Source organism: Cytobacillus pseudoceanisediminis (assembly GCF_023516215.1).
Classification (GTDB): domain Bacteria; phylum Bacillota; class Bacilli; order Bacillales; family Cytobacillaceae; genus Cytobacillus; species Cytobacillus pseudoceanisediminis.
In genome coordinates, this window is the sequence record NZ_CP097349.1 from 2824556 (window position 1) to 2882226 (window position 57671).

Below are 57671 nucleotides of genomic sequence, written 5' to 3' on the forward strand. Positions count from 1 at the left end.
CCCCTGATAAAGACGAATTGGCTTCCTGCCTGCAGGATGCGGGCCTGATCTATTTTCTGCTCACCCTGATCAAGGTTTTTCTCTTTTTTATAAAAATGACCAGCGTATTCTACGGCACCTTCTCCGCCCTCTGTCTGATACCAGACTGATTCTATGCCAAGAATATGGTCATCGATCATTTTCTTGGCTATGAAAGGCCCCGCCAGGTCTGCCGCTACAGCTATCGTAAGCATCAGCAGTGCCGCAATAATCGTTTTTTTATAATGAAGTGCATACCGGATTAAACGCTTCCCAGTGGTCATGAAATCACCTCCTCTTCCTCAGAGACTTGTGTTTGCTGCCTCAAAAATTGTTCCTTGTACCATCCATCTGCAGCCATTAAGTCCTCATGAGTGCCTTCTTCTGAAATTCCTCCTTCATCAAGGACGATAATATGATCAGCGTGCTGGACGGCTGACATCCTGTGGGTTGTAATTATTGTCGTTTTACCCTTGCGGTCAGTCCGGATATTATCAATGATCTTTTTTTCCGTTTTGGCATCAACGGCTGAAAGTGAGTCATCAAGGATCAGAATTTCCGGATCCTTCACTAGTGCACGAGCAATGGAAATCCGCTGTTTTTGTCCTCCTGATAAGGCCACTCCCTTTTCACCGACCAGTGTTTCAAGCCCTTCAGGCAGCAGTTCAAGGTCTTTGCGGAAAGCTGCCAAATCAATTGCCTTTTGCATATCTTCTACAGTCGCGTCCTCTTTTCCAAAAAGGATGTTTTCCCGGACAGTTCTGGAGAAAAGAACATGATCCTGTGGAACGTAACCGATCCATCCCCTCGTTCTTTCAAGCTCCTGTTCTTCAATTGGAACATCAGCAATTGCAAGCATCCCGGTGCCTGATGGGTATTCTCTTAATAGCTGCTTTATGAAAGTGGTCTTCCCGCTTCCTGTTTTCCCTACAATCCCCAGCGTTTCCCCGCGCTCGATATGCAGCTTAATCCCTTTGAGGTTAGCCGTTTTTGAAGAAGGATATTGGAAATGAACATCCTTAAAGGTTACACTGGCAGGCGTTTCAACGATATACGGGGATTCAGGATTCTTAATATCCTGCTTAGCGGACAATGTTTCCTGTACCCGATCAAGCGATGCATTTCCTCTTTGCATAACATTAATTAATTCTCCGATAGCGAACATTGGCCAAATCAGCATGCCTAAATACACATTAAATGACACGAGCTGGCCAAGGGTGATGGCTTGATGGAAAACAAGATAAGCACCATACCCCAGTCCTATAAGATAGCTTAAGCCCACAATCACCTTTATGGTTGGCTCAAAAAGAGAATCAATTTTAGCCACTTCAATATTTTTGTTGTAAACATCTTCAGTGAGTTCATGGAAACGCTGCTGATCTGCTCTTTCCTGCACATAAGCGCGCACCACCCTGACTCCCGAAACAGATTCAAGAACCCGGTCATTGAGTTCTCCGAAGGCATCCTGAGCACTCATAAACCGTGTATGAATCTTCTTCCCGTAAATCTTTATCAGATAAGCCATGATAGGCAGAGGCAATATTGCAGCAAAGGTTAGTTTCCAGCTAACCAGAAATCCCATTGTAAATAATATCGTCAGCATAAATACGCTGGAATCCACCAGTGTCAATATTCCAAATCCGGCTGTAACTGATATAGCTTTTAAATCATTTGTAGCCCTGGCCATTAAATCACCGGTCCGGTTTTTCTCAAAAAATGTTGGGGTCATTTTCAATAGGTGTCCCATAAACTGTGAACGCAGTTTTCTTTCTACCAAAAATGCCCCTCCGAAGAGCTGATACATCCAAATATACGTAATTCCATAGGAAACAATTGTGATAATCGCCAATAAACCAAGGTACTCCATGATTTTAGCACTGCTCATTTCACCCAGATGAATGTCATCAATTGCCATTCCTACAAGCCTTGGAGGCATTACATCAAGGATTCCGACAATGATTAGCAGAGTAATAGCAATTGTGTACCTCTTCCAGTTTTCTTTAAAAAACCAGCTTAATTTTCCTAAAATCGAAAACAACGATCTCTCCCCTTTCCCGCATGAAGCTCAAGTTTTAATCAAGAGCTTTCATACATAAACAGCAGCAAATTTCATAACTAGCCTCCATCCAGATCCTCCGGCAAAATTGTCTTTCTCATTCTTAAAGCATTCATAAAATTATCCTCCTATCCTTGTATTGCTGCCGAAACAGCCGCTTATAAAAGCGTACATATATGGATACAGGCTAAGCCTGCAACTCCTACTTTCAACTTTATATAATTGGACAAAAAAAGACATACCGCGGCATGCGATATGTCTTAATAGACAAAAGAGCACACGTTACAAAATGTAACCTGTGCTCCTTCAAAATGTGCAGGCAGATCCTGTTTACATTTTTATATGCTTTAAAGGATAGGTTACAGATTTTCTTTTTTGAATTGTTTTTTGATGATGATGAATTAAGATCATTTTGTAACCCTCCTTTTCATTTTTTTCCATATTGGTAAGATTATCACCGCTCTCACCAAAAGTCAATCAGCCTTTTTCCTATTCTTGAAAATTTTCTGTCATTAACTCATTTAAAAAATTTAAAACCCCGAGAACTGTCTGGCTCCACAAGGAATGCTTCGACAGCTTAATCATCGCACGACTAAAAGCGCTAGCTTTTAGGAGGAGCGCATCCCCCTCGAGGTCACAAGCTTGTCTTGTTGCGGCTCCTATGGACTCGGGGTCATAAACCGTTTCCTTTCAGAAGGAAGTACGCCTTCTTACAGGAACCGTCTTATGCCTGTCGTCCATGGGCCTTGCCGGGGGGCTCGTCTTGTGCTTGAGGCCCATAGGATGTGGGTCATGCAGACGTTGCCGCAGGACGTAGCGTTCTTAGTCTGCATTCCTTTTGTGGACAAGGCGCTTCCGCTTTCTTATGATGCCAATCTTCTTTTCTGCCTCCTGATGAAATCGATGGTTATCTGGTTAAAGGCATCAGGTTTATCAATATTGCATACATGTCCTGCACCTGTAATGACTTTGACTGTAGCTGTTTTTGCTTTCTGGGCAATGCTTCTTACAGACTTAATAAACAAATGGTCTTCCTGCCCCATGATGAAAAGGGTAGGGATGTGGGATATGCTTGACTGGATTTTTCCAAGGTAAGGATTGACTGACTTTGTTAAGGACAGCCAGTTGATAAATTCCTTTTGGCACATTTTTGCTGCCTGTCTTACGAAGGCATGTCTTGATTCAAGATGATTTCTTTTTGGCATGATAATCCAGGCAAACAGCTGATAAAGAAGCATATACGGCAGCATATACTTAGTTAAATTGGCAATGGCTATCAAAAATCTTGTACGCCAGTTCAATTCTGTTATCGCTCCGCCCAAAATCATGGAAGCCACTCTTTCCGGATGATCCTGCGCAATTGTCTGAATCACTATTGTTCCCAGCGAGATCCCTACGAAGTGAGACTCGGGGATATGGAGATGATCAAGCACCTCAACTATTTCCAGAGATACTTCCGAAAAATGATCTCCTTCTTCCCATGTGCCTCTTCCAGATTGACCATGTCCCCGCAAATCTACCAGCAGAACATTGAAATGCTTTTTATACTCTCTCATTTGTTTATACCAAATTGCAGAGCTGCCCCCTGCACCATGAACAAAGGTAACCCATGGCAATGATTCATCTTTTACATACGTACGGTAATATAGCATATAAACTCCAATCTACATTCAAATGTCATTTTCATAGTGTTGTTTTTAAAGGCTATTTTCTTAGAGATTGTCTTTTTGCCTATGAACTCAGCCCATTGATTTCGACTGCGGGCAGTTGCTTTCCGCGGAGGAAAAGAGCTCCTCCCTCTTCTCCCGCAGGACATTGAATAAGCTTCCTCGAGTGAACACCGCACGAAGAAAATGCGATAGCATTTTCGAGGAGTCAAGTGCCCTCCATTCCAATCAACTCAGAAAATTAAACTAACTTATATAAACAAAAATAGCCTTATTAAAAGAAGTTTCACTCTATTGTAAAGGATTTCAATGTAAATTGCTTTTAAAATCATATAAAATTCACTAGTTTCTTTTTAAGTATTTTCTGCCAAATATTCACCTGCAAATCTTTCCCTATTTTTCACAAAAGAAAACCAGTCCTATCTATCAAAATAAAAAAAACCAGCTAAAGTGTCAGCTGGTGTTCCTCCTGTTATTCTTCAATTATAGCTGCGGTTCCGTATGCAATGATCTCTGCAGCATTTTGCATAACAGCTGATGTCTGCAGCCGCATTCCAATGATTGCATTGGCCCCTTTAGCTTTTGCATCCTCAACCATTCTGCCTATTGCCTTCTGTCTTGCTTCATCCATCATTTCAGTATATTCGCCAATTTCTCCGCCTACAATTGTTTTCAATCCTGCTAGAATATCTTTTCCAATATGTTTTGTCTGTACTGTACTCCCTCTTACAAAGCCTTTAATTTCTTTAATCTCTTTCCCAGGTACCGCATCAGTAGTCACGATAATCATTTTGCTCTTCCTCCTCTTTTTCTTTTTTCTTTCTGCAATCAATACAATAAATATCGCAAAAATCATTAAAGTATATAAGATATAAAACATAATCGCTGCCTTAATATTGATAAACAGCATGGCGATTCCAAGCAGCTGGCCTCCTGTGGCTGTAAGCAGCAGCATCTGTTTTAACTTTTTCATCCTTCATCCCTCAATTAGTCTTTTTTCTGCCAAATCTTTCTGACGAAAATCAAGTAAAACAGCGTAGGCATTGGCGCCTGAATTAAACCGATAATACCCCATAGCCAATAATTGTGGCCATGCTTTCTTGCATCCAGGAATAGGAAGGTACTCTGTGCAATTAAGATGATCCCCACAACAATCAGCAAAGGGAGGGAAATTTCTTCGCTGCTCATGTGCCATTCACCTGCTTAACAAAGCTGACTGTACTATAAGCCATAATAAAAACAGTGACAATTCCCTGCAGAATAAAAAATACAGCTGGAATCTGATACAGCATGAATAATAAAGAAGTTACAATGAGGAGTGCTGCAACAGTGAAGATAGCTAAGTCCCTGATCAATTTCCTTTTCATCGACTGTTTTTGCTCTGCAACTAAGTTTTCAAAAAATTGCAGATCAGGTGTATATACCGGGACATTTTCTTCCAGCGATTCCAATCCGTCTTCTATCTTCTTTACAGCAGCCAGAAAATTCTCATCTTGATGATCGTGATCGAGCTGCAGTAATTTCCTGTTCGTCATGAAGCTTCAACTCCTCTCTTACAGACATGATCCCATTGTGCACTCTTGACTTGACGGTGCCTGAAGATATCTTCATCATTTCTCCTATTTCCTCATATGAGTAGCCATAATAATGTTTAAGTACGATAGGTATCCTTATCTCGTCTTTTAATTTTCCCAATGCCGATAAGGCATCATTCCATTCTTCATTTCGGCTTTCAAGGTGCCATTTCATGCGTCTGGATACTTCTTCCTCTGCTTTCCAGTTCCTCTCTCTTTTCGACTTTCGCTTCTGATCAATATACAAATTCGTCGCAATGGAAATCAGCCAGGAAGAAAATTTCGCCTTGCCATTGAACAGGCCGATTTTCTCAACACATTTGGCCATTGTTTCCTGGGCAAGCTCTTCAGCTGCATCGGGATTCATAGTGATTTTGATTAAGTATTTAACCAGAAAGGGATAGTTATTTTTAAAAAGCATGGCAAAAGCGAGCTGATCTCCTCGTTTGGCGCTTATTATAAGGTCTTTCTCCTCCATCAGCTTCTTTCCTCTCTTCCCTATCATCCCATTGTTACCTATTTATTTCACTCATAAGACGTTCAAGAGATGAAATCGTTCATATTTTATTTTAAAATTTTTTTCATACATAAAAAGCCCCTATAATAGGGACTTTTAGTCTTTTATTACATTATACTGCACCAGTCTGTTTCAAAGAATGTGCTTCACTGCTTTTTTCTGACTTTTTCGTCAATCCCGGAAGGATAAGGCTGTAAAAAACACCAACAAGTGCTAAACAGCCCCCTACCATCCAATAAAGCATTTCTACTTTGAGGAGTCCAGGAAAGCTGACAGCAATAAATCCGAGTGTTAAGGATTGGGAAAGCATCATCAGCGGGCTTATCCATCCCTGTACTCTACCCATCATCTTCGGATCAACAATGCTTGGCATCCAGCCGCCAATGGCAATGTTCACTAAAGACAGGCCAAATGCTGCAGCAAATAATAAAGAAAGGAAAATGATCGTATTTTCAGCAAAAGAGGCAGCAATGATGAAACTTCCTGAAAACAATAATCCGGCAATGATCAGCTGATAAAGTTTGAATTTTTGAGCAAGCAAAGAGGCAGCAAAGCTGCCAATCAGAATGCCAATCCCAAAGGTTATTCCAAGCAGGACTGAGTATTCCTCATAGGCGTGCGGCTCCAGCTTATATTTCAGCATAAAAATTGGCATTATGGAAAACCCGCCGTTTACCACTCCGAAAACGAAGAAACCAACAAGCAAAGCAGATAATAACCTGTGATTTAGAATATATTTCATTCCAAGATTAAAGTCCTTGAAGACAAGCGCTATATTTAAGTCTTTAAGCTTATGGCCGCCATTCGGCAGGCGGACTTCTTCGGGGATATGGCATGATCTTATTAATATTGCACTGATGATAAAGGTAAGAGCATCAGTCATAATTGCGCCGTATACTCCCACTGTCCAGTATACAAAAATGCCTAGACCATTTCCGAACAGCATGAAAAGACTCATCACAACCTGATTTAGGCCCGCAGCAGTGGTATAATCTTCACTTTTCAATATTCCTTGAATCATTGCATGCTCAGCGGGAAAAAGAATTTCTGGATTGCACTCCTCAGGAACAATACTGCAAATACCAGCGGCATCCAGCCAATGAGAACAGTCAGCAAAAGTACAATTGATAATAATGAGCTGATCCAGTCACAATAATAAGCAATTTTCTGGCGATCCATCCTATCCGCAAACACTCCAACTAAAAAAACACCGCCAGAGTCGGAACGGAGAACATCAATTCAGTTAATGTAGCATAAAAAGGCTGTTCCGAGAAACGGTCAAGCAAATAAAACATGAATGCTGTTAAACCAATTGTACTGCCCATCTGAGAAGTAAAGTTAGCGAAAAACAATTTCACATAATTGGCATTTTGAAAGATTTCTTTGAATTTTTTCATCCCTTTTACCTCAGTTTCCCGGTTTATATCTCCAGTTTAATTAGTGACAAACAATTGATTAAGCGGCTTTTGATGGTTTTTATCTCCTGCTGGAGACTGATAGTGCCTCACCCCTGATATCATTAGCGACTTAAAAAGGTAATTATTCACACTTTGAATCAGGGTGGTTTACGGTTCAGATTACATGGGTAAATCCCTAGTACATCCACATCATTAATATCATTAATCGATTAATATATAAAATACTTTTTGAAAAGGAGATTTTTAAAATGAAAGAAATAATTTCTACCAATGTTTTAGTCCAAAATAGGTTCACAATGAAGAAAATGCTTGAAATTTATCAAGTAGCAAAACAATTTGAAGGCACTACATACCTCTACAGCAAACACAAAGCTGTGGATGCCTCAAACCTGTCTAAATTAGTGTCTTTCCTATTAACAGTGAAGCCGCAAACGACCCTAAAAATCATTGTTGAAGGAAATGAAGTTCAGAAGCATCTGGAAGAAATCAAAGAAATGTGCAGCAACCATGTTTCAGTTCTTCGCATGTCAGAAAAACGCTTAATCAATTCAGCTGAAACATTTCAGCTATAAGTGACCATTTTATTGCATAGTGATTGGAGTGAAGATAGATGATACGTACAATTTTTATGGTAGTTGGAGCAATTGTGGTAATTGGCGCGATAATCAGCTGGTTATTCTAAATAATTTCTATTAAAAAAAGGCCATTCGGCCTTTTTTTAATTATAAGCTATGATAATTGGCTGAGAAAAACCAGATTCTTCATGGTGAAGCCATTTAAACTGACGGAATCCAGCTTCCAGCAGCAGCTTTTTTAGGCCTTCCTTTTATAGACTCTATACTGGGAATATTATATCTATTTTAGCTGAAGCTAAAGTCTGGGTCCCAATAATGGAAAACAAACCAATATAGAAGAGGATTTTTTTATGCCTTCTTCCGATAATATAATAGATTATCCAGCACCTCTCCCTGTCTGGCAATGGAACGATCCCAGTCCTCAAAAATCAAGTGACAGGCTTCTGCTAAATCAGCATAAAATTTTTCTGCCATGATAAAAAGAGTACAGTTTTTCACTGTACTCTTTAAATGTATATTGTTAATCATTCTTCTTTATCTTTATCTTTATTTTTATCTTTTTCTTTATCTTTTTCTTTCTCTTTACTCCATTTCTCTTTCCATTTTTCCTTTTCTTTTTCAATTTTTTCTTTTATCTTTTCTGTTTCTTTTCTTATGTTTTTCTCCCATGCTTTTCTTTGCTGCTCCCTTTGCCTCTGTTCCATCAGGCCAGCAATTTGAGGGACATTAAATGATTCTGCTTCCTGGTTCTTCAGGGCTTCTGTCATGATTTCCCGGAATATCGGAGCCGTGCCTTCACTGCTGGAGGTTGTAAGATAGTTTTTTGCATCTGTCATATCATGGCCAACCCATACAGCACCTACCAGCTGTGGTGTATAGCCGACAAACCATTGGTCTTTAACGCCATCTATGCCTTCAATGGTCATTTGTGTACTTCCTGTTTTCCCCGCAACTTCTCTGCCGGGTATTTGGGCAGCCTTACCTGTTCCATGCTGAACTACCCCAAGAAGCATGGTTGTCACTTTATCTGCAACATCCTTTGAAATGACTCTTGTGTTTTCACCTTTCCATTCTGCAACTGTCTCTCCATCTTTATCAACTATTTTTGTAATGGAATGGGCTTCCGGCCTTTCACCGCCATTTGCAAACACAGCATATGCCTGTGCCATGGTTAGGGGTGAAACACCTTCATTTGTACCCCCAAGGGCAAGTGCCAAATTTTGATTGATGGCATCTTCAGGTATGCCAAACCTCTTTGCGGCATCCACCCCTTTTTCCACACCAATCTCATCCAAAAGCCATACAGCAGGAACATTCAAAGAATCCTTGACCGCTTCATACATTGGCACATTTCCCCTGAACTGGCCATTATAATTATTTGGCTCATAATCTTCACCAAATGTCATTCGCTCATCTTTAAGTTCATCAGTAATTTCCCAACCCGCTTCCAGTGCAGCTGCGTATGGTACAATCGGCTTCATTGTCGATCCAGGCTGGCCTACTTTATGGACAGCGCGGTTATGTCCCAGAAGGGTGTGTTCACCTCTTCCCCTGCAAGGGCACGGATTCCGCCATTGTGGGGATCCAGGAGTATGGCTCCGCTTTGCACTGGCTGCTCTCCCGTACCTTTAGGGAATAATTGATCATTTTTGTAGGTTTCTTCTACACTGCCTTGCATATCCTGATCAAGCTCTGTGTATATTTGATAACCGTTGCTAAGAAGATCGTCAAGTGAAATATTATACTTATTAATAGCTTCTTCAAGAACAACATCTACATAGTAAGGGTACTTCCCTTTAAGGGGATCTCCCCGCCGTCTTCAAAAACAAGCTTTTCATTCTTAGCTTTTTCCCATTCTTTTTCTGAAATAAAGCTGTGTTCCTTCATGCGATCAAGCACGAGATTTCTTCTTTCAATTGCTTTATCTTCATTTTGGTAAGGATTTATTGCAGAAGGGGCTTTAACCAGCCCTGCAAGCAGTGCTGCTTCGCTAATTGAGAGATCCTCAACATCCTTTGCATAGTATTTCATTGCTGCACGCTTTATCCCCCAGGCACCTTCTCCAAAATAAACCTGGTTTAAATACATCTGAAGAATTTCGTCTTTGCTGTATTCCTTTTCTATCTCAATCGCAAGGAAGAATTCTTCCAGCTTCCTTTTATATGTTTTCTCTGCAGATAATAAGGCGTTTTTAGTCAGCTGCTGAGTAAGCGTACTGCCACCCTCAACAATTCCGCCAGCCTTCAGGTTTGTAAAAAGGCTCTGCCTATTCCTTTTAAATCGATTCCTCCATGTTCATAAAAACGGTGGTCTTCAATGGCAATAACCGCATTCTTCATATGATCAGGAATTTTATCGATTGAAATGCCTTCATTTTTGTTTGCAGAGATCTTGCTGGCTACTTCCTCATCAGCGTCATAAATGACTGTAGATTGTGCAAGTCCTGCTTCAAGTGCACTTATATCCGCATCCTTGTATGAAAAATATACGAAGCTTAAGAAAGCCAGGACTAATGTGGATGCAAGCAATATGGACACCTGTGTCAGGTGCAGCTTTATCCAAGTTGACTGAAACTTTTTAAAAAAGAAGTTCTCTTTCTCATATTTCCTCCAATATCTCTTGCTGAATATCATTTTGCCCGTATAACGTCAGCCTTAAGGGTATACCGATATCAGCATACCTGCAAAAAATATGTTTTCATATAGTATTTTGTTCCCAGCTAAAAACTATAATTCTCCCAGACATATACATATACCCAAATTATCAAATTTTTTATCATCTTTTGTACATTTTATTTTTAGTCCGTCTGACCCGGAATTTATAATCCAGTTTAAATAGCGACAATCTCCCAAATCCGGCATCAATGAAAAAAAGCAATCGCAGGCCGAATGCTTTTTTGATAAAATGGAATATTTGCAGACGCATAGCATTCCATATGAGTTTGCCTCATTTTTATTAATAGTCTACGAAGCAATATCGTTTTTTATGGGGGTATGCACAAATTTTTCAGGAGCCATTTGATTTACAATGATTGACTTCTAGCAATAAAGGGTATATGACCAATAAGTTTTCTTACCTTAAGAAGGGGTGAACTATTATGTTCTTTGAAAAAATTGTAGTTGGCTATGATGATACAGATGGAAGCAGACAGGCTTTAAATATGGCGATCGAATTGGTTAAGCAGCATCCTGAAGCCCAGCTTCTGATTACACAAGTCTTTGAGGAGACAATTGAAAATGTTCCCATAAGCAATGAGAAAGCAATAGAGCCTGTAAGGACAAATGGCTATCTGCTGGAAGGAATTCAAATACCGCCCCTGCCGGTATATCATGATGAATCCTCTGCCACGACTCACGCAAGAGTGAAACATAGTGTTGACAATACTTTTTTTAATGCAAGGGAAATTCTTGAGCCGTATAACATCAATGTAAAGTTCGATGTTATAGAAGGAAGTCCCGCTGACAGCATATCTGAATATGCCGCTGCCGAAAATGCCGATTTAATTATAGTGGGCAGCTCAGGCAAAGGCGGAATTAAAAAGATGTTCCTTGGGAGCACCAGCTCAAAAATTGCCAAAAATGCACCTTGCCCTGTGCTTATAGCTAAAGATAAGGAAAATCCGCAAATCCCTTAGAACAGGAAAGCAGCCCGGCGGCTGCTTTTTTATATTTAATAGAATACACCTATTATTGAAGGCCTTTATTTTCTGCAGCCAGCTCCTCAAACCGTTCTTTAGAAGATGCTTCATCGAAACTGCTGTAAATTCGAAAATGGTCCTGATCAATAATCCTGTAATGCTGGCTGATGATATTCTGCTGAAGGATCAAACCATTGCTTCTCTTCAATTCCCGCCACCAGAGCTTTCCGCCAAGAGTCTTTTCTTTCCTATAATCGATTCCCTCTCTTGCAATAGTTTCCAGAACTTCAAGGGGTTCGTTTCCAAACAGAAACCGGACTGTTTCCGTTTCCCTGAATAAGGCACAAACAGCCACCACAGTCGACCATCCTGCTTCGGCCCGCCCTTTCTCAATTTGAACCAGGGTCTTCTTTGAAACACCAATAATTTCCGCCATCTTATCTTGTGTATATCCTGCCTCTGTACGGATAAGACGGATCTTATCTGAAACTTTCAGTATAATTTCATCTCTAGTCAATGCAGCTTCATTCCCTTTTCGTTGTTGGTGTAAATTTACACCTGTTTCTATATTATAAAAGAAATAGTGACAATTTTACAAATAAAAAATTGCCTTATTCTTTAAATATATCAATTATCACAAAAAAATGACTGTGCATTTTGTCACAAGTATAGCCATATTCCATAGGGTAAAATTACTGATATTTTCCATTAAATTAACAGAGGATTTTGCTGTAATCTATCGAAATCTATGGGATAACTGTTTTAATGTGAAAAAGTGGAGGGTAAAATGACGATTGAAACAAATAAAGCTATATTGGAACTTCTGCTAACGGAAAAAGAAAACCTTTTAAGTGAATGGAATAAAAAAATACTCATTAATAAAGATGATCCTTTTAAAGATAAAATCAAAGATAATGGCACCGCCATGTTCCAATTGATTATTCAATTTCTGATAAAGGAAGGCGATGAACTTGAAGAATATATTCAAAAGCTTGCCTACTCTGTCGCTGAGCAGCGAGTGAAAGCAGAAATTAATATCGGAGACTTTGTTTATAATGTCAACTTGGGAAGAACAATTTTTCTCGAAATATTGAATCGTTCTGAAATACATTTTCATGAACTGCAGAGCCTGTACGAAAAAATCAGTTATTGCTTCGATAAATTCTTATATCACGCTGTATCCAGATATACGGATGCCAAAGATCAGATTATTAAGGAAAAGACACAATTTATCGATTCCACCCATAAAGATAGATTGACTCTGCTGGGCCAGATGACTTCCAGCTTTATTCATGAGTTCAGAAATCCGCTTACATCTGTACAGGGGTTTATCCAGCTGTTAAAATCCGAAAATCCTACCATGAAATACTTGGATATCATTTCAAATGAACTGGAGCAGCTGAATTTTAGAATTTCACAATTTTTGCTCCTCTCTAAAAAGGAACTGATCGGAAAAGAGAAAATCACTTTCTCTCTAAATGAATTAATAGATGAAGTCCTGATATTTCTCTATCCCAGTATCCTGGATGGAAAGGTTAAGATTCTTCAGGATATGAACGAAGATATATATTTGAATGGCTATGCTGATGAAATCCGTCAAGTATTTATCAATATTATCTTCAATGCCATTGATGTGCTTACTCAGTACCGCAGCGACCCTGTCATTCATATTAAAAGCAAATGGACTCCAGAAGGACACATAAAGCTTGATATTGCCAACAATGGGCCGAGAATTCCAGAGCATCTCGTCAGTTCCATTTTCGAACCATTTGTTACAACCAAAACACTCGGAACAGGGCTCGGTTTATTTGTATGCAGAGAGATAATTGAAAAACATCAAGGGACTCTCACCTGTGATACAGAGTCGGATTGGACCGTTTTCAGCATAACCCTGCCAACTGAAAAACAGACAATAGTCAAAGGCTGACTCCCTATTGAGGAGCAGCTTTTTCATATTCCTGGCTTAAAAGCGTACATGATTTGAACCAAATATATATATTTTTATTTAATTTCAGATTATTATTAATATATTTACAGATTATTGGAGGAGATTATCCTATGTTTTCCTTAAAAGCAGATGAAGATATAGAATTGCAATTGTTCCAGCTTCATCATTCAGAAGAGCTTTTCAACCTGGTGGACAGAAACCGCAATCATTTAAGAGAATGGCTTCCATGGGTAGATAATATGGCTTCACCTGTACAGTATCACTCTATTATTCCAATATGGCTGAAACAGTTTGCCGATAACAACGGCTTTAATGCAGGAATCCGTTATCAGGGAAAACTTGCAGGCTCTATTGGTTTTCACCAGATCGACTGGAATAACAGACAAACCAGCATTGGGTATTACCTTGCAAAGGATTTTGAGGGAAGCGGAATTATGACACGAAGTGTGCAAGCCATGATTAATCATGCTTTCTTTGATTTAAGACTGAACAGAATCGAAATACGGTGCGGGATCAGAAATGGAAAAAGCCGCGCGATACCGGAGAGACTCGGCTTTCGTCACGAAGGAATCATCCGGGATGGAGAGTACCTTTATAATCGATATCACGACCTTGCCGTATATGGACTTCTGGCAAGAGAATGGAATTATTGAAAAGAAAAGCCGATGGCTCCTGGAGCTAGACAGTTATCTACCTTCAGAATTTATACGTTTCACTTTCGAAAAAGCCTGCCTTCAGGCTTTTTTATTATTTACTGGTTACCTTCCTCCTAATTAAGGGTACTTTCTTATTAAAGAAATCCTTTATTCCAGGTTTATTTGTAAAATTCATGAATAAGGGAAAAGTACTTATAATAAAGGAGGTGCCGGCTCCTTACATATCGTGTAAGGATTTTATATGATCACCCTTAACCTATTTTTATTATTTCTCTTAATTGCATTAACTGCTTTTTTTGTTGCATCTGAATTTGCCATTGTTAAAGTCCGGACTTCACGTATTGACCAGCTTATTATGGAGGGAAATGCTAAAGCCCGTTCAGCAAAACAAGTTATAAGCAGTCTGGATGAATACTTATCTGCCTGTCAGCTTGGGATTACGATTACAGCACTGGGCCTCGGCTGGCTTGGTGAACCGACTATTGAGAGGCTGCTCCATCCCCTATTTGAAAGCATTAACTTACAGGCTTCCATAACTCATATCCTCTCTTTTGTTATTGCTTTTTCTGTTGTGACATTTCTTCATGTGGTTATTGGAGAACTGGCGCCAAAAACCTTTGCCATACAAAAAGCAGAGGCAATAACGTTATCTTTTTCAAAACCATTAATAGTATTTTACAGGATTATGTATCCATTTATTTGGATTTTAAATGGTTCAGCAAGAATTATCACAGGGTTATTTGGACTGAAGCCTGTTTCAGAAAGTGAAATGGCCCATTCAGAGGAAGAGCTGCGGATTATCCTATCTGAAAGCTTAAAGAGCGGAGAAATCAATCCATCAGAATATCAGTATGTAGATCGAATTTTTGAGTTTGACAATAGAATTGCTAAAGAGATAATGGTTCCTCGAACCGAGATCGTTACCCTTCCGGAAGATTCATCATTGGCAGAAACCCTGGATCTCATATTGAATGAGCGATACACCAGATATCCTGTTACGGCGGGTGATAAAGATAATATTCTTGGGATTATTAATGTAAAGGAAATCTTAACTGACTGCGTTAGAAAAAATGCGAAGGCAAACACCCTTTACGGCAATATATTAAACCTGTCATCAGAGTGATTGAGACCATTCCCATTCACGATTTGCTCCTGAGAATGCAGAAAGAGCGTTTCCATATGGCCATTCTCCTTGATGAATACGGCGGAACAGCTGGTGTGGTCACAGTTGAAGATATCCTCGAAGAAATTGTGGGTGAAATTCGGGACGAATTCGATGCAGACGAACTTCCGTTTGTTCAAAAGCCAGGAGAAAATCATTATATCCTGGATGCAAAGCTGCTGATTTCAGAAGCAAATGATCTTCTGGGAACATCATTATCTGATGATGATGTAGACACTATCGGAGGCTGGATAATGACGCAGAAGTATGATGCCGCTCAGGGAGACTTTATCGAAGAAGAAGGATTCAGATTTATTATTAAGGAAATGGAGGGGCATCATATTTCCTATATTGAAGTTGTGAAAATATGACCTTCATAGGGAATGACCGGGAGCGCTTTTTGGCTCCTGGTTTTTAAATTGCCTTCCGGCTGCTTATGCTGAAATAGTATGCCTGTCAGAAGCTGCCTTACCTCCAGATTGCATAAGTCAAAATGGTGATCTTTTAGCACTCACAAAAAAATTAATTTTTCCGAATCTTTTTACTTCATATTTAATGCATAATTTCATAAAATAAATGTAACCCTTTTTTCCAAACTACTACGTTTGACTGTATGGTTTGTGCTAACGTATAATTGATTCTAACTATATCTCTTGATGGAAAGCACTTTCATGAGATATAAGTATTCAAAACAGAGGTGATATGATGGGGCTTACTATCGTATCGGCGAATTAGCCAATATTGCTAATGTTTCTAAAAGAACTATAGATTACTACACTAGCATTGGCCTAATAAAAGCGAAACGCTCAAAATCAAATTATCGCATATATTCAGAAGAAGTTTTGTCTGATCTAAGATTTATTGAGGAATGCAAACTGCTGCATCTTCCGCTTGAAGAGATTAAGAGAAAACTAGAAATGAAAACGAAAAGGGAGATTCAGACAGGGGAAGTTGAAAAGCATATTAACGCAGTCACATTGCAGATTAAACAGCTTCATCAGGAAATAGCTGTTCTCATGCCGCTTATTAATACACTGGATGATGAACAAAAACATGGCTTTTCCAAGAAGCTGACTACTGAAAGCACTGCATTGCTCCGTTCCCTTTCCGACTTAACCAGCTGATCCCATTTTTCACAAAATCAGGAGGTGACACCCTGCCCGTTTAGGCGGGATAAGGGGAACTTATTTGGACATATTAAACTTGGTTTTTATAGCCATTTTAATTGCTTTAACGGCTTTTTTCGTTACATCGGAATTTGCCATTGTTAAAATACGAAGTTCCAGGATTGATCAGCTAATTGAAGAAGGTAATAAAAATGCAATTGCTGCGAAGAAAGTCATTTCGAATTTGGATGAATACCTTTCGGCCTGCCAGCTGGGAATTACCATTACAGCCCTCGGCCTTGGCTGGCTGGGTGAACCGACAATTGAACACCTGCTGCGGCCAGTGATCAACAGTTTCGGATTGCCGTCTTCCATTTCGCATGTTATCTCATTCAGCATTGCTTTTGCTTTTATCACCTTCCTGCACGTAGTTGTGGGGGAATTGGCTCCAAAGACTCTGGCAATACAAAAGGCAGAAGCGGTTACATTGTTAACAACACGTCCTTTAATCTGGTTTTACCGGGTTATGTATCCAATTATTTGGGCGCTGAATGGTTCTGCCCGCCTATTGACCAGCATGTTTGGATTAAAGCCTGCTTCTGAACACGAATTGGCACATTCTGAAGAAGAACTTCGCATTATTTTATCAGAAAGCTATGAAAGCGGCGAAATCAACCAATCTGAGTTTAAGTATGTAAATAAAATCTTTGAGTTTGATAACCGTATCGCGAAAGAAATCATGGTTCCGCGTACAGAAATTGTTTCTTTATCAAAAGATGATACACTAGAAGACTTCCTGCAAATCGTTCAGGAAGAGAAATTTACACGCTATCCCATTATAGATGGGGATAAGGATCATATCATTGGCATGGTCAACATAAAAGAAGTCATGACAGATCTCATTATGAACAGGGAATTATCATCAAGCACCCTAGAATCATACATTCGTCCCATTATCAGGGTCATTGACAGCATACCTATCCATGAGCTGCTGCTAAAAATGCAGAAAGAACGGATTCACATGGCCATCTTAATGGATGAGTACGGCGGTACCTCAGGGTTAGTTACTGTTGAGGATATCATTGAAGAAATTGTGGGTGAAATCCGCGATGAATTCGACATGGATGAAGTTCCCATGGTCAGAAAGACGGAAGAAGGCCAATATATCATTGATTCAAAAGTTCTTGTCAGCGAAGTTAATGACTTGCTGGGAACCGGCATTAATGATGAAGATATCGATACCATCGGCGGCTGGATTTTGACAGAAAATTACGAAGCCAAACAAGGCGATATGATCGAATATGAAAATTACCGGTTTAAAATACTTGATATGGAAGAGCATCATATTAAGTATATTGAAGTAACAGCAGTACCAGAAACAGAAGAGCCGGCACCTGCAAAAGAAGTGCCTTTTACTGAAACCGAGGTATTGTCATAAATGGATTAAAGGAACAGCCTGTCAGAGGGCTGTTCCTTTTTTTGCCTTATTGAGAAGATGCTGTTTTCCGTGGAAACTTAATCGTAAATTTAGTCCCTTTCTCTTTTTCACTGCTGACAGCAATCTCCCCGCTGTGCAGCTGAACAAGCTGTTTAACAATGGAAAGCCCAATGCCAAATTCACCAAAGGAATGGTTGGTCCTGGATAAATCCGCTTTATAAAAACGCAGCCAGATAGACTCGATTTCTTGAGGATCGATGCCTATACCCGTGTCCTCTATTTCGATCACTGTTTGATCAGGACCTTCATGTCCTCTTAAAATTATGGAGCCTTGATCGGTGAATTGAATGCTATTCTTTACAATATTAACCAAAATTTGAATTAGCCGGTCATAATCTGCATGAACTGAAACCCCTTCTTCTGCCTCAAGATATATCCTGTTTCCTTTTTCTCCTGCCTGAAATTCCAGCTGTTCCTTAACTATTTCAAATGCTTCCAGAAGATCAATATCCATTTTATTCAGCTGCAGCTGATTGGACCGGATCTTTTCATAATCCAGATTTTCGTTTACCAGACGAATAAGTCTCTTGGCCTCCCTGTCAATCAGGATCATCCCTTTTTCTTTTTCCGCTTCCGGAATAAGTCCTCCTTTAATGCCTTCAGCCAAACCGCTGATGGTGGTCAAAGGAGTCCGCAGCTCATGCGAGACATCAGCAATGAATTTCCTCCTTCTATTCTCCAGTCTTTTAATTTCTTCATTAGATTCCTTCAATCTGGCTGCCATATCGTTAAAGTCTTTAGCCAATTCACCGATTTCATCCATATAGGTGTATGGTACATTCACATCATAGTTCCCGGAAGAGATCATAGAGGCAGCATTCCTAAGATCCGTTATCCTCTTGATAAGATTTTTAGAGAGAACCAGGCTCAACAGGATGGTCGCAGAGAGTGAAATAAAAATGGTATATAATAAAAATCGATTTAATTGGCTGATAATCTCCATCGCTCCAGTTATAGGCGACAGAAGCAAAACTCCGCCAACCATATTGCCCCCCTGCATATAAGGCATGGCAACCAGTGTTACCTCCTGGCCGAAGCGTTCTATATCATGCTTTACAGTTACTTTATTTCCTTTCGAAATTTCAGCCCACTCAGATTTGGTGAGCTGAATCATCGGATCTGATTTAAGCTCCGGATACAAGACCCTCCCTTTATGATCAAAGAGTATGTATTTTATATTCCTTGCATCGAGCAGCTGGCTGTATTCTGTTAAAAATTGTTCATCACCCTCTATCCTGACTGTTAAATCAGTCAGGATCTGTTCGCCATAGGAATCAAGCTCTTCCACTTTATTCTCAAAAATATAACTCTCAACAAACTGGGAGAAAAGAAGGCTTAATAACAGGAATGCCAGAATGAGGATGCTGACATGACTTATCAACAGCTGATAAAAATATTTAACCTTCATTATCTGCTGCCGTTTCATCAAATTTATAGCCAACACCCCATACAGTATGGATAAAAGGCTGCTCTTCCGTGCCTATTTTTTTCCTGAGCCTTTTTATATGTACATCTACCGTTCTTTCATCTCCATAAAACTGATAACCCCATACACTATCAAGCAGCTGCTCTCTTGTAAAAACCTGTTTCGGATGTTTTACAAGATAATACAGCAAGTCAAATTCCTTCGGGGTTAAATTCTTGAGAAGCTGCCCATTATAATAGGCCTCTCTGGATTCTTTGCTGATTTTGAAGTATTCACTGGCAACATAGTGGGGTTCATCCGCTGATCCTGTTTCTGCCTGAAACCTGCGTGTCACCGCTTTGATCCTGGCCATTAGCGTCAGCGGACTGAATGGCTTGGTCACATAATCATCAGCACCCATTTCAAGGCCCAGAACCTGATCGGACTCGCTATCTTTAGCCGTCAGCATAATGATCGGGACCTTGCTCAATTCCCTTATTTTACGGCAGAGAGTCACTCCATCCATAATAGGAAGCATCCAATCGACAATAAGTAAGTCCCATCTTTCTTTATTAAAATGCTCAAACCCCTGCTGCCCATCGTGGACAAAGACACCATGGTACCCTTCTTTCATAAAGAACATTTCCAGCATTGAACAGACACTTTCATTATCTTCCACAACAAGAATTTTCATTTTCTCATCACCGTCCCCGAACAGTCTTCTTTTCTTAATGTAATCGAAATGAGTGTTTTTTTCAATGAATATCTCTGTCCTTAACGTTTTCTTGAAAAAGATAGCCAAATTTATTAATGCTTTCGCTATATCTTGGGAAATGCTATATACGAATTATAATTTTGAAAGGAGTGCAGTGCAGCATGAATAAAAAATTACAATTAGTATTGTCTTTTTGCATTTTACTAACGGGGGCCGCTTTATCCGTTAACGCCGAAACAGCACCAAAGGGACAATCACCGGGACAAGAGCAGAAACATGAACACCATCACCGAATGGTTGATGAATCCTTAATGAAGTCCCTTCTGAAACAAGGATTCACCAAAAAGGAAATCTTCATAGCTGCCCACATTGCAAAATTTTCAAATAAACAGGTTGGGGACGTTCTGGCATTTTATAAAAAAAGTAACTCTTCCTGGGAAAAAACAGCACAACAGTATGGAGTGGATTTAGAGAAAATAAAAAAGCATCAGCATCACATGGATAAGTTCCTTGAAACCAATAAACAAGTTGTTCTGCAAAAGGTCTCCGAGTATTCCGGAAAGTCTCCTCAAGTACTGCAGGGGTATCTTGACAAAGGAATCCCTCTTCGTTATCTTATTTCAGGTGCAGCCATGGCAAAGGCGGCAAATAAGGATCTTGGCGAAATAATTCAAATGAAGGAACAAGGAAAATCAATGCCTGAAATAAAAAAGGAACTGAACCTGGAAAAAGAACAAATCCATACAGAAATGAAAAAACTGGTTGATGAAATTCACCAGGAAGTGAGAAAGAAAAAATAAAATGTTAAAACCGCAAAGGGCACACCTCTGCGGTTTCGTTTTTTTAGAACAGAATTATAATGGAAGGCAGAGGTGAACAAAATGACAGAAGAAAACGCGCCGTACCCAGCCGATCTGGATGAAGAAACCTTATTCATGGTTTCCCAGACATTCAAAGCATTATCAGATCCAACCAGGCTTAGAATTCTTCATTTATTATTTCACGGAGAGTATTCGGTAAATGAGATTGCCGAAAATTTATCACTGCTTCAGTCTACGGTTTCTCACCAGCTGCGCTTTTTGAAAAACCTGCGGCTGGTAAAATTCCGCCGTGAAGGAACCACTCTTTTCTACAGCCATGATGATGAACACGTCATTAGTTTATTGAACCAGGCAATCGAACATAGCCAGCATTCATGAACTTTGGACCCTATTAATTACAGCTCTCATTATGGCCGGGGCAGCCTTTTCTTTCTCCTTCCACTTGAATTGTACTATGCTCAATGCCATATTCATCATGAAGTACCGATTGCGCCGCATGAAGTACTGCATCGTGACCGCCGTCATGTTCAATCACAAGATGGCAGCTAAGAGAAGGGAAACCAGAAGTAATCGTCCAGATATGAAGATCATGAACATCTTTTACATGTGCAAGACCAAGGAGTTTCCTTCTAATATCCTCAGGGTTCAGGTGAGAAGGTGTCCCTTCCATTAAAATATGAAAAGACTCTTTTACCACCCTCCATCCGCTTATAAGGATGAGAAGTGCTACCATTACACTGGCAATCGGGTCCGCAATACCCCAGCCGAAGAAATAAATTAGAAGCGCAGCTGTTATAGCTCCAACAGAACCAAGCAAGTCACCAAGAACATGCAGAAAAGCGCTCCGAACATTTAAGTTGTGGTCCTTATCCCCACTCATTAAAATAAATGCCGCTGCGATATTTACGAGCAGTCCGATTGATGAAATCACCAGCATCCCCATGCTTTGAACAGCCGGCGGCTCTAGAATGCGGTGGTAGGCTTCATAGAAAATATAGAGAGAAATCAGCAGCAGTGTAATTCCATTAATTGAAGCAGCAATAATTTCAAATCGTTTATAGCCAAATGTTTTTGAATTTGTCGCCTTTTTTCCCCTATTTTGATTGCCAGAAAACTTAAGCCAAGCGCAGCTGCGTCACTCAGCATGTGTCCGGCATCCGATAGCAGCGCAAGGCTGTTAGTCCATATTCCTCCAATTACTTCTACAATCATAAATGAAGCAATCAAAATAAATGCCCACATTAAAGCCTTTTTATTGCCTGTGTGATGGTGATCATGTGAATGCCCATGTCCATGACCATGACTGTGTCCCATTCGTTCCACCCCTTTATATGAATATATGCTCATATATATTATGTATGACATTGGCTTATTGTTCAATGATTTTTTGTTGTTTCCTTTTTATTTAGACTAAAAGAGTGGCGCAAACATTTTATAATATAGAAAAGCCATTTCTTCAAAGCAATTATAGGATTCACAAAAAGGCTGCCTGAGTATACAGGCAGCCCTCTTCCTTATGCAAGATAAACAAAATACCCCATAAATGCAATACATAGTCCATACATTATTGGATGAATTTCTTTTGGCCTTTTCAATGCCAGCATTGTGATTGGGTATAAGATGAAGCCGAGTGCAATCCCAGTTGCTACACTGAAAGTCAGCGGCATCATTAAGATGGTTACAAATGCCGGAATAGCTATTTCCAGTTTTCCCCAATCGATATGTTTCACTTCCATAGCCATCAGTGCTCCGACAATGATAAGTGCCGGAGACGTAACTTCGGCCGTAATGACACCGAGTAATGGAGAAAAGAATAATGCAATAGCGAAGCACGCAGAGATGATAACAGAAGTAAAGCCTGTCCTTCCTCCGGCCGCAATCCCTGAACTGGACTCAATCATGGAGGCAGTTGTAGAAGTTCCAAGCACAGAACCGACTACAGTAGCACTCGAATCTGCCAGAAGCGCTTTTCCCGCATTAGGGATTTCATTATTCTTCATCAATCCCGCCTGACTTGCAATGGCGATTAAGGCTCCAGCCGTATCAAAAAAGGCAACAAATAAGAAAGTGAATATGACTGCCAGCATTTCCGGGGTAAAGATTTGATCAATATTCTGAAAAACTTCACCAAATGTCGGTTCAAGGCTCGGAATGGCCCCCACAATTTTTTCCGGTTTATCAATAAGGCCAATTAACATTCCAGCAACAGCTGAAATGACCATACCATAAAAAATGGCACCTTTAACTCCCCTTACCATTAACACGATTGTTAGGATAAAACAGAAAACTGCCAGCAGCGTGACTGGGGATTTAAAATCGCCAATTGCAACAAATGTCGCCTCATTTCCTACAATCAAACCGGCATTTTTCAATCCGATAAAAGCAATAAAAAAGCCAATCCCGCCTGCTATTGCATGCTTTAAATCCTTGGGTATAACGTTAATAATTTTTTCCCGTATTTTTAATAAGCTTAAAATCACAAATAAAATCCCTGAAACAAATACACCAGTTAAAGCCGTTTGCCATGGAATGCCCATCCCGATGCAGACAGAAAAAGTGAAGAAAGAATTGAGTCCCATGCTTGGTGCAATCCCAATTGGATAATTGGACAGCAAGCCAATTAATAAAGAGCCAATAATTGCCGACAGCGCCGTAGCCGTAAAGACAGCTCCTTTATCCATTCCAGCCTGGCTAAGTATAATTGGATTTACAATTAATATATATGCCATTGATAAAAATGTCGTTAAACCTGCGATTGTTTCCTGTTTGTATGATGTTTCTCTTTCACGAAACCGGAAAAAAGATGACATGTCATTCCCTCCTTATTTAGTAACCAATAAAAAAAGCTCCGCAATATGCGAAGCTGCCATAAGAAACAGAAGAAAATAGCATGCCGATTCGAACAAGCTATATCCCCTGTAGTCAAGCTATTTACGGCAGCCCGGTAGAAACGCTCAGACCCTATCTCTGAACATATACAGGTAAAATCTATTGCCGCAGCACCTCAATGATCAATGTCCTGCCCAATAAAATTATATATTAATATAATGAAAACAATTCTAGCAAACTCAAATATGATGGTCAATTCTTTAATTTATTCTGAGTATTCCCCTTTATCTTAAAGTTGGTTACAGGGTTTATGTTAATTTTTTTGTAATGGGTAAACAATAAGGAAAACATAGGCGCCTTGGTTACCCCGACACCTCGAGGGGAGAGGCGGCGGGACTAGCAGTAATTGCAGTTCGAAAATTTTCTAAAAAACCAGCATGAGGAGGCAGGTCACAATGTTCATTGTATATGCAAGCTTGATTCTTATTGCAGCGTCCCTGATCTTTCTGGGCATCTATGCTTTTAAAGCATACAAGGATGCCAAACCGGCAATTAAGAAACTGACAGCTATAAGCACTGTTATGCAGCTAAAAGCAGATCAATTAAAAAATGGGATTGACGAACTGACAGCAACCCAGAAAGAAATTCAAAGAGATATCAATTATAAGAAACAGACCTTTAATAATACGATATCCGCTGTAAAAGAAACACCGAAGAAAATAAAGAAATGGTGGAACATCAAAATACCTTTTATCCACCAAATTAAATAAAACGAGGGCTGAGCCCTCGTTTTATTTTGTCCTATTTTATTGAAAGTGTACGATAGGCTTCTGCATCTGTTTGCACCTTGGAATTTTCTTTGTCATCTTTCTTTCCTCGGCCCGGCTTGAGTGTATTATTTCTGTGATAGAGGGCACTGATTTCCCCGCCAATAACAAGGGCAAGTCCGGTTAAAAAGAACCATAGCATCAATACAATGACTCCGCCAAGGCTTCCGTATGTGGCGGAATAATTCCCAAAATTGCTTACATAAAATGACAAGCCAAATGATATAAGCTGCCACATAACCGTTGCGGCTATGGCGCCTGGCAAGACCTGTTTGAAAGGAAAATGTTTATTTGGTGCCACCTTATAAAGAATAGCCAGAACTGTAACCATGATTACAAAAGCAATGGCCCATCTCAATACATTGATCAGTATCTGCATCCCATCAGGTATATTAATAAAATTCTCAACAAAGTTCATGATGACTTTCCCGAACACGGGAAGAACCATAGCAATGATGAATGCTGCGAGCAAACCAAGAGTCAAACCTATGGATATTAGTCTTGATTTTATAAATGACCTCGTTTCCTCCACATCAAAGGCGTCATTCATGGCTCTTATGAATGCCTGCATTCCATTAGAAGCGGACCATAAAGTACCTATGATACCGAACGTCAGCAGGCCGCCGTTCGGCTTCGTAATGATATCCACTACATTATCTTCAATAACATTAAATGAATCTGACGGCATTACACTCTGCAAGTATGATAATGCTTTTTGAGGATCCAGTGAAAGATATGGAACAATAGAGATAAGCAGAATTAACAAAGGAAAAATGGAGAGCATATAATAATATGCTTGTTCGGCTGCAAGCCCGGTTGCCCGATCTTTCTTAAATTCCTTTCCGAGCTTCTTGCCAAATTGAATAACCTTATGCATTTTACTACTCCTCCCTTAATCAGCTTATAGCTTGTATGTGTTTATTTCCCCTAAGACCTTTGAGCTAATCGTATTTTAATAAAATATTCATTCCATTTTGATAGATAAATAAAAAAGATACCTTTCCACGGAACGGAAATTATCCTAATAAGGGCTCACAACTTATCATTATGAACTCGATACCCCTCATTATAATATAAGAAATGTTATAATTAGATATAGTTTTTATCAAACTTATCGAATAATTAATTTGAGCTAAATTGGCACAAGCTATCATATTATGTTATTAGCTCATTAAAGATGCTCGTTCAGTTTGACAGATTATTCATCAATTTAAATGGGGGTCATTTATGAACGTTTCACTTGAGACTGCTGTTGGAGCAAATGTACATAAAGGGTTGACTAAAGGCAAGCTTGCAAAAAGAATTTTCTTCATCATACTTGGAGCCATACTTATGGGGGTCGGAATCGAAGAATTCCTAGTGCCCAATAAAATTCTGGATGGCGGAATAGTAGGAATCTCCATTATCCTCTCCCACATGTCCGGCTGGAAACTCGGCTGGTTTATTTTCATCTTAAATATCCCATTTTTTTACATAGGATACAAACAAATAGGGAAAACCTTTGCTTTGTCTACATTGCTGGGCATTGCGGTATTATCAGCCACTACCCTCCTCTTGCATGATGTTCCCGTATTTACAGAGGACTTGCTGTTAGCTACAGTATTTGGCGGTATTGTTCTTGGCTTCGGGGTCGGAATGGTGATCAGATATGGGGGATCTTTAGATGGAACAGAGATTCTGGCCATTCTGGTAAATAAAAAACTACCGTTCTCTGTCGGGGAAATTATTATGTTTTTCAATGTCTTCATTTTTGCTACTGCAGGCTTTGTTTTCGGCTGGGACCGTGCCATGTATTCAATCCTTGCCTATTTCATTGCTTTCAAGACTATTGATGTTGTCATCAGCGGGCTGGATGAATCCAAATCCGCCTGGATTATCAGCGAACAGCACAAGATAATCGGCGAAGCGATTCTTGCCCGGCTTGGACGAGGCGTTACCTACTTAAATGGGGAAGGTGCATACACTGGGGATGACAAAAAAGTAATTTTTTGTGTCATAACCAGACTTGAAGAAGCAAAGTTAAAATCAATTGTCGAAGAAATAGATCCGAGTGCTTTTTTAGCAGTAGCTGATATTGCTGAAGTCAGAGGCGGCAGATTTAAAAAGAAAGCCATTCACTAAGAATGGTTGTAATGGTCTTATGAAAACCTCTCTTAAGTAATATCCTTTGTTGCTAAACCGCCTGGATGCGGCAGTAAAATCAAATAACAAATAAATATGTTAGCAATACGATAAACATCAAAGAGGTTAAAATTAAAAGGGAACAGCACCCGCTGCCCCCTCCCTCTTAATTATAAAATATCCATCCAAATTTTGATTGATGTTGCCAGAATTAAAACAGACAATATGACTTGGAGGATTTTTGTATTCACTCTCTTTCCTGCAGCTGCTCCTAATGGTGAAGCAATTAAGCTGGCAATGATCATTATGGCAGCAGGAATATAGTCCACCTGTCCGGTTGCCAATTTGCCAGCTGTAGATCCAATCGATGAAATAAATGTAATGGCCAGTGATGTCGCAATCGTCATCCTTGTAGGGATCTTCAATACAACCAGCATAATAGGAACAAGTAAAAATGCACCTGCTGCACCTACGATTCCAGCTCCGATGCCGACGATCAAAGCAAAGAAGGCTGCAAGCCATTTATTGAACTTTACTTGATCCAAGGGTATATCATCCAAGCCCTTTTTCGGCACGAACATCATGACTGCCGCTATTAAAGCCAATACCCCATATACAAGATTGATGCCGCCTTCAGTCATAAACCTTGAACCGTAGCTTCCGATTAAACTTCCGATTAGTATTGCTGAACCCATATAAATAATAAGTGTTTTATTCAGGTATCCGCCTTTTCTGTAAGCCCAGACACCCCCGATTGTTGCAAAAAACACCTGTACTGCACTGATTCCGGTTACTTCGTGAGCAGAAAAAGCAGCTAATCCAAATAATGGCGGAATGTATAAGAGCATAGGATATTTAATGATTGAGCCTCCAATTCCTACCATGCCGGAAATGTAAGACCCGATAAAACCAATTAAAAATATAACGAATAAAAAGGTCAAATCCATGTGGCTATCTCCTCCTTTTAGCGATAAAAGGGAGCAGCCCCCCTTTACCTTTCAATAGATTAGCCTTTTTTATCCAGAACTTTAAAGTTCCGCTGTCATCCTCATGTTTTAATAGCTCATGTCCTGTTGACTCTGTCCAGGCAGCCAAGTCTTTAACTGCACCTTTGTCGGTTGTATGAACTTCAAGCACCTGGCCTGATTCGATTTCCCCTATTGCTTTCTTTGTTTTTACGATTGGCATTGGACAAGCTAAGCCTTTTGCATCCAGCACTTTTGCTGCGTTCATGTTTCCATTCCTCCATTGTTTAAAATTATCTAATTTAACGTTATATGAAATCAGATGATTATCTTACAGCACAGCGGTTAGGACCAATTTCCATCTCTCTCTGTTTTTCTTCATCCGGGTTGATTTTCCCCATATTTGTTTCACGGATTTCCTGATAAGCATTTGGCTGAGGAGGAAGGTTCTCAGAAACTAATTTTCTGAACTCTCCTTCGTCATCAATTTTTAATCCATGATTCTCAGCAAATAATGTGCCAAGTTTCTCAGAAACACTGCCATCTTCATTTAACTCATCAATGATCATGAAGTGTGCAGGCATAACAGCTAATTCACTTGATAGCTCCTTATATCGCTTATAAAGTGTTTCCCTTAAATCGCCAGCCCAGGCACCGGCTTTTCCTGCAAGGTCAGGTCGGCCAATTGAATCGATGAATAGAATATCTCCTGATAGAAGGTATTGATCATCTACCACAAATGATGTGGATCCAATTGTATGGCCTGGTGAATAAACAGCTTGAATGCTGATCTTAGTAGAACCAATCATTACTTCACTTTCATCTTCAAGGCTTTTGTAATCAAATGTTACTTCTTCAGCATCCTTGGGAGGAAGCCAGTATGAAGCACCTGTTTTTTCAGCAATTTTTCTTCCGCCTGAGATATGGTCAGCATGCAGATGTGTATCAAATACATGCTTGATCTCTGCATTCTTTTCAGCAGCAAAATCAGTAAATACGTCTGTCATTCTTGTTGCATCGACAATCGCTGCTTCCCCATTAGAAATAACCATATATGATAAACATCCTTTACCAATGCGGACAAATTGGTACATTTCGCCCCGTCCTTCAAGTCTCCTACCTTAACAGGCTCAAGGTGTTCGCTCCATGCTTTCATTCCGCCCTTCAGGTAAGAAGCCTCTCGTCCAGCTTCTTCAAGCATTTCTGCAATCATGACAGAAGATCCTTCTTTTGCACAAACGATTAAAAGTTCTTTATCAGCTGGAATTTTATCCAGAATTGACTCTACTCCATCAAGAAGATCGAAGTAGGGAACATTCAAGTATTCAAAGGTTTTTCCTTCAATCTTCCAATCATTAAAGTCACTTTCATTGCGCACATCCAGTATAAATAGCTCTTCATTTTCAATAACTTTTTTTGTTACTTCTTTAGCTGTCATTGCTTTCATAGTTTTATACCCCCTACTGTATACTTTCTTTTAAAATTTTTTAGTTCACTTTAGTTTCTGTCGGTCCATTCCAACCAGACATACCCGGCACTACATTAATTATGCGGGTGAAGCCTTTATCGCTTAATGCCTGTGAAGCCATACCACTTCGGCTGCCTGTACGGCATACTACATAAATCTTTTTATCTTTATTCAGCTCTCCCATTCGTTCTTCAAGTTCACCAAAAGGGATAGAAACAGCGTTTGGAATATGTTCAAATGCAAATTCAGCCGGTTCCCTTACATCAAGAACGTCAATCTCTGAATTTGATTCAAGTTCTTTTTGAAGATCTTCGTTAGAGGCAATAGTCTCAAAATTTGCTGCTTCTCGCTCTTCATTTTCACTTGCTTTGCGGATATAGTGCATAAGCACATCACCTTCTTCAATTGTTCCAAGATATTGATGTCCTGAACTTTTTGACCAGGCCTGAATGTCTGCCTTTGAACCTTTATCCGTTGCAAGCACCCCAAGTACTTCACCGGGATTTATATTATTTATTGCTTTTTTGTTCTTACAATTGGCATTGGACAAGCAAGGCCTTTTGCATCTACCGTAAAGTTTGCTTTTAATGTTTTCATTTAGAAATCCCCCTATTATAAAAATTTGGTTTAGATGAATAAGTTTACATTTCCATCTTCTGCATCAGCCAAGTAGGCTGCTACACCAGCATATTCAACGCCATCAATAATTTCATCTGGTTTAAAGCCCAGAAGATCAACTGTCATCTGACAGGCTACCAGCTTTATATCCTGCTCTTTTGCCATTTCAATCAAATCCTTTACTGGCATCGTGTTGTGCTTTTTCATAATATCTTTAATCATTTTAGGACCCATGCCAGCCATATTCATTTTTGAAAGACCCATTTTTTCAGGACCTCTAGGCATCATTTTTCCAAACATTTTTTCCATAAATGATTTTTTCACTTGAATAGACTCATCTTTCCTTAGAGCATTCAGTCCCCAAAAAGTGTGAAAGATTGTTACCTCATGGTCATAAGCAGCTGCTCCGTTGGCAATGATATAAGCTGCCATCACCTTGTCATAATCTCCGCTAAATAGAACAATTGTTGTTTTCTTCTTATCCATTCTTCTCCCCCTCTTACCCCAATGGGTATTTATATAATCAAAAAAATATAGTTTTTTATTGTGTAAAGAAAATCAGCAGCATCATAATCTCCTCTGCATTATTCATTCAATTACAGTTCATATAATATACCCTATATGGTATTATGTCAATAACTTGATCCAATCTTATTGTCAAAAAAAACACCCAAACGGGTGTTTTTAATCACTGTCTTAACAGCAATCACTTTCGTTGCCTAATAAGACTAGTCTTTCATTTTCCTGATCATGGTCCAGAATCATACTTTCTGTATGCTGCTTGATCTCCGGGTCAAATGCAACTTGAATTTCATTGATTGTCTCGATTATATCGTCTGCTTCCGGCTCATCCAGAGCCAGTCCAATTTGTGGGCCTCCTCAGCCAAAGCCTGCGAAATAAACTCTAATGCCACCCGTATCTTTCTCTTGAAACACTTGCTTCAATAGGTCACGAGCTGAATCTGTAATTTTCAAGATTACCATCCTTTCTTTAGTTTATAAATGGATTCAAGCTATATCAGTAACTGGTAAGTCATTAAATAACCTATTCCAATACCCCCGCCTGTACACGTTAATATTACTGCAATACTCCTTAGGAAGAAAGTATTTAGTTTATATCCTGTCCATTTTTTAATAAACCTCTTTTTATTGCTCAACCTGAAAAAGACGAACCACTTCAGATGTGGTTCGTCCTCCATTGTTATAAGTATTTTCTATGAATGCTCTTCCCGTCGTAAGTGAAAAGCATATTTTTTCCTTCAACCATGGTTTCCATATGAACTCCTCTTCCCCAAAGCTGGTATACGTATGGGAGTACTTTTTCAAGATATTTAAGATCAAGCTCCACTCCTTCAAACCAATGCTTGAGGTAAAGCTCTCCATTCTTCATATAATCGCCGTCATTAACCGTCAAATACGGGAATCCTCCATTTACACGCATGCTGACAAGCTGATCCCGAACATGCTCCCACTGTTTATCAACAATTTTATAATCCTTTCCCTGCTTTTGAAAAAGGTACATATCTTCTCTCATGACAAGGTCTTTTGTTAAATAATTTCTCAAAAAGAAATATCGGATTCGATTTCACGCACCTCAAACATTTTTTCCCTGCCTGAACCTGGAACTGCACCGCGCCTCTTCATTTCCTCCGTCGGGTTGTTATACCTCTCTTCAATATCTTCAAAAATTTTCAGGCCCAGATAATATGGATTGATTCCGGTTCTGGACGGCTGAACCACTCCGGCATTCAATTTGGCAAATTCAAGCGCTTCTGCAGATGTCAATTCCATTTCCCTTAAAATACGCTGATGCCAATAGGAAGCCCATCCCTCATTCATGATTTTTGTTTCGAGCTGCGGCCAAAAATAGAGCATTTCTTCCCGCATCATAGTTAAAATATCCCGCTGCCAGTCGGTTAGCTCCCTGCTGTAGCTTTCAATAAATAATAGTAAATCCTTTTCGGGTTTTGGAGGGAATTTCTTTTTCTTCTTCTTTGGCTCATGCTTTTTGTTCCTTTCATCCAAACCCCATAAATCATCATAAGGGCTAGGCGCTGCCGTATCACCGCTGCTTTCATATTCATCTTCCGTACTCCAGGCGAGCTTAGGTCTCATAAGAGACGGATCAATATGTTCTTCAATTGCCAGCACTGCATCCAGGAAAGTTTCCACTTCCTTCTTCCCAAACTCAATTTCATATTGCCTGATTCTTTCGGCGGTGGCAGCCATGCTCTCTACCATGTCCCTCTTTGTGTTTTGAAAACGGACATTATTTTTAAAGAAATCGCAGTGTGCTAAAACATGCGCCACAATTAATTTGTTTTGAATAAGGGCATTGGAATCGAGCAGAAACGCGTAGCAAGGATCCGAATTGATTACAAGCTCATAAATTTTTGATAATCCTAAATCATAATGCAGCTTCATTTTATGAAACTGTTTTCCAAAGCTCCAATGCGAAAACCTGGTCGGCATGCCATAAGCGCCGAATGTATAAATGATTTCTGCAGGACAAATTTCATACCTCATTGGGTAATAGTCCAGGCCAAACCCATTTGCAATTTCAGTAATTTCCTGAATGGCATATTCCAATGACTTATTTTCTTCTTCTCGCATTGCCACTCCCCTTTTAGTCCTTACCATAATCTATGAACCAACAAGAGGATTGATGAGTAGTCTCTTCATAAGCTTGTAACAAATTACATCAAAAAGCGGAGCATTTCGCCCCGCTTTTCATTTGGATTTACTCATCAAATTCGGCTTTTAATACTTTTCCTGTTTCAGCATCAATATCAACATCTGCTTCGCCTTTATTTGTTTGCAGTTCAACTTCATATAGGATTTGTCCATCGTCTTCATCTATTTCAATTTCTTTCATCGTTCCATTAACTTCTTTTTCAGCTATTTCAATAGCCTTTTGTTCGGAGATTACATTTTCCCGATTTACCTCTTTTTCAGACTGATCATCGTCATCATCGTCGTTTCGCTCTTTATTAATTGAAATGACTTCACCATCTAAGGCGTGAACTTTAATATCGAAATCTTCTTTCCCGTTCTCAATATCAATTTCATAATACTGTTTGCCATTTGCTCTTTCCAATTCAATGCTCTCTACTCTTCCCTCTGCTTCAGAAAGAGCAATCTTTTTCGCTTCTTCAACAGTAATCATATCCTGTGCAGCTTCTTTTTTACTCCCAGTGCTTCCTTTTCCATTCGTATCTGCTGCACCTGCTGCAACAGCACCTCCCAGCAATAAGGCTCCTGTCAAAGAAATAACTGCAAATTTTTTGTTCATTTTATTTTTCCTCCTTTTTCTTTTCTACATGTTCAATATAACCGGTGAAAATGAGAGAAAAAGGATAAGAAAATTAAAATTTGATGAGAAAGGGATTAATCATCCCAGGTAACCGACAACACTTCTCCTGTAATAGCATGGATCTCGACAGCTGCCTCCCTGCCATCATCCTTTTCTATCTCAACAAGATAAGAAGGTCCCTTGTCTGTTTCTCCAAAGCTGATATCATCCACTTCCCCAGGTTCATTTTTTAGAGCAATTTGGACAGCTTCCTCTTCGGTTAGATTTTTTACAGGGACCTTTGTTTCCTCAGCAGCACGGGATAAAACTTCTCCATTCAGAGCATCAACAGTAATCTTAATCTTCTCTTCATCTTTCTGAACGATTGCCTCGAAGGCTGATTTTTCTTTATGAGTCACTTTTTTAATGGAGAGTAATTCACCAGATTCTTCTGCCTGAATAATTTCCTTTATTTTTTCTTCATTAAGCTGCTTCTGTTCACCATTAGAAATTTGATCTTTTTTTCAAAAGAAAGAATTTCTCCTCCGTTTTCACTCAGCTTTATTTGATAGAACCCTTTGCCTCTTTTCATTTCAATCAAATAAGTGCTGTTCACTTTTTCAAATTCAGAATTTCACCCTGATACCGGTCTTTTATTATCTCCATGGCTTCACTTTCAGTAATTGATTCTGAAGCCGAGACATTTGTGAATTGTATTACAGCAAATACAAGGAGCGCAGCCAGCAAAAGCCCCGAAGCTGAAATTATTATAAGTTTATGCTTCATTTCCTTACACCTCTCCACTTGGCTTATTTCTCTATTATCTGATAATAACATGAGAAAATGATGAGAATGGTTAAGTTATTTTAATTCTTATGGATGCTGCAGTTCCCAATCCTTCAGTACTTTCGAGCCTGATCTCAACCCCAAGAGCATCGGCGATTTCTTTGGCAAGGGACAGTCCCAGTCCCGATCCTCCTGTTTTTCTGTTTCTTGCCTCATCTACCCGGTAAAAACGGTCAAACACTCTTGGCAGATCCTTCTGGGGAATACCCATGCCGCGATCTTCAATCCGGATATAAACCTTACTTTTCTCTGTCCCGATAGTAACCCTTATGATATCATCACTGTATTTCCTGGCATTATCCAGAAAAATAAACAGAAGCTGCTTTAATTTATTTTCATCCGTTTGAATAAAGGTATTTCCAGCCAAACTGGATTCCAACTGTATAGTCCTTTTAAAAGCATCTCCATAAGTCCGGATGACCTGGGTTAAAAAACGGTTAAGATCTATCATCTTCAAATCGAGCATCCACTGATCATCATGCCGTGCAAGCAAAAGAAGCTGTTCTGTCATTTCCTTCATTCTTAATGCCTCTGAATGAATGGCTTCTATTGATTCATTAAATAATTCAGGTTCTTTCAATCCCCTTCTCTTAAGCAGGCTTGAATAACTCTCAATAACAGTTAATGGGGTTTTTAATTCATGGGAAGCATTTGATATAAAAAGTTTTTGCTTTTCATAATTGGATTCAAGAAGATCTATCATATGGTTGAAGGTTTCACCCATTTGATGCAGCTCATCCTGGGATTTCCCCTCCAGTTCAAGACGCTTGAATTGGCCGCTTTTTCTAATTTCTTTCATGGTGGCTGTCATTGTCGCAACTGGCCTTGTAATAAACTTACTGAGGATAGCGCTGGAAATTAGAACTGGAATCATTGCCAGGACTGTGACAATCCCCAGAACGAAGCGTAGAGTCCTTAATATATTTTCTGCACTTTCCATGCTTCTGGCCAGCTGAAAGCTCCCTATTTCACCATCTGGAAGGATCACAGGTGCAGACGCAAACATATAGACCTTCTTATCAATCTCCATTGTTTTTATCAATTCACTGCTGATATACTCTGCAGGTATTTTACTGAGCGCCTTTTCATCGGAGGATGCGGAGGTTACTGCCTTTTTATCTGGCTGAACCAGTCTCACCATTCCGCTTGACGGAACAAAAGCTCTAAGCAAATCATCTTCTGGAACCTTCCCGATTGATCTTTGCGCAATCTTTGTAATATTAGCCATTTCATTTGAAATGGATGCCTGCTCATTTTCATATATTAATTTGCTGAAAACAGCATACACAGCGATATTCATGATAAGCAGAAGTACTGCAAAGAGAACAGTTGTATACAAATATATTTTCTTCCGAAGATTCATTTCGTCTCCTTTAATACATACCCTACTCCGCGAATTGTGTGAATAAGAGCTGGCCTCTCAGGCATGTCTATTTTCTTGCGCAAATACCTGATATAAACATCAACTACATTTGTGTCCCCCAAAAAGTCATATCCCCAAACGGCCTCCAAAATCTGTTCCCTGTTCAGGACCTGTCTTTTATTTGTCATTAAATAAACAAGCAAATCAAATTCTCTTGGGGTGAGTTCTATGGCCTTATCTCCCCGGCTGACTTCTCTTGTTTTTTCATTGAGCTTTAAATCTGACACTTCCAGACAGTCATGAACTGCAGGTTCCTCTGTACCTGCTGACTTTATTCTTAGTGCAGCCCGTATCCTGGCAAGCAGCTCTTCAATCTGGAAAGGTTTTGTTATGTAATCATTGGCACCCAAGTCTAAACCCGATACTTTATCTTCCACTGAGCTTTTAGCCGTCAGGAGCAAAATGGGGGTTTGTTTATCCTTGCTGCGAATTCTTCGCAGAATTTCTATCCCGCTAAACCCAGGAAGCATAATATCCAGAATAATTAAGTCCCATCTTCCAGTCCGGTATAACTCCATTGCCTGATAGCCATCCATTGCCTTTGTCACTTGATAGCCCTCGAATTCAAGTTCAATTTCCAGAAGCCTCGCAATTTTAGCTTCATCTTCCGCAACAAGAATTGATTCCTTCAAAAAACTCACTCCCTATATTTGACGGTTTTATTCATAACCCAAGAGTATCAGAAAAATATTTTTTTATCATTATTTTAAATAAGGAGTTTGTTTGCCAAATACAATGAAAAAAGCTCCCGAAGGAGCTTACTGCGTTTTTCTCTCTACAGATAGGCTTACCGCTTTGTTATCCTTAAGGTTATGTGTGACCCTAACCAGCACGGTTACAGGCTTCCCATCTTCCTTTACAGTAAAAGTGAAGGTGTCTGTTACATCTGTTTCAGTAACTTTTTGCCTTCCTCCATACTGATAATCCACCACTTCTTCTCCAGGATAGTCTTCTTTCACAACTGCGATGGCAATTCTCCCATACTTTTCATAATCCGGTTTTTGGACAGCTCCTGCCAGTGAGCCTCCCCCGGCTAATAAACAAACCAGCATAAACATCGATAAATACTTTTTCATATATCCTCCAAAGCATGTGTCGTTAATTATATTTTTGTCCCAGTCATCAATTTTATGTATGGTATTTGTCTTATAAATGGATGTGGCCAATATACAGGTAAATGATGAAAACCCTTGTAAATCAACAAGTCCAAGATTTACTTCGAAATAAAATTCTGCATCATCATAAACTATAATCAACTCCTGAAAGAGGAGGAGAGGACAAATGAATAAAGTGGATTATGACCGAGCGCTATATTATACGCACCGGTCAGAATGGGATAACCTGCTGATCCTGATGGTCAGAACAGATGATCAATTTCTTTCGAAGAAGATCGAACATTTTCTTCATGCCTACAACTTCGAAAAAGACTATTCTGTCATTGAGAAACATTTATATTCACTGCTGAGATATATTGACCATGCCAATGAATTATCGGAAAAACAGCTGCCAAACACTGTATTTTATGAACTAACTTAAAAAAGAATTCCACCAATAATAAAACACGGATTTTTTGGTCCGTGTTTTTTTTAATTAATTATTTTAATTCCTGCTTAATCTGGCCATATGCCTTCATATATACCTGAAGTTCTTTCATTAACCCCTCAACAAGTTGGGCAGGTTCCTCATAAAGGCCATCATTTTCATAATCAAAACAATGCGGATCCAGGACCAGCTGCTTAGGAATGACATTGGCATATACGCCTCTGCCGGCAATTCTTAAATTATTCAGGGCATTGATGCCGCCTTTTCCGCCTCCTGCCACAACAAGCAAGCCGACTGGCTTATGGGCAAATTGCTCACTTCCGAGAAAATCCAGCGCATTCTTTAGAGCTCCGCTCATGGCACTGTGGTACTCAGGGGAAGCTAGAACGACCCCATCAGAGTCTGCAATCTGCTGGCGCAGCTTTCTAACGGCAGGCAGCTGATATTGATCTTCTGTACCATTATATAAAGGAATTTCTCCAAGACTTAAATCGATCAGTTCAGCGTTATATTTCCTTGCAATATAACGAGACGCTATTCCCGTTCTTCCTTTCAATCGCGGGCTTCCATTAATAATTGTAAGCTTCATCATAAACTCTCCTTTTAGTTCCTATACTACTTAGTATATAGAAGTTTGCATTTTTAAACATCGTCAGTATGGCTGAGTTTTACAAAGCTTATCTTAGGACTAATTCAGTGAATACCTCCTGCAACTTTAGGATGATTTTTCTTAATTTGACTCTGCAATACCATGACGAACTGCATAAAGTGCTGCCTGTGTTCTGTCCGCAAGTTCCAATTTGGACAATAAGTTGGAAACATGGGTCTTGACTGTCTTTTCTGTTATATAAAGGGATGAAGCAATTTCTTTATTGCTCTTCCCTTTTGCAATCTCCCGCAGAACCTCCAGTTCTCTTTTTGTCAGTTCTTCCAGCGGCTGTCTTTCTGTACTGTTTTTATTCGTTAAATGTGTGAGCAGATGGGAGGTGGCTTTTGGATGCAGCTGGTTCTCCCCTTTCATCAGCTGGATAATTGCCTGGACAAGAATATCCGGCTCAATATCCTTCAGCTGATATCCTGAGGCCCCTGCCTCAATTGCCGGAATCACATGATCCTGATCTGAAAAGCTTGTAAGTATCATGATTTTCACTTCAGGGCAGCTCGCTTTAATTTGCCTGGTGGCTTCAATACCATTCATTACAGGCATATCCAAGTCCATTAATACAACATCAGGCTGATTCGTTTGCATCATCTCTACAGCTTCACGGCCGTTCTTTGCTTCTCCGATGATTTCTATTTCCGGCTGTGTTTTCAGAAAAAATACAAGACCCCTTCTTACAACATGATGATCGTCCGCTATTAAAACCTTGATCGCCATCTATTTCCCTCCCTTTTCCAAAGGAATGATAATTTCAATATTCGTTCCTTTGTTTGGCTCTGTTTTTAATTTAAATAAACCATTCAGTGCTTCCGTCCTTTTCTTCATGCTTTTGAGGCCGAGGGAAGGGATATCGTTTTCTCTATAATGAAACCCTCTGCCGCAATCGGAAATCACCATTGAAACTGTTTTTCCATCCACTGTCAGTGCTAAGTCTGCCGTTGATCCACCAGAGTGTTTTTTGCAATTTGCCAATGCTTCCTGGCCAATTCTCCAAAGTGTCTCTTCAACTTTTCCAGGCAGACAGATCACACCTTTTACTTTTGAATTCAGCTTCAGGCCAAGCATTTGGCTGTATGACTGCATAGCACATACAATCCCATTTTCCAGCCCTCGGGGTTTCAGCTGCCAGATCAGTGCCCTCATCTCGCTTAAAGCTTCCTGTGCGAGATCCTGCATGTAGGAAAAGGTCTCTTTAATTTCAGGGTTATCAGTCATTTCAGCCCCTCCTCTCGCCGTTAAGCTTAAGGAGAACAATAGCTGGTTGACTGAATCATGCAGGTCCCTTGCCAGCCTGTTTCTTTCCGCAGCAAGAGCCGTCTCCTGTTCCAGCTGTGTCAGCTTGATTCGTTTTATAGCCGTTCCGACCTGAAAAGCCACAGATTCAAGCAAAGCCAATTCTTCTTGTGAAAAATGAGTTTTATCAGGTGAGCCGATATTAAGGATCCCAAATTTTTCTTTCCCTGCTCTCAGCGGGACGGAGGCATGATGGGTAAGCCCATTGGTATCCATTCTTTGCTCAGCAATGGCATCTTCTATTCTTTTGCATTCAATAATGTTCGAAGCTTTGTTTAATCTGCCGTCATTATAGCGGTCAATACACCAGCAGTCTCCATTGCACATTGGTTTGCAGTTATCCGCGGCAAGGGCAGGGGGCAGTTTTTCTTCTGCTGCCAGGCGGAACGCCCCTTGGCTATCAATTAAAAATACCCATCCCGTTTCAAGGCCGGTAATATGAAGCAATTTTTGCAGAACCTCTTTAAGAAGGGAATCAATTTCCGTTCCTTCATTCAATATTTCTGCTATTTCTTTTAATATTTTGATTTCAGATTGCCTTTTTTCCCCTAACACCCTTATCCCCCTTGGAACTGTCATATTATGTACTTTCATTATATAACTTTTTTCCCTTTCTTCCTTGGCATTTGGGAGGAAGCGGACTCCGACCAAAGTTGTATACAGAAAAAACACCGAAGAGCAGGCCTCTTCGGTGAAATCGATTATGCAATTGGATAGTTTTGAACAAATGGATGAAGAACGATTTCGTCTATCAACATGTGCTTCGGCGCAGATGCCATGTAAACAACAGCATTGGCGATATCTTCAACCTTCAGCCAATCTCTTTTCTCTTCAAGCCCCTGCTTAGACTCTGCAAAAAACGTATCTACCATGCCGGGATTAATGGTTCCGACGCGGATGCCGTATTCTCTGACTTCCTGAGCTAAAGACCCTGAAAAGCCCTGCACTGCATATTTCGTAGCTGTATAAGCTGATCCATTGGGGATGGTGTATCTGGCTACGTCAGAAGAAATCGTAATGATTGTACCGGATTTGCGCTCTTTCATGTGCGGCAGTACTGCCTTGCATCCGAGGAAAACTCCCTGCACATTTACTTCAAAGACCTTTTTCCACTCGTCCAGTTTTGTTTCATCAACCTGCTTAAAAAATCCCACCCCTGCATTATTCACCAGAAGATCAAGCTGTTTGTACTTCTGAAGAGTTTTTTCAACCGCATCTTTTACTTCGGCTTCATCCGAAATATCCGCCTGAATGGGCAGTACATCTGCAAATCCCATTTTTTTGAGATCTTCAGCAGATTGATGAATTTCCTCTGACCTTCCAATCAGGGTAAGCTTCATGCCCTGCTGGGCCAGTTTAACAGCAATTTCCTTGCCGATCCCTCTTGATGCACCTGTTACAATTGCCGCTTGTCCCTTTAACATCGAATCTTCCTTTCTGGCTAATCACCTTCTGGATGTTTAACGCTATTGTATTACCGAACTGCCCATTCTTTCTTCAACGATTTGCATAAATTCACTTTGGACAGATTCCAGTTTTTCTTTGCTGCTGGCCAATGTAGAGGCGCTGATTCCAAAATAGAATTTAATCTTCGGTTCTGTGCCTGATGGCCTTAGGCAGATCCAGGTCCCATCTTCGAAGAAATACTTAATAACATTGGACTTCGGCAGGTCGATTACATTCTCCATTCCATCTGCTTCCGTTCTGATTCCTGTTAAGTAATCTTCAATAGCCAGGACCTTCATTCCTTTAAGGTCTTTTATCGGATTGGCACGGAAGGATGCCAGGGTCTGCTGGATTTTTTCTGCTCCTTCAATTCCTTTTAGAGTCATTGATTTTAACCCTTCAAGAAAATAGCCATATTCGTCAAATAAGCTAAGCAATGCATCATAAAGGGACATGTCCTTCTTTTTATAAAAAGCAGCCATTTCCGCAGCAAGCAAAGATGCCTGGATAGCATCTTTATCCCTTGCAAAGTCACCGATAAGATAGCCATAGCTTTCCTCATACCCAAACAGGAAACTGTATTCACCCGTCTCCTCATATTCCTTGATTTTTTCTGCAATAAACTTAAATCCTGTCAAAACATCGATGGTTTCTACACCAAAAGATGAGGCAACCCTGCGTCCAAATTCAGATGTTACGATCGTTTTTAGCATAATGCCATTGTCAGGCAGTGTATTCTTCTCTTTCTTCTGAGAAAGTATGTAGTGAAGCAGCAGCGCACCTGTCTGATTTCCTGTCAAAAGGACATACTCGCCATCTTTGTTCTTTGCAGCAATGCCAAGTCGATCGGCGTCTGGGTCTGTGGCAATTAGTATATCTGCATTAGTTTCTCTTCCATCTCTCATGGCCAGCTCAAATGCAATCTTTTCTTCTGGATTAGGACTCTTTACTGTTGAAAACTCAGGATCCGGCAGCTCCTGTTCCTTTACTACATGCACATGTTCATAGCCCAAAGCAGCCAGAGCCTCTCTAACCGGCTTATTCGCTGTACCGTGCAGAGGTGTAAAAACTACATGAACATCCGTTTCATTTGCGGCATCAGGGTTTTCGGAAATGGTAAGGAGCTGCTTCTGATAGGCCTGATCAACTGTAGCCCCAATCATTGTGATAAGGCCTTTCTCTTTTAAACTGTCCTCGTCCATCACTTCAATAAGCAGTTCGTTTTCTATTTCATTTACTTTGCCGATTACAATGTCAGCTTCAGCAGGAGTCAGCTGGGCACCGTCCGATCCATACACTTTATAGCCATTGTATTCCGGAGGATTATGGCTCGCCGTCACGACTATTCCTGCATAAGCATGCAGGTATCGGACTGCGAATGAAAGTTCAGGTGTTGGGCGCAGTTCGTCAAATACATAAGTCTGAATGCCTCTGCTTGCAAGGGTTTTAGCTGCTTCCATTGCAAATTCCGGGGACATGTGGCGTGAATCATATGCTATTGCCACCCCTCTGTTCTTTGCTTCCAATCCTTTTTCTTCTATGTATGCGGCAAGTCCCGCAGATGCCTTGCGGACTGTATATATATTCATGCGGTTTGTTCCCGGTCCTATTTCCCCGCGCATGCCGCCCGTTCCAAATTCCAGTCCCTTATAAAACGCTTCTTCAAGGAGCTTTTCATTTCCCTGCAGACGTTTCAGCTGTTCAAGTAATTCACTGTCCAAATTCTCATGGTTTATCCATCGTTCTGCCGCTGTCTTCCATTCCATTGTATGACCTCCTAAAAAAGCTTCACCATATCTTTTTCGAGTTCCAGACGGATATTCCTCTTTAAAACATCCGAGTTATTTTGACAAAATCCACCCTAAGATCAGGTATAAAAAGCATTGAGCGCCAGGTGAAAGGCGCTCAATCTGCAACTATATATTACTTCTTATATTTAATGCTGTAAATATCATGCCTGCGGTCTTTTAGCTGGCGCACCGTGCCATCCTGTCTTTGACGGCGGAGAATTTCCAGATCAACATCACCAATCAGGACCATTTCAATATTTGGATTGGTCTCTCCCACAATGCCATCCCTTGCAAACTCAAAATCAGATGGTGCAAATATGGCAGACTGTGCATACTGAATATCCATATTCTCTGTTTGCGGAAGATTGCCGACCGTCCCTGAAATAACCGTGTATATCTGATTTTCAACAGCGCGTGCCTGAGCACAATAGCGCACTCGCAAATATCCTTGGCGATCCTCAGTACAGAAGGGTGTAAATATAATTTTTGCACCTTTATCAGTCGCAATTCTCGCCAGCTCAGGAAATTCGATGTCATAGCAAATTTGGATGGCTATTTTTCCGCAATCCGTATCAAATACTTTAACTTCATCTCCGCGGCTGATCCCCCACCATTTGCGCTCATTTGGCGTAATGTGGAGCTTATACTGCTTTTCAATCGTCCCATCGCGGCGGAAAAGATAAGCGATATTATAAATCTCATCATCATCTTCTTTAACAAAATGAGAGCCGCCAATTATATTAATATTATATCTGACTGCCAAATCCGTGAATAACTCGATATATTGCTCAGTGTATTCCGTAAGCTTTCTGACCGCCAGGCTTGGTGACCGTTCGTCCAGAAAGGACATTAGCTGAGTGGTAAATAACTCGGGAAATACCGCAAAGTCAGAACCGGAATCAGAAGCAACATCTGTAAAATATTCCACCTGATGGGCAAATTCATCGAAGGATTTAATCTGCCGCATTAAATATTGCACCACGCATATACGGACCGGATAACTTGTTTTGTAAAAGCGCTTAGTCATTGGTCTGTAATCAACATTATTCCATTCCATCAGCGTTGCATATTTATTTGACTGCACATCATCCGGCAAATAGTTCGGGTTAATCCTCATCAGGGTAAAGCCATTCAGTAGCTGAAAGGATAAAACCGGGTCATAGATTTTATGAAGTGAGACCTCATTTACATACTCACGGGGGTTCATTTCTTTCGCGTATTTATGATAATTCGGAATACGCCCCCTATGATGATACTTTTTAAATTTAAAGATCTGACAAGCTCTTTTCTCTCCTCATACAGGCGGTGGCCAATTTTCATTCTGCGGTAATCCGGATGAACCATTACTTCTATTCCATAAAGGTTATAGCCTTCCGGATTATGGTTTGTTATGTATCCTTTGTCTGTTACATCATCCCAGGAATGACGGTCATCATACTCATCAAAATTGATAATAAGGCTTGAGCACGAACCAATGATTTCCCCATCATATTCTGCAACAAACTGGCCTTCAGGGAAAATATCCAGATGGCTTTCAAGCTGATCCTTCTTCCAGGGTATCATGCCTGGGAAACAGAGCTCCTGCAGGGCAATGATATGATCTATATCTGAATGCCGTGTATTTCTGATAATCATTTTTTTCTCAAACTTCTTTAAATCAAGCTTTGTCAATGGTGGTGCACTCCTTTTGGAAATAATAATTATCATGGGAGCTGATAAGAAAGTTCAGCCTCTCCAGTGACATACGACTCTTTTCCCTTTTTTACTGCATTCATAACACCCTATGAGTTTTCTTAGCCAATTTCCCTCTTATTCTTATCTTGCGTCTTTTCCTTTATATATATTTCTATAAATGTGTTGTATATCTTTTATTAATTTCCGTAATTCCCCCTATTCCTTTCTAATATCAATTAATATTACAAATGCCCTATTTCTGATGGTCCTTTGAACATGTTAATTTACAAGGGATGTCCAATAGCTTTATAATTTTAGAGTACATATTAATAAGGAGATTATTATGGAGAAAACACAAACAGACCGGCGGGAGAATTTGCTGTTTATTGCCTGGGCAGCATCGATTCTGGCCATGTTCGGCAGCCTTTATTTTTCGGAAATCAGGCAATACGAACCTTGCGAGCTTTGCTGGTATCAAAGGATTGTCATGTACCCATTTGCTGTCATATTAGGCTTGGCTGTTATTAAGAAAGATTATCGCATCAGCCTTTATACAATGGTGTTATCTGCAGTTGGAGCAGGGATTTCCATATACCACTATTCCATTCAGAAAATTTCATTTATGGCAGACCATGCAGCAGCATGCGGGAGAGTTCCCTGTACAGGGCAATATATTAATTGGCTTGGATTCATTACGATTCCGTTTTTAGCATTGACAGCTTTTATAATTATTTTTATTTGCAGTTATCTTGTCTGGAAGAAAACCAAGGAGGTAGCAGAATAATGAAAAAGGTCATTATTTTTCTTGCCATTATCATTGCGTTATTCGCAGCTGTTGGAATCTTAACTAAGATGCAAAATGAAGAAAAAGTTTCTGGGAATAATCCATATGAAAAGGATTCACTTCATCCTGAAACAGTCAAACAGCTTGAAGACCCAAATTATCAAAATCTGATTCTTCCTGAAGAATTGGACAAAAAGTTAAATGAAAATGAAGATGTAACTGTGTATTTTTATAGCCCGACATGCCCTCATTGCCAGAGGACAACTCCTATTGTGTCTCCGCTTACAGAAGATATGGGCATTGACCTGGTTCAATTCAACCTGCTTGAATTTGAAGACGGCTGGGACAATTACGGAATTAAGGAGACTCCAACAATTGTTCAATTCAAAGACGGCAAAGAGGTTAACAGAATTACTGGCTACCAGGAAAAAGAAGTCTTTGAACAATGGTTTAATGAGAATTCGAAATAACCAAAAACGCCTGCGGCTGCAGGCGTTTTTCTATACGAGCATTTCATTTGCGGCTTTGGCGTAGACACTGAACAAATTATTCCGCGGCATCCTTTCTCCGCAAAAATGACTGTAGGCAAATGGAAATGACAAACCGAATTCTTGAAGTATTTGAACATTTTTGGCGAAAATCATCTCATATTTGTCATTCATCTGACGGGATTCCAGAATAGCCATTAGCGTCTGCAGTCCTGCTATAACCTGATAAGCCTCCTTTAATGTTCCGAAGTATTCAAAGTGCCGTGTAGAAGTATGTAAAATCTTCTGCTGTTCAAATTCTCTAATGTCATCATCTGTGAAATAAAGAGGAAACACATTTGAATAGAATTTTCTAATTAACTCTTGAATTTTTTGTTCCTGATCAGGAGTTGATGCAAATACAACTTTCACTGATAACCCACCTTTGTAATCCTTGTAATCAGTTCGTAATATATACATAAGAATATCATATTCTGAAAGCCCTTTAGGGTGGTAATTATACCCATGGAGAAGGGATTTGTTGACATTTATTCCTCCTGCGGAAATAGATGGCACAGTCGTAATGCTTTATAATTAGTTCTAAAGTTCTATATTAACTCCATTTTAAGTAAAATAAAAGGTGGTTTTAAATATTACAATAATAATCTGTGGACACCTATTCCTTTTATCCGCTGATTATAAAGGCTAATATAGTTATTGTAATTAATTTATATGTAGAAAAGTCACGATTATTCAACCAGGATAAGGAGCAATTTATGGTAAAAATACAAAGGTTTGGCGAATGGTGTGAAATAGAGGTGCCTGTTCACTGGGAAGGATATACCGTCGAATACATAGTCCGGACATTATGGGGAGCACCAAAAAAACAGACACACAATATGAGGATGAACAAGCAGGTTGTAACCAATGATGCCCCAGCCAATTGGACAAACCCGCTGCAGGCAGGGGATAAATTAAAATTCCATTTCTTCAGGGAGGAAGATTTGGGACTTATACCCTCTTATTATGACATCGAAGTACTCTTTGAAGATGATCATTTACTTGTTTTGAATAAGCCTGCAGGCATGGACACACATCCTAATTCTCCAGAACAAAATAATACCTTAGCAAACGCTGCAGCCTTTCATATGCAGATGCAGGGCGAATACAGAAGCATAAAACATATACATCGCCTGGACCGAGATACGACCGGTGCCATTTTGTTTGCGAAGCACGCATTGGCAGGAGCAATCCTGGATAAAAAACTGGAAGAAAGAACAATTAAACGTACATATTTAGCATTAGTTCATGGAAGGATTTCTAAGATCAGAGGAACCATCAGCGAGCCAATTGGGCGGGACAGACATCATCCAGCCAGAAGAAGAGTATCTCCCGGCGGCCAGCCTGCTGTCACGAACTATGAACTAATTGAATACTTTCCTAATCTGAAGCTTTCACTTATTAAATGCCGTCTGGATACTGGCAGAACACATCAGATCCGTGTTCACCTCAGCCATATCGGACATCCGCTTGCAGGGGATATTTTATATGGCGGAAAACCTGCTTTTCCACGTCAGGCACTGCACGCCGTAAAACTTGAGATTCCACACCCGTTCTTAGAAGAAACCATAGTCTGTCATGCGCCTTTCTTAGATAATCCTGAGATATTTAAGGGAATTGATCCGTATTGCTTTTAAGAACGATTCATAGCTGCCCTCTAGAGAGGCAGCTTTTTATGTCGCTATAATAAAGAGCAGAGGCTTTCAGCGCAAAAAAAGAAGCCCCATATGGGACTTCTTTCAAATGATTCTATTAGTCATGAGATTTACGCATAGCCTTCATGATGAAGCCTACGATGAATACAAGCACGATAGCACCAATTAAAGCAGGAATAATAGCAAAGTCAGCTACTACAGGACCCCAATCACCAAGAATCAATGAACCTAACCATGCACCAACGAAACCAGCAATGATGTTACCAATAATTCCTCCTGGAATATCTCTTCCCAAAATCATACCTGCTAACCAACCAATGATACCACCTATAATTAATGCCCATAAAAAGCTTAACATTGAAAATCACTCCTCTTTTTGATTTGAATTAGTTTCTGTTCAGATTAAGAATTTCATTCAGCAGCTGCGCAGCTTTTGGTGATCTTATGTGCTTGTATAATTAAATTACCCAGGATTCTCTATCTAAAACCACAAATTAAAAAACTATTCTTCTGGAAAAATTTTATAATTACCAAAAAAATAAAAAAACATCCCTAAGGATGCTTTTTGAATAGCTTAATTAAAAATCAAAATTGTCCGGGTCAGCCCCAAATCGCTGATCTTTATTTAATGTATTCATTTGTCTCATTTCTTCTTGAGTTAATTCAAAATCAAAAATATTTGCATTTTCCCTTAATCTTTCTTCTTTAACTGACTTGGGGATTACAATAATACTGTTTTGGAAATGCCATCTTAATATAACTTGGGCTGATGATTTGCCGTGACCCGCGGCAATTTCTTTTATGGCAGGGTCCTCCAGCACTCTGCCCCTTGCAATTGGAGACCAGGCTTCCACTTTTATATTGTGCTCATCACAAAATGCCCTCAATTCTTCCTGGGATAGAAGAGGGTGAAGCTCAACCTGATTTACTGCAGGCTTTTCAGCTGAGTTTTCCATTATGTCCTTTATATGATGAATTTGAAAATTGCTCACGCCGATGGCCCTTACCTTTCCATCCCTATACAGCTTTTCAAGCGCTCGCCAGGTTTCCAGGTATTTCTCCTTAACTGGCCAATGGATTAGATATAAATCGATATACTCTAAACCCAGCTTCTTTAAACTTTTATCAAAGGCATCTAATGTTTGCTCATATCCCTGGTCCGTATTCCACACCTTTGTCGTTATGAAAAGCTCTTCCCTGGGAACACCGCTTTCTTTTATTGCCCTTCCAACACCCTCTTCATTTTCATAAAAGGCAGCAGTATCAATTAGCCTGTAGCCTATGTTGATTGCATTTTTCACTGTGTCTTCAACCTGCTGGCCCTCTTCTACTTTATATACTCCCAGCCCGAATTGGGGCATTTCAACTCCATTATGTAAGGTTAAAGTGCTGCTGATATCCTTCATATAATGAAATCATCTCCTTCATGTTTTTTACTTCATTTTATCATTTGCATGAAAAGGAGACCTACTATTTACACTTCCAAAACAAAAGCGATTGCCCTAGGGAGGCAATCGCCCATCTATATAAACGGCATATGCCGGGATTGTGATATCGCTATTTTTCGTCACCCCTTCTTATGTAAGATTGATTTTCCCGGTGAAAAAATGTCCTAAACAATGGACAAAAAATACTTTTTGAAGCTCTCCGAAACAATTGAATTTAGGCCAAAAAAAGCAGCCCGAAAAATCAGCTGCTAAAAGTTTTAACCAATAATAAAATTGTTTCTTTCCATTCCATAGAAATATAACCGGTGCAGAGGCCTTGTCATAGCGACATAAAGAAGCTTAATATCCAATTCAGACTTTATAGAAAATTCTTCCTCAAGCGACAGAATTATGACCCCGTCAAATTCCAGACCCTTTGCCAAATAGGAGGGGACGATGACGATTTCATCCTTTGGTATGCTTTCCTGCTCCTGCAGCAGTTTAAAAGGGAGCTTGGCATGCTTTTTAAAAAGGCCATGAATGAGCAGACAGTCTTTCATCGTTTTCCCGATCACCGCAAATGTTTTATAATCTTCTTTTTTCAATGAAATTACCTGTTCCTCAAGCTGCTGTACAAGCCTATGGCCATTCTCTCTCTTGATAAATTCAGGACTTTTCCCATGGCGGACAACCGGCTCGACTTCAGGGAATGAATAGGGGAGAAGCTTGAGCAATTCATTCGCCTTTTCCATGATTTCCACGGTGGTACGATAGCTTTTCTGAAGCTCTGTATATGTTGCACGAGGAAAAATAAAGTCAAGAACCTCCTGCCAGCTTGTTAGTCCCCTGTAGGAATGAATTCCTTGTGCAAGATCCCCCACTAATGTGAACATATCCGTATCAAGTGACTTTTTTAAAGAGAGGAGCTCCATGAAACTGTAATCCTGTGCTTCATCAATGACGATATTTTTTGCCTTCAGCTCTTTAGGGATGCCAAAAAGGCTTTCCTGCAAGTAAAGCATTAAAGCTAAGTCTTCTCTCTCATAAACCTTTTTCCTGAACAATTTCCTGCAGTACTCACATAGCAGATCTGCATCTTTTAGAGGCAATTTCCCGCCTGACAATCTTGAAAGACGGTTGGAGTCTTCAAACAGGTCTTTATAATAACGGATAAGGCTTTTTTCGGAAATTGCTTCATGTATTTTGGCACAGCAGTTCTGAAGCTTTTCTTTAATTCTTCCAGCCTGGCAGCTTTTTTATCAAGCGCATCTGAAACATACTGTCTTCTTTTTTCCGGGTCTTTCCCTCTGTTAAGGGCCCTTTCAATTCTCTCGTCATAATACGTTTCAATTTTCTTTATGATATTTTTCTTTTTCTTAGCAAGATCGTTTTGAAGCACAGCCTTTAACTTTTCGAGCCTTCGATAAAGAGGCAGATAATTGTAATCCTCCAAAAAAGCTGGAAGAATTTCTTATGGCTGAACAGCCTGAATTTATCTACCATAAAATCATCACTGGGGCAGAAGCTATTATAAATTTCTTTTAGGTAATTGGTGAGGATTGTCTGAAAAACGGGCGATCCTTTAATGGATGATGCCCAGGCTGCAAGGTTTACTTCTTCACTGCCATGGTCTTCAAGCAAGTTCACCAATTTACTGTCATCAGCCATTTTAAGATCCTCACCAAGACATGCCAGCACATATTCCTGGAAGGTAGTCTGGCGGACTCTTTCTACCCCAAGCTCAGGAAGAGCTTCTGAAATATAATCAATGAATAGCCTGCTTGGTGCCAGAATCATAAGCTGTTCAGGTGCAAAATTTTCTTTGTACTGATAAATGAAATAACTAATCCTGTGCAGGGCAATTGTTGTTTTTCCGCTTCCTGCTGCCCCCTGAACAATGATGGGCTTATTCAAATCAGCACGTATTATTTTATTCTGTTCTTCCTGTATGGTTGAAATAATTTCTGTGAGGCGGTTGCTTGAGCTTTTAGACAGTGATTCCTGAAGCAATTCATCTGTAGTCGTGAGGTCTATATCCCGGATCTCATCCAGAATCCCATCTTCAATCATATATTGCCGTTTCAATGACAGATGGCCCGTAAAGCTTTCTTCATAGGAATGATATTGAACCTCTCCCAGCCTGCCTTCATAGTATAAATTGGCTATCGGAGAACGCCAGTCAACGATAATCTGCTCCTGATTCTCCCTTGAATACAATGAAGTTTTGCCTATGTATAAGATCTCTTTTTCATTTAAATCTTCTCTTAAGAAATCAATTCTGGCGAAATATGGCTTTTTCCGGGCTTTTTTCAATTGTTTTAATTCATCTTTGGACATTTCAAAGAAACGGGCATTTGTCAATAAAGAAGAGTAACTTAAACTGGATTCAAGCCAATCAACGTCTTCAAAAGCTTCTTTCATATTTTCCTGGAACTTATCTTTGCTGGATTCTGACGTTTTAATTACGACATCAATATAACGTTTCGTAAATTCCAGCCGCTGAGTCTCCTGCTGAAAATCGGGGTGTTCAAATTCAGATGGCATATGTTTCTCCTTTCAATTGTTTTTCAGCCGCAATGGAGAAATACATATGAGCATACGCGTGGGCAGAAAAATATATTATCAGAAAAATCTGCAAGAATCAAGGGATGATAAAGACAAATTTGTTTTTGTCGAATTAGGGTGTTAAATGCATTGGCAATCATGTTAATTTATAATATAGAAAAACACTCTTTAGGAGGTGATGAAAGTGGCCATTGCAGTTGCAATGCCTGATAATGCAGCGTCTCATGCAAAGCCTGATATTGGTGGCGATACTTTGCATGAGGCGGTAATAGACTAATTTATTATCGCCCATTCAGCTAAAACCATTTCTGATATCGGCTTTGCACCTTATTCATTTTTTATTAACAAAAATCAATAAGGAGCTGGCAGAAATGAGTTATGTAAAAGCGAATGCCGTTTTACCGGAGACTTTGATAGCAGAAATTCAAAAATACGTTCAGGGTGAGGCAATTTATATCCCCAAGCCTGAAAAGGACTACCAAAAATGGGGCTCACGCTCTGGAGCGAGAAAAGCCCTGGATGAAAGGAACCATTCTATTAAAGGCGCCTTCCAAAACGGCAAAACAATCTCTCAATTGGCGGAAGAATATTTTCTTTCAGTTGAAACAATCAAAAAAATAGTTTATAAAAAGTAAATATTCGCACTGAACCTTGTTCAGTGCTTTTCATATGCCAAGTTCATTTCCTAATCGTTTTATACATTTACATTTTTATGTAATTCTTTTAAAGTGAAGGTGATATATAAAGGTGCTGTAGGTATAGGAGTGTGTATAATGGAACCTTTCATCAGGAATGATCAATATAATTTTATTAAATATCAGACGCAGGTGCTAATTAATGGCCATGCATCTGTCAATGATACAGGAGTGCTGAATGCACTGAAATCTCTTTCTGCTGAGAAGGTATTGGGCCTTTTTGAAGAACTTAGCGAGGAACAGAGACAGCTTCTTTTACCGGTCAGTGATATAAAAGAAAGAGATCAGGCTGATGCCTTTTTGGAACAAATAAAGGAATACGTAATACCGTTTGCATCATTGACGGAACAATCCATCAAAAAGCTGTTCCCTAAAGCAAAAAAATTAAAGATACCAGCACTTGAAGATATCGATTTCAGGGAAATAAGCTACTTAGGATGGGACGACAAAGGCACAAACAGGAAGTATATGATCAGCCTTATGGATGGCAAACTGACTGGCATATATGGAACATTTAAACCGCTGGGCAAAAAAGGGATCTGTGCCATCTGCAACAAATTCGAAGAAACAGGCATGTTCTTAACTGAAACCAAGGGTACTCAGCTGGGTACCTATACAAAAAAGGGAATTACATTTGCCAGGACAGCCAGAAATGCAATGCGAATTTAAATTCACTGGAAAAGCTTCATGATTTTATCGGAAGGCTTAAAGGATAGATGAATATCTCCATAATTAAGACACCGCCTTATTTGGCGGTGTCTTCTTTCATCTCTTCGTTTATTCTCATTAAACTGGGGAATATTACTGTAATAAAAAAACTATCATATTTTGTCGATTTCGTATAAAATAATTACGTTTGATTGAATTTTTCCTAAAATAATTGGGGGTAAAAAAATGGTTTTTAAGAAGAAGGACAAGTTTAACACATTGTTAAGCAATATTTCAGTGAATTTAAAAGATAGTGCAATTTACTTTGCCGACTATAAAATTAACAATGTCAGTGATTTAAAAACCTTTTCAAAAACAATGAAGGATTATGAAACAAAAGGCGATTCCTATGTGCATGAAGTCATTAAGGAATTAAATAACGCTTTTATTACACCGATTGAAAGAGAAGATATCCTCCACCTCGCTATGAGCATGGATGATGTGCTCGATGGTTTTGAAGAATGTGCTGATTTATTTGAAATGTATTCCATGACACAAGCTGATGAGTTTATGCTGAAGTTTGTGGATGCAATTAAGAATTGTGCAATTGAAATTGAAAAATGCGTGGAACTTCTTTCAACTAAGAAATTACTGCAGATCAGGGAGCATGCAATCAAAATTAAAGATTACGAATCCAAATGTGATGGAGTCCGCCGTCAATCAATCAAGCATCTTTTTGCTACTGAAAAAGATCCTATCCGGATTATTCAGTATAAAGAAATTTATGAAACTCTGGAAGATATTGCTGACAGCTGCCAGAATGTCGCCAATACGCTTGAAACCATCATCATGAAAAATGCTTAAGGGGCGATTACAATGGATGCAGTATTTATTATTACAATCTTAATTGTCATTGGAGCTCTGGCATTTGATTTTATCAATGGATTTCATGATACGGCAAACGCAATAGCTACCTCTGTCTCCACTAAGGCTCTTAAACCAAGGCATGCCATCCTATTGGCTGCCGTCATGAACTTTGTTGGTGCCATGACATTTACTGGGGTGGCCAAAACCATAACAAAGGATATAGTGGACCCATTTACTTTGCAGAATGGTTCACTTGTCATTCTGGCCGCTTTAGTTGCTGCGATATTCTGGAACCTGCTGACTTGGTATTATGGCATCCCTAGCAGCTCTTCCCATGCGATCATAGGGTCGATTGCCGGTGCTGCGATTGCGGCAGCTGGATTTTCAGCTTTAAATTATCAGGGATTTTTAAAAATCCTTCAAGCACTTATCTTTTCGCCGTTAATTGCCTTTGCAGTCGGTTTTATCGTTTACAGCATATTCAAGATTGTCTTTAAACACAACAACCTTACAAAAACAAACCGGAACTTCAGGCTGTTTCAAATTTTCACAGCCGCTCTGCAATCATATACACATGGAACAAATGACGCGCAAAAAGCTATGGGTATTATTACAATGGCGCTTATCGCAAACAACTATGTCACTTCAACTGATATTCCATTTTGGGTACAGTTTTCCTGTGCATTAGCTATGGGTCTTGGGACTTCCATCGGAGGCTGGAAAATTATCAAAACGGTCGGTGGAAAAATCATGAAAATCCGGCCGATAAATGGAGTGGCAGCAGATTTAACAGGTGCAATGATCATTTTTGGCGCAACATTTATCCACTTGCCAGTCAGTACTACTCATGTTATCTCCTCTTCCATCCTGGGTGTAGGTTCTGCCCACAGGCTTAAAGGAGTAAAATGGGGAACAGCCCAGAGAATGCTTATTACATGGGTAATCACCTTGCCGATATCGGCAACTTTAGCTGGCCTTGTTTATTTAATTTTGAATGCCATTTTCTAATATAAATAAAAGGAGCTGGCTTAGCCCGCTCCTTTTATTAACTCTCGCCTTGCCCCATTATCAGTTCATCAATAGGTATCTCAGAAAAAGCCTTATACCTCATAACCTTTTCATGGAAGGAAAGAAAGTGCGTAACATCATTTGGAACAGCCGCACAGTGCATTCCTGCCTGAACAGCTGCGATTGATCCATTTACGGAATCTTCAATGGCCAGACTTTCTTCAGGCTCGACGCCCATTTCTTCAAGTGCTTTTATGTAAAGAGCCGGGTCAGGCTTTACTTTTTCAACATCTTCTTTTGTTTTGATAGTTTGAAAATGACCCTCAATTCCAAAATGGTCTAAATAATGCTTAACCCATTCCCTGCCAGAGCTGGATGCGACTCCAAGCTTAAGGCCTTTTTCAATGCACTTTTCTATTAGGTCCTGAATCCCTTCCCTCAGAATTAAAATATCCCTCTGACTCTGGAATGCTTTTTCTGTTTTCTCCTGAACAGATTCACGATTAATTTGAATACCTAATTTACTGTCAATATAATTAAATAGAATATCATCTGTAGTGCCAATCCCCTTCGCAAAATCCTCCAGCCCAAGCTCAAATCCATAATCTTCTGACAGGATTTGTTTAAAAACCTCATACCATAAAGATTCTGTGTCTACAATGGTTCCATCAAAATCAAAAATTACAGCCTTTATCATTCTGCCACCGCCTCCTGAATTCTTTCCCCTTACATTAGACGTTACTGCTATATTAAAGTTACTATTTTTGAAGCAAGCCGGGAACTAGCTTCCCGGCTTTTGAAGTATTCTTCTTGTAACCTTTCGGATAATCTCAGGCAAAACTTCAAAAGTATATGGTTTATAGACCCGTTCAGTCCACTTATGGCCAGCCTTCCCATAAACTCCAAGGTTAATGACAGGAATATTTAAATCCCTCATTGCCTTTAATGGAATTGGAAAAAGGTTTTTTATGGCAGGAAAGTTCTTTTTAAGAGATTGTATATCTTCATCCGAGCCGTCAAAAGACAGGAAGCTTCCATCAGATAAGTAGGGAAAATATTTGCGGACCTTGAATGCCTCACCTGTTTTCTTAGCCTCTTCAGCAAGCACTTCCTCCAGGCAATCTTTCAAAAAGACCCCTCTTTCTGTATTCACATCAACTGTGTTGGCAGGAAGAAAAGGTGTTCCATAAAATAAAACCACTCTAGGTTTCTTTTCAGGGTCTGATTGGTGCAAAGCTTCTACAATATCAAAGGCAATCATTCTGGCATCGGTTTCTTTAAGAGAACTTTGCTTCCTCGCTTCTTCCATAACACTCACTGTATCTATGCCCTTCTGTTCAAGATATACAAGAAAATCATCTAGAGCCGTGACTTCTGTTCCCCAGTCCAGCTGTCTTTCCGGCAGCTTATTTACAGTCTGAAAATCTTTATAGGCACCTTTCAGCCGGTGCTCTACTGCGATGGCTGCATCTTCGGCAATCATCCCAAGTTCTTTCGAAAGCTGCTTCAGCGGTTTTTCATAGAAAAAGTAATTGAAGTAAACTCGGCAGCCGACAGCCGTCTGAACGTCATAGCGTTTTTTATCATCTCTCATATATAAACAGCTTGGAGGAAGCACCAGCTCTCCTTCAAGCTTCTCAGTCAGCTGAAAATTCTGGCTTATACGGGCAGTCAGCTCTGCAGCAATTAATGTTGGATCAATCCCTGCCAGACTTTCGCCTGCATGGGTCTCCCTTCCGAAAATGGAGAAACACGGCAAGATTTTTCCTGCTGTACCGGTGTATATATACTTTGTCGTGTCCCCATCATACAATGGCGAGATAAAATCATTATTAATTGCAGCCAAGTATTCCAGGCCCATTTTTTCTTTCAGCCTTAGCAATTCGGCTAGGGCGGCTCTGCTTCCTTTATGCTCGCCCTCTTCATCAGCATTGAACATGACGAGCAAATTGCCGTTCAATTCGTCGGGATTTTCCGAGAAAAACAGAAGATTGGCCAGATGGACAGCAACTCCGCTCTGCATATCCAATGCCCCTCTGCCAAAAAGCCACTCCTCAGACAGGGCATCTTCCTGCACTTCCGGATCAGAGCCATATTGTACAAAGAACTCCTGGAGCTTATCCGGATCATGGGCCATGCCCTGAATCGGGCCAAAATCCTCCGTGCCGACCGTGTCTAAATGCGCCAGATATAGAATAGTCCTTTTGCCTCCGGAACGCCCCTTGAGGAAAGCAAACACATTCTTGCGGCCCAATTCATCACCAGGTATTTCCTGAGTCCATACTAAATTATCATTATCATTAAAAGATGGATACGAATGTATTATTTCTTTTAGAAAGTCAGCTTTATGCCTTTCTCCATCTGAATGGTTGTAGCTCTTCATCTTCACAAGGGCCTTTGTTAAATATTCGGCCTGCTGACTCAAGTTCATTGATTTAAGATTTGCAAACATAGGCCAACCCCATTTCGTCATCGTTTGACACTAGTGTATAAGCATAATCCATTAATAATCAACCATTTGTATATAATGGCTGTTTCACGGAAAGCAAGTTTCCGTATCGAAGCTTTTTTCTTTATATAAGGATGAAACCGCCAATATATAGAATAATAAAATTAAGGTCTTGAAATCTAAACCAAAAACGAATATTATATTATTTGTGCTTTCTAAACGTTCGTATTTATTGATAACACATACAACCTGAAAGAAGTTTTAGTTTATGGGGGACTTTATATGTTCAAACTGAAAGAAAATCAAACAAACGTAAAGACCGAAATTCTGGCAGGCATCACCACTTTCCTGACTATGGTGTATATTGTGGTCGTTAATCCTGTCATATTATCTGATGCAGGTGTACCTTTTGAGCAAGTCTTTTCTGCAACCATTATCGCAACCGTTGCAGGTACTCTTTGGATGGCACTGTTCGCCAATTATCCGATTGCCATCGCACCTGGAATGGGCCTGAACGCCTATTTTGCCTACTCCGTAGTCGGCACACATGGAAATATTGATTACATGACAGCATTCTCAGCAGTATTTATTGCAGGGATTATTTTCATTATATTGTCGCTTACCCCTTTCCGGGAAAAACTGATCATTGCGATACCAGATAATTTAAAGCACGGAATTACTGCCGGAATCGGCTTATTTATTGCATTTATCGGCTTGCGGCTAACAGGGCTGATTACAAGCCACCCAACAAATCTTGTTGCACTAGGGGATTTGCATTCTCCCCAATCCATTCTTGCTCTGGTCGGCCTTGCTGTGACTTTAATCCTCATGACTCTCGGGATTAATGGGGCTTTATTTTTCGGAATGATTCTCACAGCTCTGATAGCCTTCTTTACCGGCCAGCTCTCTTTTGACCAAGGATTTGTTTCACTGCCTTCGCTTCCGGATGGAATCATCATTTTAAATCCATTCGAAGCAATTGGAGATATTATCCAGCATAGTTTATACGCAGTAGTTTTCTCCTTTCTGCTTGTAACGATTTTTGATACGACTGGAACGATGATCGGCGTTGCCCAGCAGGCGGGATTAATGAAAGGCAAAACGATGCCTAGAGCTCGTGAGGCGCTTTTGTCAGATTCCATTGCTACTTCAATCGGCGCCATGTTTGGTACAAGCCCGACTTCAGCTTATATTGAATCTTCCACAGGTGTGTCAGCCGGCGGAAGAACAGGATTAACAACCTTGACTGTTGCAGGTTTGTTCCTGCTATCAGCTTTCTTCGGACCGCTTGTCAGTGCGGTGTCAGGTCTTGCCGCTATTACTGCACCAGCCCTGATCATCGTTGGAAGCCTGATGATGGGCAGCATTTCACATATTAAGTGGAATGAACTTGATGAAGCATTCCCTGCATTCCTGATTATCTTAAGCATGCCGCTGACATCCAGCATTGCAACAGGAATTGCGCTTGGATTCATCGC

At 39.9% G+C, this 57671-nt stretch carries 51 protein-coding genes, 11 pseudogenes and 1 riboswitch (2 of these 63 running past the window's edge); of the genes and pseudogenes, 20 read left to right on the forward strand and 42 right to left on the reverse strand.

All coding sequences use genetic code 11. From position 1 onward, the window contains the following. From M5V91_RS15155 to M5V91_RS15190, 8 genes and pseudogenes are all read right to left on the reverse strand, one after another. Positions 1-302, reverse strand: a pseudogene (locus M5V91_RS15155) (ABC transporter ATP-binding protein) (it extends 1709 nt beyond the left edge of the window). Then, complete coding sequence (locus tag M5V91_RS15160; protein ID WP_019381406.1) at positions 299-2056, reverse strand: ABC transporter ATP-binding protein; 1758 nt, start codon at positions 2054-2056, stop codon at positions 299-301. Before M5V91_RS15160 ends, M5V91_RS15155 begins: the two are co-directional and overlap by 4 nt. Before the next feature lie 881 nt (positions 2057-2937). Continuing rightward, complete coding sequence (locus M5V91_RS15165) at positions 2938-3726, reverse strand: alpha/beta fold hydrolase (protein ID WP_009331471.1); 789 nt, start codon at positions 3724-3726, stop codon at positions 2938-2940. Positions 3727-4213: 487 nt separating this feature from the next. Further along, positions 4214-4531, reverse strand: coding sequence for a YbjQ family protein (locus M5V91_RS15170; protein ID WP_019381404.1), 318 nt, complete (start codon positions 4529-4531; stop codon positions 4214-4216). Positions 4532-4728: 197 nt separating this feature from the next. Next, entirely contained in the window at positions 4729-4929 is a 201-nt protein-coding gene (locus tag M5V91_RS15175) for a hypothetical protein (RefSeq protein WP_009331473.1), read from the reverse strand. Continuing rightward, positions 4926-5276, reverse strand: a complete 351-nt coding sequence (locus M5V91_RS15180; RefSeq protein ID WP_071157613.1) for a YxlC family protein — start codon at positions 5274-5276, stop codon at positions 4926-4928. The genes M5V91_RS15175 and M5V91_RS15180 overlap by 4 nt, the downstream gene beginning before the upstream one ends. Then, positions 5230-5820: an RNA polymerase sigma factor SigY gene (gene sigY, locus M5V91_RS15185; RefSeq protein WP_019381401.1), complete on the reverse strand. Its 591-nt coding sequence runs from the start codon at positions 5818-5820 to the stop codon at positions 5230-5232. The genes M5V91_RS15180 and sigY overlap by 47 nt, the downstream gene beginning before the upstream one ends. A 124-nt stretch (positions 5821-5944) precedes the next feature. Further along, positions 5945-7229 (reverse strand): annotated as a pseudogene (locus tag M5V91_RS15190) (MFS transporter). A 269-nt stretch (positions 7230-7498) separates the two neighbouring features. On the opposite strand from M5V91_RS15190, the gene M5V91_RS15195 reads away from it, so the two are divergent. Next, positions 7499-7822, forward strand: coding sequence for an HPr family phosphocarrier protein (locus tag M5V91_RS15195; protein ID WP_009331477.1), 324 nt, complete (start codon positions 7499-7501; stop codon positions 7820-7822). A gap of 351 nt (positions 7823-8173) precedes the next feature. On the opposite strand, the gene M5V91_RS15200 is transcribed toward M5V91_RS15195, so the two are convergent. After that, positions 8174-8353 carry a hypothetical protein gene (locus M5V91_RS15200; protein WP_019381400.1) on the reverse strand — a complete coding sequence of 60 codons (180 nt, stop codon included), beginning with the start codon at positions 8351-8353 and terminating at the stop codon, positions 8174-8176. Next, positions 8350-10427, reverse strand: a pseudogene (locus tag M5V91_RS30990) (transglycosylase domain-containing protein). The gene M5V91_RS15200 and the pseudogene M5V91_RS30990 overlap by 4 nt, the downstream one beginning before the upstream one ends. 495 nt (positions 10428-10922) lie before the next feature. On the opposite strand from M5V91_RS30990, the gene M5V91_RS15210 reads away from it, so the two are divergent. Further along, entirely contained in the window at positions 10923-11459 is a 537-nt protein-coding gene (locus tag M5V91_RS15210) for a universal stress protein (protein WP_009331480.1), read from the forward strand. A 52-nt stretch (positions 11460-11511) separates the two neighbouring features. Here the strand turns inward: M5V91_RS15210 and M5V91_RS15215 are convergent, their stop codons facing one another. Continuing rightward, positions 11512-11979, reverse strand: a complete 468-nt coding sequence (locus M5V91_RS15215; protein ID WP_009331481.1) for a helix-turn-helix transcriptional regulator — start codon at positions 11977-11979, stop codon at positions 11512-11514. A 270-nt stretch (positions 11980-12249) separates the two neighbouring features. On the opposite strand from M5V91_RS15215, the gene M5V91_RS15220 reads away from it, so the two are divergent. The 5 genes and pseudogenes from M5V91_RS15220 (at position 12250) to M5V91_RS15240 (ending at position 17772) form a co-directional block, all read left to right on the forward strand. After that, a complete protein-coding gene (locus tag M5V91_RS15220) occupies positions 12250-13389 on the forward strand; it encodes a histidine kinase N-terminal domain-containing protein (RefSeq protein ID WP_009331482.1) in 1140 nt (379 codons plus the stop codon). A gap of 131 nt (positions 13390-13520) precedes the next feature. After that, positions 13521-14063, forward strand: a complete 543-nt coding sequence (locus tag M5V91_RS15225; RefSeq protein ID WP_009331483.1) for a GNAT family N-acetyltransferase — start codon at positions 13521-13523, stop codon at positions 14061-14063. 244 nt (positions 14064-14307) lie between these two features. Continuing rightward, positions 14308-15599, forward strand: a pseudogene (locus M5V91_RS15230) (hemolysin family protein). 351 nt (positions 15600-15950) lie between these two features. Beyond that, a complete protein-coding gene (locus tag M5V91_RS15235; protein WP_082919370.1) occupies positions 15951-16352 on the forward strand; it encodes a MerR family transcriptional regulator in 402 nt (133 codons plus the stop codon). 64 nt (positions 16353-16416) lie between these two features. Further along, a complete protein-coding gene (locus tag M5V91_RS15240; protein ID WP_009331486.1) occupies positions 16417-17772 on the forward strand; it encodes a hemolysin family protein in 1356 nt (451 codons plus the stop codon). A gap of 46 nt (positions 17773-17818) precedes the next feature. Here M5V91_RS15240 and M5V91_RS15245 read toward each other — a convergent pair whose 3' ends face one another. Together M5V91_RS15245 and M5V91_RS15250 are read right to left on the reverse strand one after the other, a co-directional pair. Continuing rightward, entirely contained in the window at positions 17819-19240 is a 1422-nt protein-coding gene (locus M5V91_RS15245; protein ID WP_284521331.1) for a sensor histidine kinase, read from the reverse strand. Further along, complete coding sequence (locus M5V91_RS15250) at positions 19230-19931, reverse strand: response regulator transcription factor (RefSeq protein ID WP_009331488.1); 702 nt, start codon at positions 19929-19931, stop codon at positions 19230-19232. The genes M5V91_RS15245 and M5V91_RS15250 overlap by 11 nt, the downstream gene beginning before the upstream one ends. Positions 19932-20113: 182 nt before the next feature. On the opposite strand from M5V91_RS15250, the gene M5V91_RS15255 reads away from it, so the two are divergent. Both M5V91_RS15255 and M5V91_RS15260 read left to right on the forward strand, forming a co-directional pair. Then, entirely contained in the window at positions 20114-20752 is a 639-nt protein-coding gene (locus tag M5V91_RS15255; RefSeq protein WP_019381390.1) for a hypothetical protein, read from the forward strand. An 81-nt stretch (positions 20753-20833) separates the two neighbouring features. Then, a complete protein-coding gene (locus tag M5V91_RS15260; RefSeq protein WP_009331490.1) occupies positions 20834-21151 on the forward strand; it encodes an ArsR/SmtB family transcription factor in 318 nt (105 codons plus the stop codon). 13 nt (positions 21152-21164) lie between these two features. On the opposite strand, the pseudogene M5V91_RS15265 reads toward M5V91_RS15260, so the two are convergent. Further along, positions 21165-22087, reverse strand: a pseudogene (locus tag M5V91_RS15265) (cation diffusion facilitator family transporter). A gap of 200 nt (positions 22088-22287) precedes the next feature. Further along, the gene (locus M5V91_RS15270) at positions 22288-23583 is read right to left on the reverse strand and encodes an NCS2 family permease (RefSeq protein WP_009331492.1); all 1296 of its coding nucleotides are present in this window, start codon (positions 23581-23583) and stop codon (positions 22288-22290) included. A gap of 89 nt (positions 23584-23672) precedes the next feature. Further along, a riboswitch (purine riboswitch) is annotated at positions 23673-23774 on the reverse strand. A 283-nt stretch (positions 23775-24057) separates the two neighbouring features. Between M5V91_RS15270 and M5V91_RS15275 the strand changes: the two genes are divergently transcribed. Beyond that, positions 24058-24372, forward strand: a complete 315-nt coding sequence (locus M5V91_RS15275; protein WP_251174446.1) for a DUF948 domain-containing protein — start codon at positions 24058-24060, stop codon at positions 24370-24372. A 31-nt stretch (positions 24373-24403) separates the two neighbouring features. Here M5V91_RS15275 and M5V91_RS15280 read toward each other — a convergent pair whose 3' ends face one another. Next, a complete protein-coding gene (locus tag M5V91_RS15280) occupies positions 24404-25306 on the reverse strand; it encodes a YihY/virulence factor BrkB family protein (protein ID WP_019381388.1) in 903 nt (300 codons plus the stop codon). Between the two features lie 350 nt (positions 25307-25656). On the opposite strand from M5V91_RS15280, the gene M5V91_RS15285 reads away from it, so the two are divergent. Continuing rightward, entirely contained in the window at positions 25657-26550 is an 894-nt protein-coding gene (locus tag M5V91_RS15285) for a YitT family protein (protein WP_009331495.1), read from the forward strand. Between the two features lie 170 nt (positions 26551-26720). On the opposite strand, the gene M5V91_RS15290 is transcribed toward M5V91_RS15285, so the two are convergent. The 12 genes and pseudogenes from M5V91_RS15290 to M5V91_RS15345 form a co-directional block, all read right to left on the reverse strand. Then, the gene (locus tag M5V91_RS15290; RefSeq protein ID WP_019381387.1) at positions 26721-27497 is read right to left on the reverse strand and encodes a sulfite exporter TauE/SafE family protein; all 777 of its coding nucleotides are present in this window, start codon (positions 27495-27497) and stop codon (positions 26721-26723) included. A gap of 61 nt (positions 27498-27558) precedes the next feature. Further along, a pseudogene (locus M5V91_RS15295) lies at positions 27559-27783 on the reverse strand (sulfurtransferase TusA family protein); the annotation flags it as partial. A 58-nt stretch (positions 27784-27841) separates the two neighbouring features. Then, positions 27842-28962: pseudogene (locus M5V91_RS15300) on the reverse strand (MBL fold metallo-hydrolase). A 40-nt stretch (positions 28963-29002) separates the two neighbouring features. Then, positions 29003-29580: pseudogene (locus M5V91_RS15305) on the reverse strand (sulfurtransferase TusA family protein). Between the two features lie 30 nt (positions 29581-29610). Next, entirely contained in the window at positions 29611-30087 is a 477-nt protein-coding gene (locus M5V91_RS15310) for a DsrE/DsrF/DrsH-like family protein (RefSeq protein WP_009331500.1), read from the reverse strand. Positions 30088-30802: 715 nt separating this feature from the next. Beyond that, positions 30803-32214 (reverse strand): annotated as a pseudogene (locus M5V91_RS15315) (SpoVR family protein). Between the two features lie 127 nt (positions 32215-32341). Beyond that, positions 32342-32893 carry a PepSY domain-containing protein gene (locus M5V91_RS15320; RefSeq protein ID WP_009331502.1) on the reverse strand — a complete coding sequence of 184 codons (552 nt, stop codon included), beginning with the start codon at positions 32891-32893 and terminating at the stop codon, positions 32342-32344. A 95-nt stretch (positions 32894-32988) separates the two neighbouring features. Then, positions 32989-33312: a PepSY domain-containing protein gene (locus M5V91_RS15325; protein WP_284521332.1), complete on the reverse strand. Its 324-nt coding sequence runs from the start codon at positions 33310-33312 to the stop codon at positions 32989-32991. A gap of 193 nt (positions 33313-33505) precedes the next feature. Beyond that, complete coding sequence (locus M5V91_RS15330) at positions 33506-33679, reverse strand: hypothetical protein (RefSeq protein WP_284521333.1); 174 nt, start codon at positions 33677-33679, stop codon at positions 33506-33508. Between the two features lie 70 nt (positions 33680-33749). After that, positions 33750-35102 carry a HAMP domain-containing sensor histidine kinase gene (locus tag M5V91_RS15335; RefSeq protein ID WP_251174448.1) on the reverse strand — a complete coding sequence of 451 codons (1353 nt, stop codon included), beginning with the start codon at positions 35100-35102 and terminating at the stop codon, positions 33750-33752. Beyond that, positions 35099-35794: a response regulator transcription factor gene (locus tag M5V91_RS15340; protein ID WP_009331505.1), complete on the reverse strand. Its 696-nt coding sequence runs from the start codon at positions 35792-35794 to the stop codon at positions 35099-35101. Before M5V91_RS15340 ends, M5V91_RS15335 begins: the two co-directional genes overlap by 4 nt. Positions 35795-35920: 126 nt before the next feature. After that, a complete protein-coding gene (locus M5V91_RS15345; protein WP_009331506.1) occupies positions 35921-36238 on the reverse strand; it encodes a DUF3889 domain-containing protein in 318 nt (105 codons plus the stop codon). A 205-nt stretch (positions 36239-36443) separates the two neighbouring features. Here M5V91_RS15345 and M5V91_RS15350 point away from each other — a divergent pair, with 205 nt between their 5' ends. Beyond that, positions 36444-36698, forward strand: a complete 255-nt coding sequence (locus tag M5V91_RS15350) for a YhdB family protein (RefSeq protein WP_009331507.1) — start codon at positions 36444-36446, stop codon at positions 36696-36698. A 58-nt stretch (positions 36699-36756) separates the two neighbouring features. Here M5V91_RS15350 and M5V91_RS15355 read toward each other — a convergent pair whose 3' ends face one another. From M5V91_RS15355 to M5V91_RS15380, 6 genes and pseudogenes are all read right to left on the reverse strand, one after another. Then, positions 36757-37293, reverse strand: coding sequence for an NADPH-dependent FMN reductase (locus M5V91_RS15355; RefSeq protein WP_019381385.1), 537 nt, complete (start codon positions 37291-37293; stop codon positions 36757-36759). Positions 37294-37434: 141 nt separating this feature from the next. Then, positions 37435-38082, reverse strand: a complete 648-nt coding sequence (locus M5V91_RS15360) for a response regulator (protein ID WP_019381384.1) — start codon at positions 38080-38082, stop codon at positions 37435-37437. Next, positions 38083-39213 (reverse strand): GAF domain-containing sensor histidine kinase, encoded by a 1131-nt coding sequence (locus tag M5V91_RS15365; RefSeq protein WP_251174449.1) that lies wholly within the window; start codon positions 39211-39213, stop codon positions 38083-38085. Between the two features lie 146 nt (positions 39214-39359). Continuing rightward, complete coding sequence (locus M5V91_RS15370) at positions 39360-40082, reverse strand: SDR family oxidoreductase (RefSeq protein ID WP_251174450.1); 723 nt, start codon at positions 40080-40082, stop codon at positions 39360-39362. A gap of 42 nt (positions 40083-40124) precedes the next feature. Continuing rightward, positions 40125-41870, reverse strand: a complete 1746-nt coding sequence (locus M5V91_RS15375) for a phospho-sugar mutase (RefSeq protein ID WP_251174451.1) — start codon at positions 41868-41870, stop codon at positions 40125-40127. A 157-nt stretch (positions 41871-42027) separates the two neighbouring features. Beyond that, positions 42028-43601, reverse strand: a pseudogene (locus M5V91_RS15380) (GNAT family N-acetyltransferase). A gap of 310 nt (positions 43602-43911) precedes the next feature. Here M5V91_RS15380 and M5V91_RS15385 point away from each other — a divergent pair. Beyond that, a complete protein-coding gene (locus tag M5V91_RS15385) occupies positions 43912-44352 on the forward strand; it encodes a disulfide oxidoreductase (RefSeq protein ID WP_009331514.1) in 441 nt (146 codons plus the stop codon). Next, positions 44352-44822 carry a thioredoxin family protein gene (locus M5V91_RS15390; protein ID WP_009331515.1) on the forward strand — a complete coding sequence of 157 codons (471 nt, stop codon included), beginning with the start codon at positions 44352-44354 and terminating at the stop codon, positions 44820-44822. Before M5V91_RS15385 ends, M5V91_RS15390 begins: the two co-directional genes overlap by 1 nt. Positions 44823-44852: 30 nt before the next feature. Here the strand turns inward: M5V91_RS15390 and M5V91_RS15395 are convergent, their stop codons facing one another. Next, complete coding sequence (locus tag M5V91_RS15395) at positions 44853-45251, reverse strand: YhcU family protein (RefSeq protein WP_009331516.1); 399 nt, start codon at positions 45249-45251, stop codon at positions 44853-44855. 344 nt (positions 45252-45595) lie between these two features. Between M5V91_RS15395 and M5V91_RS15400 the strand changes: the two genes are divergently transcribed. Beyond that, the gene (locus M5V91_RS15400; protein ID WP_071157663.1) at positions 45596-46516 is read left to right on the forward strand and encodes an RluA family pseudouridine synthase; all 921 of its coding nucleotides are present in this window, start codon (positions 45596-45598) and stop codon (positions 46514-46516) included. Positions 46517-46631: 115 nt separating this feature from the next. Here the strand turns inward: M5V91_RS15400 and M5V91_RS15405 are convergent, their stop codons facing one another. From M5V91_RS15405 to M5V91_RS15425, 5 genes are all read right to left on the reverse strand, one after another. Then, positions 46632-46892 (reverse strand): GlsB/YeaQ/YmgE family stress response membrane protein, encoded by a 261-nt coding sequence (locus tag M5V91_RS15405; protein WP_009331519.1) that lies wholly within the window; start codon positions 46890-46892, stop codon positions 46632-46634. 220 nt (positions 46893-47112) lie between these two features. Further along, complete coding sequence (locus M5V91_RS15410; protein ID WP_009331521.1) at positions 47113-47940, reverse strand: aldo/keto reductase; 828 nt, start codon at positions 47938-47940, stop codon at positions 47113-47115. Positions 47941-48239: 299 nt separating this feature from the next. Beyond that, the gene (locus M5V91_RS15415) at positions 48240-49070 is read right to left on the reverse strand and encodes a 3'-5' exonuclease (RefSeq protein WP_284521334.1); all 831 of its coding nucleotides are present in this window, start codon (positions 49068-49070) and stop codon (positions 48240-48242) included. Further along, a complete protein-coding gene (locus M5V91_RS15420) occupies positions 49061-49360 on the reverse strand; it encodes a hypothetical protein (protein WP_284521335.1) in 300 nt (99 codons plus the stop codon). The genes M5V91_RS15415 and M5V91_RS15420 overlap by 10 nt, the downstream gene beginning before the upstream one ends. Positions 49361-49365: 5 nt before the next feature. Then, the gene (locus M5V91_RS15425; RefSeq protein ID WP_284521336.1) at positions 49366-50505 is read right to left on the reverse strand and encodes a HelD family protein; all 1140 of its coding nucleotides are present in this window, start codon (positions 50503-50505) and stop codon (positions 49366-49368) included. Positions 50506-50897: 392 nt separating this feature from the next. Between M5V91_RS15425 and M5V91_RS15430 the strand changes: the two genes are divergently transcribed. The 4 genes and pseudogenes from M5V91_RS15430 to M5V91_RS15445 all read left to right on the forward strand — a co-directional run bounded on the left by M5V91_RS15430 (position 50898) and on the right by M5V91_RS15445 (position 53744). Continuing rightward, positions 50898-51161, forward strand: a complete 264-nt coding sequence (locus M5V91_RS15430; RefSeq protein WP_009331524.1) for a CD3324 family protein — start codon at positions 50898-50900, stop codon at positions 51159-51161. Positions 51162-51299: 138 nt separating this feature from the next. Beyond that, a pseudogene (locus M5V91_RS15435) lies at positions 51300-51937 on the forward strand (FusB/FusC family EF-G-binding protein). A 178-nt stretch (positions 51938-52115) separates the two neighbouring features. After that, positions 52116-52733 (forward strand): DUF47 domain-containing protein, encoded by a 618-nt coding sequence (locus M5V91_RS15440; protein WP_009331529.1) that lies wholly within the window; start codon positions 52116-52118, stop codon positions 52731-52733. A 12-nt stretch (positions 52734-52745) separates the two neighbouring features. Then, on the forward strand, positions 52746-53744 hold the full coding sequence (locus M5V91_RS15445) for an inorganic phosphate transporter (protein ID WP_009331531.1): 999 nt from the start codon (positions 52746-52748) through the stop codon (positions 53742-53744). Between the two features lie 37 nt (positions 53745-53781). On the opposite strand, the gene M5V91_RS15450 is transcribed toward M5V91_RS15445, so the two are convergent. Beyond that, entirely contained in the window at positions 53782-54441 is a 660-nt protein-coding gene (locus M5V91_RS15450; protein WP_009331533.1) for an HAD family hydrolase, read from the reverse strand. A gap of 84 nt (positions 54442-54525) precedes the next feature. Beyond that, positions 54526-56196, reverse strand: a complete 1671-nt coding sequence (locus tag M5V91_RS15455; RefSeq protein WP_251174452.1) for a M20 family metallopeptidase — start codon at positions 56194-56196, stop codon at positions 54526-54528. A gap of 279 nt (positions 56197-56475) precedes the next feature. Here M5V91_RS15455 and M5V91_RS15460 point away from each other — a divergent pair, with 279 nt between their 5' ends. Then, positions 56476-57671, forward strand: partial view of an NCS2 family permease gene (locus tag M5V91_RS15460; RefSeq protein WP_009331536.1) — the 5' portion only. Its footprint extends 106 nt past the window's final position; only the first 1196 of its 1302 coding nucleotides appear in the window; the start codon lies at positions 56476-56478; its stop codon lies beyond the right edge, outside the window.

What these genes read in the sequence shown, in the direction of transcription:
- M5V91_RS15165 (WP_009331471.1), bottom strand. Translation starts at nt 3,726, where the DNA reads ATGCTATATTACCGTACGTATGTAAAAGATGAATCATTGCCATGGGTT.
- M5V91_RS15170 (WP_019381404.1), bottom strand. Translation starts at nt 4,531, where the DNA reads ATGATTATCGTGACTACTGATGCGGTACCTGGGAAAGAGATTAAAGAA.
- M5V91_RS15175 (WP_009331473.1), bottom strand. Translation starts at nt 4,929, where the DNA reads ATGAGCAGCGAAGAAATTTCCCTCCCTTTGCTGATTGTTGTGGGGATC.
- M5V91_RS15180 (WP_071157613.1), bottom strand. Translation starts at nt 5,276, where the DNA reads ATGACGAACAGGAAATTACTGCAGCTCGATCACGATCATCAAGATGAG.
- sigY (WP_019381401.1), bottom strand. Translation starts at nt 5,820, where the DNA reads ATGATAGGGAAGAGAGGAAAGAAGCTGATGGAGGAGAAAGACCTTATA.
- M5V91_RS15195 (WP_009331477.1), top strand. Translation starts at nt 7,499, where the DNA reads ATGAAAGAAATAATTTCTACCAATGTTTTAGTCCAAAATAGGTTCACA.
- M5V91_RS15200 (WP_019381400.1), bottom strand. Translation starts at nt 8,353, where the DNA reads ATGATTAACAATATACATTTAAAGAGTACAGTGAAAAACTGTACTCTT.
- M5V91_RS15210 (WP_009331480.1), top strand. Translation starts at nt 10,923, where the DNA reads ATGTTCTTTGAAAAAATTGTAGTTGGCTATGATGATACAGATGGAAGC.
- M5V91_RS15220 (WP_009331482.1), top strand. Translation starts at nt 12,250, where the DNA reads ATGACGATTGAAACAAATAAAGCTATATTGGAACTTCTGCTAACGGAA.
- M5V91_RS15225 (WP_009331483.1), top strand. Translation starts at nt 13,521, where the DNA reads ATGTTTTCCTTAAAAGCAGATGAAGATATAGAATTGCAATTGTTCCAG.
- M5V91_RS15245 (WP_284521331.1), bottom strand. Translation starts at nt 19,240, where the DNA reads ATGAAGGTTAAATATTTTTATCAGCTGTTGATAAGTCATGTCAGCATC.
- M5V91_RS15250 (WP_009331488.1), bottom strand. Translation starts at nt 19,931, where the DNA reads ATGAAAATTCTTGTTGTGGAAGATAATGAAAGTGTCTGTTCAATGCTG.
- M5V91_RS15255 (WP_019381390.1), top strand. Translation starts at nt 20,114, where the DNA reads ATGAATAAAAAATTACAATTAGTATTGTCTTTTTGCATTTTACTAACG.
- M5V91_RS15260 (WP_009331490.1), top strand. Translation starts at nt 20,834, where the DNA reads ATGACAGAAGAAAACGCGCCGTACCCAGCCGATCTGGATGAAGAAACC.
- M5V91_RS15270 (WP_009331492.1), bottom strand. Translation starts at nt 23,583, where the DNA reads ATGTCATCTTTTTTCCGGTTTCGTGAAAGAGAAACATCATACAAACAG.
- M5V91_RS15275 (WP_251174446.1), top strand. Translation starts at nt 24,058, where the DNA reads ATGTTCATTGTATATGCAAGCTTGATTCTTATTGCAGCGTCCCTGATC.
- M5V91_RS15280 (WP_019381388.1), bottom strand. Translation starts at nt 25,306, where the DNA reads ATGCATAAGGTTATTCAATTTGGCAAGAAGCTCGGAAAGGAATTTAAG.
- M5V91_RS15285 (WP_009331495.1), top strand. Translation starts at nt 25,657, where the DNA reads ATGAACGTTTCACTTGAGACTGCTGTTGGAGCAAATGTACATAAAGGG.
- M5V91_RS15290 (WP_019381387.1), bottom strand. Translation starts at nt 27,497, where the DNA reads ATGGATTTGACCTTTTTATTCGTTATATTTTTAATTGGTTTTATCGGG.
- M5V91_RS15310 (WP_009331500.1), bottom strand. Translation starts at nt 30,087, where the DNA reads ATGGATAAGAAGAAAACAACAATTGTTCTATTTAGCGGAGATTATGAC.
- M5V91_RS15320 (WP_009331502.1), bottom strand. Translation starts at nt 32,893, where the DNA reads ATGAACAAAAAATTTGCAGTTATTTCTTTGACAGGAGCCTTATTGCTG.
- M5V91_RS15330 (WP_284521333.1), bottom strand. Translation starts at nt 33,679, where the DNA reads ATGAAGCATAAACTTATAATAATTTCAGCTTCGGGGCTTTTGCTGGCT.
- M5V91_RS15335 (WP_251174448.1), bottom strand. Translation starts at nt 35,102, where the DNA reads ATGAATCTTCGGAAGAAAATATATTTGTATACAACTGTTCTCTTTGCA.
- M5V91_RS15345 (WP_009331506.1), bottom strand. Translation starts at nt 36,238, where the DNA reads ATGAAAAAGTATTTATCGATGTTTATGCTGGTTTGTTTATTAGCCGGG.
- M5V91_RS15350 (WP_009331507.1), top strand. Translation starts at nt 36,444, where the DNA reads ATGAATAAAGTGGATTATGACCGAGCGCTATATTATACGCACCGGTCA.
- M5V91_RS15355 (WP_019381385.1), bottom strand. Translation starts at nt 37,293, where the DNA reads ATGAAGCTTACAATTATTAATGGAAGCCCGCGATTGAAAGGAAGAACG.
- M5V91_RS15360 (WP_019381384.1), bottom strand. Translation starts at nt 38,082, where the DNA reads ATGGCGATCAAGGTTTTAATAGCGGACGATCATCATGTTGTAAGAAGG.
- M5V91_RS15370 (WP_251174450.1), bottom strand. Translation starts at nt 40,082, where the DNA reads ATGTTAAAGGGACAAGCGGCAATTGTAACAGGTGCATCAAGAGGGATC.
- M5V91_RS15375 (WP_251174451.1), bottom strand. Translation starts at nt 41,870, where the DNA reads ATGGAATGGAAGACAGCGGCAGAACGATGGATAAACCATGAGAATTTG.
- M5V91_RS15385 (WP_009331514.1), top strand. Translation starts at nt 43,912, where the DNA reads ATGGAGAAAACACAAACAGACCGGCGGGAGAATTTGCTGTTTATTGCC.
- M5V91_RS15390 (WP_009331515.1), top strand. Translation starts at nt 44,352, where the DNA reads ATGAAAAAGGTCATTATTTTTCTTGCCATTATCATTGCGTTATTCGCA.
- M5V91_RS15400 (WP_071157663.1), top strand. Translation starts at nt 45,596, where the DNA reads ATGGTAAAAATACAAAGGTTTGGCGAATGGTGTGAAATAGAGGTGCCT.
- M5V91_RS15405 (WP_009331519.1), bottom strand. Translation starts at nt 46,892, where the DNA reads ATGTTAAGCTTTTTATGGGCATTAATTATAGGTGGTATCATTGGTTGG.
- M5V91_RS15410 (WP_009331521.1), bottom strand. Translation starts at nt 47,940, where the DNA reads ATGAAGGATATCAGCAGCACTTTAACCTTACATAATGGAGTTGAAATG.
- M5V91_RS15425 (WP_284521336.1), bottom strand. Translation starts at nt 50,505, where the DNA reads ATGCCATCTGAATTTGAACACCCCGATTTTCAGCAGGAGACTCAGCGG.
- M5V91_RS15430 (WP_009331524.1), top strand. Translation starts at nt 50,898, where the DNA reads ATGAGTTATGTAAAAGCGAATGCCGTTTTACCGGAGACTTTGATAGCA.
- M5V91_RS15440 (WP_009331529.1), top strand. Translation starts at nt 52,116, where the DNA reads ATGGTTTTTAAGAAGAAGGACAAGTTTAACACATTGTTAAGCAATATT.
- M5V91_RS15445 (WP_009331531.1), top strand. Translation starts at nt 52,746, where the DNA reads ATGGATGCAGTATTTATTATTACAATCTTAATTGTCATTGGAGCTCTG.
- M5V91_RS15450 (WP_009331533.1), bottom strand. Translation starts at nt 54,441, where the DNA reads ATGATAAAGGCTGTAATTTTTGATTTTGATGGAACCATTGTAGACACA.
- M5V91_RS15455 (WP_251174452.1), bottom strand. Translation starts at nt 56,196, where the DNA reads ATGTTTGCAAATCTTAAATCAATGAACTTGAGTCAGCAGGCCGAATAT.